Origin of the sequence: Alcaligenes faecalis (genome assembly GCF_005311025.1) — a bacterium.
In the GTDB taxonomy this organism is placed as follows: Bacteria; Pseudomonadota; Gammaproteobacteria; order Burkholderiales; family Burkholderiaceae_B; genus Alcaligenes; species Alcaligenes phenolicus.
This window is the reverse complement of record NZ_CP031747.1, coordinates 2,331,839-2,388,863: the sequence shown is the minus strand read 5'-3', so window position 1 is coordinate 2,388,863 and position 57,025 is coordinate 2,331,839. Positions and strand designations below refer to the sequence as shown.

The window sequence follows — 57,025 nt, the reverse complement described above, 5'->3', positions numbered from 1 at the left end:
CTTTGGCTACATTGTTGCCGCCGGGCCTGTCGGATTTTTCTCCACCTGGACGCTGGACCTGATCGGTTTTGTGCCCTGGAACATTTATTCCTTCACCAGCATTGTCATCATTGCCGGTCTGACCCACGTTCCACACGCCTACCTGTACATTTCCTCCGCCCTGCGCAGCATGGGTTCGGACGTGGAAGAAGCCGCCCGTAGTGCCGGTGCCAGCCCTTGGCAAGTAATGCGCTCGGTCAGCCTGCCCATGGTTCGCCCGGCCATTCTCTATGCCTGCGTACTGCTGTTTTTCCTGGGCCTGGAAGTGTTTGGTCTGGTTCTGGTGCTGGGTGATCCCGAGGGCCACCTGGTCCTGGCCACCTACTTGTACAAGCTGACCAACAAGCTGGGCATCCCGTCCTATCACCTGATGGCCGCGGTTGCCGTAATTCTGATCGCCATGACCATTCCTCTGGTGATGCTGCAACGCCGTCTGATGCGTACCGCCAACCGCTTTGTAACCGTCAAGGGCAAGGCTTCCCAAGCACGCTCGCTGCCACTGGGCCGCTGGCGCTGGGCTGCCGCCACACTGGTTGCACTGTGGCTGTTCTTTACCGTGATCGTGCCGGTTGTCGGCGTGGTGCTGCGTGCCTTTGTGTCCAACTGGGGCATTGGGGTGTCGCTGATGGACGTGCTTTCTCTGGATGCATTCAGACAAGTCTTTGGGCAAGCCAACCTGCTGCGCGCCATTCTGAACTCGATCGCGATTGGTGTGTTTGGGGGTGCCTTGGCAGTGATCTGCTACACCTTTATCGGTTTGGCCATGCACCGCAAGCCAGACGGCATCACCCGCTTCCTGGACTACAGCGTACTGGTGCCACGTGCGGTGCCCGGTCTGCTGGCCGGTCTGGCCTTCTTGTGGATGTTCCTGTTCGTGCCCATGTGGCTGGACCAGTCCCTGGAAAACGGCTGGTTGTCGGTATTGCCCATGGCGGAATGGCTGCGAGGCTCGGTCGTCGGTCCCATGCGTGCCCTGCGTAGCACCATCTTCAGTGTGTGGCTGGCCTATAGCGTGGTTTGGATGGCTTATGGCTTGCGCCTGATCTCCTCCACCCTGCTGCAAGTGGGTCCTGAGCTGGAAGAGGCGGCCCGCAGTACGGGTGCCCGCCCCGGTCAGGTCACACGACAGATCACCCTGCCTTTGGCGAAATTCGGCCTGATTGGCTCCTGGTTACTGATGTTCCTGATTTTCGAGCGGGAGTACTCCACCGGCGTGTACTTGCTGACGCCTGGTACGGAAACCATTGGCTCCATGCTGGTTTCCCTGTGGGCCACGGGTGCCATCGACATTGTGGCTGCCCTGTCTTTTATTAATATCGTTCTGGTGGTCATTGGCCTGACCATCGCATTGCGCTTCGGAGTGAAACTACGATGACCGAGCTGACTGTAGACAATATCCACCTGGCCTACGACCGCAACCCCGTTTTGAAAGGGGTCTCCATGAGCCTGAACAAAGGCGAAGTGGTTTCCCTGCTGGGTGCCTCGGGCAGCGGCAAAACCACCTTGCTGCGCGCCGTTGCCGGGCTGGAACAACCATCCCAGGGCCGCATCGCCATCAATAATGACGTGCTGTACGACTCGCAGGCCCGTATCGACCTGCCCGCCGAAGCCCGCAATCTGGGCCTGGTGTTCCAGTCCTACGCCTTGTGGCCACACATGACGGTGCAGGAGAACGTCGCTTACCCCTTGACGCTGCGCAAGACACCCAAAGCGGAAAGCCGCCAGAAAGTGGATGCCATTCTGGATCAGCTGGGCTTGAAAGGCCTGGGCGAACGCTATCCCAGCCAGCTGTCTGGCGGGCAACAACAACGTGTCGCCATTGCGCGTGCTCTGGTCTATAACCCGCCTGTGATCTTGCTGGACGAGCCGCTCTCCAACCTGGATGCCAAGCTGCGCGAAGAAGCCCGCGTCTTCCTTCGCGAGCTGATTGTGCAGATGGGTTTGTCGGCTTTGATGGTGACCCATGACCAGGCGGAAGCCATGGCAATTTCGGATCGGATCTTGCTGCTGAATGGTGGCGAAATCGAGCAGCAAGGTAGCCCGCAAGAGGTCTACAGCAATCCCAAGACACTGTACACCGCCGAGTTCATGGGCTCGAACAACCGTCTGCAAGGCAAGGTGACGGAACAACGTGACCAGCAAATTCGCCTAAGTGGGTCCGGCTGGGAATTGTGGGGCCATGCCGCCGCTCCCCTGAACGCTGGCCAGCAAGCCACCGCCGTGATTCGTGTCGAACAAGTGCAGTTGAATGCACAACCCGGCCCCGATACGCTGCAACTACAACTGTCCACCAGCATGTACCTGGGCGACAAGTGGGAGCACGTTTTCCGCATGGCCGACCCGTCTGCCGGCACCTTGCGTGCTTTCGGGCCCGAGCCCCTGCCCAGTGGTGTGCATCACCTGCAATTGCCACCCTCCAAACTGTGGATTTACCCCTCCTGATCCCCAGCCCAAACCGGGAGTTGCCCCCAGCGGCTCCCGGTTTACCCTGATTGCAAACTTTTGTAAGCACAGCTACTGTAGTCGCGTCACTACAGGCGGTATGAAAGAGACCTGTTCAGTCAGGCGCCGACGGAGCAACCACCCCGGAATCTCTCAGGCAAAAGGATCGTACCAGCCCGACACTCTGGAGAGCGGCGTTTGACGCCCACCGAAGGAGCCCAGCCAGACACACAGGTTGGATAAACTCTCAGGTCACAGGACAGATGGGGTATTGCCACTACTCGGTGGTAATTCACCTGTCAGGAGCCTGTTATGTCGCATATTGCCGTCATTGGCGCCGGTATTTCCGGAATCACCACCGCCTACGCCCTCAGCCTGAAAGGCTATCAAGTTACCGTTATCGACCGCCTGCGCTACCCCGCGATGGAAACCTCCTTCGCCAACGGCGGACAGCTGTCTGCGTGCAACGCCGAAGTCTGGAACAGCCGCAGCACCATTCTCAAGGGCTTGAAGTGGATGATGCGCAAAGACGCCCCACTGCTGTTCAACCCCAAACCAAGCTGGCATAAATACAGCTGGATGGCGCAATTTGTGGGCGCGATTTCCGGTTACGAGCGCAACACCGTGGACACCGTCAAGCTGGCCATCAGCGCCCGCGAGAATCTGTACCAGTGGGCCAAGGACGAAAACATTGATTTCGACCTGGAACAGCGCGGCATTCTGCACATCTACCACACCCCCGGCGGCTTTGAATCTGGCAAGAAAGTCAGCCAGCTGCTGCACAAAGGCGGCTTGGAACGCCGCACGGTTACCAACGAAGAAATCCACCAGATCGAACCTGCTCTGCAAGGCACCTACTACGGCGGTTTCTTTACGCCTTCGGACGCCACAGGCGATATTCATAAATACACACGCGGCTTGGCCGATGCCTGCGCCAAGCGCGGCGTGAAGTTCCTGCAAGATACGGAAGTCCTGGGTATTGATTGCGGCCCACCACACCGCATCCAGTTGCGTACCGGTGAAGGCGCTGAAGCCCACACCCATACACTGTCTGTGGATTCCTTGGTAGTTTGCGCTGGCGTGGGTAGCCGTCACTTGGCCCATATGCTGGGCGACTACATCAACATCTACCCGGTCAAAGGCTATTCGATCTCCGTGTACCTGGATACGCCGGAAGCCCAACATGCCGCCCCTTGGGTCAGTTTGCTGGACGAAGAAGCCAAGATTGTGACCAGCCGTCTGGGCAAGGACCGCCTGCGTGTGGCCGGTACGGCGGAATACAACGGCGCCAACAAGGACATTCGCGCCGACCGTATCGCCCCGCTGACCAACTGGACCCGTCGCAACTTCCACGACGCGGCTACCGACCGTGTTGTACCGTGGGCTGGCTTGCGCCCCATGATGCCGGACATGATGCCGCGCGTAAAAGCAGGCAGCCGCCCTGGCGTCTACTACAACACCGGCCACGGTCACTTGGGCTGGACGCTGTCGGCCGCCACCGCACAAATCATTACCGAAGTGATTGCCCAGAACGAGCGTCAGTCCGCACCTGCTCAATTTGCCACCAGTCCGGCAGCAACTGCTGCACCCGCCGCTGCCCATAGCGCTCGTCCAGCAGATACACAAAGCCTTGATCCTGTTCATCGCGAATCACACGACCCGCGGCCTGTGTAATCTTGCGTAGTCCCGGATACAGATAGGTATAGTCATAGGCCCGCCGCTCCCCAAAGAGCCGGGCCATGACTTGTTTGACGGACTCATTAGCCGGATTGAACTGCGGCAAACCCAAGGTGGCAATAAAAGCACCGATCAAGCGTTTACCGGGTAAATCCACCCCTTCTGAAAACGCCCCACCCAGCACCGCTAAACCCACTCCCTTCCCATCCAGCGTGAAGCGGTCCAGAAACTGCGTTCTTTGCAGATCGCTCATGCCCGGTTGCTGATGCCAAAGCGGCATATCCGGCCAGCGCTCCTGCAAGGCCTGACTGACCTGCTGCAGATAATCAAAGCTGCTCAAAAACAAGAGATAGTTGCCCGGCTGCTCCTGATACGCCTGCCCGACAATATCGCAAACGCCGCTCAGGCTCTGGGCCCGGTCGGCATAGCGCGTGGACAGACCGGCATATTGACGTACCCGCAACTGCTCAGCCCGATAAGGAGATGCCACGTTCAACTCTGCTGTGCTGGGCGGCAGACCCAAAACATCACGATAAAACTGCGAGGGGTTCATGGTGCCAGAGAACAGCACTACCCCGTGCGCGTCGCCATAGCGTTCGGCCAGAAACGGAGCAGGCACGATATTGCGCAAGTTCAGGAGCACGCCATCGCGCTGCGCCAAAATATCGAATAAGGAATGCGAGCCGAACTGTCCGGCCAGGTCCACAAAGTACAGCAGCTCGAAATAGAACTGCAGCAAGGGGCTGTCTTGCGGCATGGGATTCTCGGCCACATAAGCCCCTAAACGGGCCGCCAGATAGTCGCACTGCTCCAGCAGATCCTCCGGGATCTTTTCCAGCCCCCATTGGTCGCCGCCTTCCTCGGGTATCAAGTCCTCCATCAAGCGAGTCAAGGGGGCGAAATGACGCTTCAAGGCCGAAGGCGAGGCTTTACGCGCCATGCGCAACTGCACTTGCGAGAAAGACGCGGAATACATGGAACGGGCACGTTCAACCAGATTGTGAGCCTCGTCCACCAGAACCGCGCTGCGCCATTGCTGGGCCAGGGTCTGGCTATACAGCACCGCATGCGTGTCGAAAAAGTAGTTGTAGTCGCCCACAATAGCGTCTGCCCAACGCAGCATTTCCTGGCTCAAATAATAGGGGCAAACCTGATGCTCGCTAGCCACTTGCTGCAAGCGCTGGCTAGTCAGCATGGGTTGTTCCAGAGCTTGCTGACGAGCAGCCGGAAGGCGATCATAAAATCCTTCGGCCAGGGGACAGGATTGGCCATGACAGGCTTTATCCGGATTGGGACACTGCTTGTCGCGAGCCACCATTTCCAGCACCCGCCACGCACCCTCGCCTTCCGGGCTTAAGCGCTGCAAGGCGTCCAGCGCCATTTGCCGACCGGAGTTCTTGGCCGTCAGATAAAACAGCTTATCCAAACCCGCCTCGGGCATGGCCTTCAGGCCTGGAAATACGACGGCCAAGGTTTTGCCAATACCGGTGGGCGCTTGGGCTAAGAGGCACTGTGCGTCACGTTGGGCCCGGAACGCGGCCACGGCTAGCTGTCGCTGACCGGCACGAAATTGTTCATAGGGAAACTGCAACGCTGTACAAGCTTGATCGCGCGCCAGCCTGTGTTTTTGCTCCTGCCGCCCCCACTCTACATAAGCGCGGCATTGCTCCTCGAAAAAGGCCCACAGCGCTGCGCGCTCCAGATACTCGGAGATGCTGGTCTCTTTATGCTTGTCCACGTGGTAATACACCACGCTAACCGTCATCCCCGGCAAATCACGCTCCTGGCACAAGATGGCGGCATAGACCTTGGCTTGTGCCTGATGCAGACGTCTATGGTGCTCGGGGATAGCATCAAAGGCCCCACGATAGGTTTTCAGCTCCTCCAGGCAGTTGCTGACAGGATCAAACCCATCGGCTCGACCACGCACCAGCAGTCCTTCCATCTCGTACGACAGGGGCACTTCGGCTTCATAGTGCTCGGGGCGACGCAGCTTTAGCTGCTGGTGGCCAAGGATACCTTCCTGTGCTGTGGTCGCAGGCGTAAAGCGCAGGTCCAGATCCCCGCTACGTGCAGTAAATTCGCATAAGGCTCGTACACCTACCGTCCAGGCTTTCATGGCGATTCAGGCCGGGTCACATAGCAGACACGCGCAGGGATGGCATGTTGCTCGAAATAACTTAACCAACGCCGCTGGTTGTCTTGCAAGCGGTCTCCGGGGCCTTTTACCTCAATCAATTCATAGCTTTGCTGGGCGGGCATGAAGCGCACCAAATCCGGCAAACCGGAACGGTTGTCCCGCCAATCCTGCAAGATACGCTTGAACACCAGCTGCAAATGCTGGGCGGGGATGCAATGCAAGGCCTGTTCGATCAAGGATTCGTTCAGGGCAGGCCAGATCAGCAAGGGACACTGTATGCCGCGCTTTTGCTGCCATCGTTGCCTGATCACGGTTTTATAGTCTGCGCCATCCAGCACACTTAAAGATTGATCAAACAAGTTTTGCCTGCGCGACACAAAGTCCGGGTTACCCCAATCGGCCGGACAGGCTTGATAAGGGTGGAAAAATGCACCGGGCAAGGGAGCGAAAATGGCATCCCAGCTCAACAATCCCAATAAGGCCGGAAACAAGGCGTTTTCTACGTAAAAAACCGGAGCCAAGGGACTATCCCAATGGGCCAACACCTGGGATTCGACCCGATTGCCGTCATCAAACAAAACCAGATCACTACGCTGCGTGCGGCTTGTGGGCTTAGTGGATGGCGAGCTGGGCGGAGCTTCTACCGCCAGTTTGCGACGCAGCCGGGGCAGCATACGCAGCAGCTTCTGGGTTTCACTCTCATTTTCGGGCTGCTCCCACGCCTGACAAAACAAGGGCCAGGCCCCTTGATGCTTGTCCTGACGCTCCAACACCCGCAATTGACGGTAACGGGCGCCCGGCCAGTTGGTCTGCACATAGGCTTGCTCGGCCAACGGCCACCAATGTTGGCGCTCGGCTTGCTGGCCTAGCTGAAACAGGGTTTTCGCCTTGCGTCGTTGAAGCCAATCACTGTCGGTCTCAACAGCCTGAACAGCGGCAAAACGTTGGGCCCACAGATCTGGATCGGCCTCGTCTTGCGCATCACGCAGCTCGGACAAGGCTTCATACAGGCGCACGTCCTCATTATGTCGAAACGCCCGACTAGACTGATCCAGAATCACAGTTTCGTATCTATACAAGCCAAGATCGCTGAGCACGAACTCGGACCAGTCCTGGTAATGATTGCCAAAGAACAGCAGTTGCAAACGCTGCGCCCAATGCATGACTTGTGGTGAGAGACGAAGCGTCGGGGCTTGCAGGCCAGGATCTGTGCACCACTGCGTAAAAGGCCGGGCCTGTTCACCCTGCGTCTGGCCAATCCATTCCAGATAGTCTGACTTGCGCCCGGTGGCTGGCAGCTCACTGAACAAGCGGCGCAGCTCGGGAACGGTATGGACAGCAAACAACGTTTCCAGATCAAGCTCAGGATCGGTTTCTATCAGCTCGCAGGCCGCCAGCTCTTGCACGGCCTCTTCCAGATTTTCGATCTCGGCATAACGCAGCTTGTCGATACGGAACACCGGGCCTTTACGCATCAGCAAGCGTACCAGCAAGGCTTGCGCAGGCTGGGAAGCATGTCCAAAACGATGGCCACATTGGACGTGTTCAGGCTCCAGCAGGTCGGAACTGGCGTGCTGTACCCACTGCAAAACCTGGTGGAAATTGTGCAGATAATAAAAAGGAGGAAGCTCGGGCGGAATCATAAGCAGGCTGTGTATATATCCAGCTACTTTAGCACTCCTTCAAGCCGGGCGCGACTCCAACAAGCGCATCCAGTCCCGTAACAAGGTATTGAGGTTGTGGCGCTGCGTGGCATCCAGCCCTTCCAACAAATTTTCTTCATTGGCCAAATGATCCACCACGACCGCATCTACACAGGCCAGGCCCGCAGGGCTCAAACGCACCAGAATACGGCGGGCGTCTTCCGGGTCAGCAATGCGTTCGATCAAGCCCTGCTTTTCCAGGCCCTGCAAGCGATGCGTCATGGTGCCGGAGCTAACCATCAAGGTGGAAAACAAGGCGGTAGGCGCCAAGGTATACGGCGGGCCGGAGCGGCGCAGACTGGCCAGCACATCAAATTCGCCCAGCTGCAGGCCGTGACGCCTGAAGTTCTCGCTCATTTGTTTTTGGACCAGTTGAAAGCAGCGTGTCATGCGGCCCAGCAAGGCCATGGCGTCCAGGTTCTGCAAGTCTGGCCGCTGCTCGCGCCATTGATTGATGATCAGGTCTACCGCGTCGTGTTCTTCGCTCATGATTTCTCGATTTCGATATTTATCTTGATATTAAGATAAATCATCCCTACACTGGCATTTATCTCGATATCAAGATACTTTCATCATGAACCGACTTTCTCTTTGGCTGGTGACGGCCTTGACCGCACTAGGTCCCGCCATCTGGGGTTCCACTTACATTGTGACCACAGAAATTCTGCCCCCCGACCGCCCTTTTATCGCGGCCTTTTTGCGCTGCTTTCCCGCTGGCGTGATGCTGCTCTTGTGGAGCCGACGCATGCCCGCCCCAGGCGACTGGGGCAAGACCCTGATTCTGGCAGCCTTGAACATCGGGGCATTTCAAGCCTTGCTATTCGTTGCGGCCTACCGCCTGCCGGGTGGATTGGCTGCCGTTGTGGGTGCGGCTCAACCCTTGGTGGTGATTGGCCTGGCCTGGGCTTTGGAAGGCAAACGTCCGGTGACCATGGCACTGGTCGCCTGCGTGATCGGTATTATCGGCATGGGTATTTTGCTGCTATCGCCAGAGAGCCAATGGGATACCTGGGGCATGGTCGCGGCCATTGTCGGGGCCCTATGCATGGCCTTGGGCACGTACCTGTCGCATCGCTGGCGCAGTGGCATGCCCATTCTGGCCTTCACGGCCTGGCAGTTGATGCTGGGTGGACTGATGCTGGCCCCTCTGGCCTTGTGGCTGGACCCACCGCTGGACAGTTCCTTGAGCGGCGTGCAAATCGGTGGCTATCTCTACCTGTGTCTGGTCGGTGCACTCCTGGCCTATACCCTGTGGTTCCGAGGGATAGCCGTTTTACCCTCTGTGGCCGTGTCTTCGCTGGGTCTGCTTAGCCCTTTGACCGCTGTAATTCTGGGGTGGCTGATTTTGGGTCAGGCCATGACAGGCTCCAGCCTGCTGGGCATTATTCTGGTGATGGGCAGTGTGCTGGCGGTGCAGTGGATCAGCAATCGTCCCGCCAAATAAGCATCTCGCGCCCATAAAAATAGCGCCCCTATTAACTATCTGGATGGGCGCGTAAGAGAGTTCACTATCTTGCCACTCCGCTAGAAGCAGCAAGATAGTGACTAATAGCGTTCTTGCAGAACTTGAGCTAAATCGGTTGCAAAGCGTTGAGCGTCTTTGGCATTCAGATTCGCAAAACTGACACGCAAGCCTTGAGCGGGGTTGCTCACCCCAAAGACTTGGCCGGATCGAACCAGCCAGCCACGTGCGGCTAAGCCTGCCAGTACCGGCTCGGCTTCCCGATCCAGCGGAATCCACAGATTGAAGCCTTCCTCGCTATCCCAAAAAGGAATGCCCTGCTTTTTCAGGGCTTGCATCAGATCGATGCGAGCCTGTACGTAAGCGGCTTGTGCAACACGAGTCTGCGCCTTGATGTCGGCATCGGTCAGCCCATGAACCACCATTTGCTGCAACAGATGGCTGACCCACTGAGCCCCCGAAGCCAGACGTTGCGACAAGCGCTCGCTGGTTTGCAGGTCTGACGCGACCAGAGCCACGCGCAAATCCGGGCCCAGGCCTTTGGACACCGAACGGATCAAGGCCCAGCGCAAATGATCGGCAGGAATCACATTTCGATAAGGGCTGCTGGCCAGCATCCAGAAGTGGTCGTCAATCATCAGCAACAATTCGGGATACTGCTTCAGAATTTGCTCAATCTGCTTGGCACGGGCACGGCTTAAGGAACATCCCGTAGGGTTGTGCGCACGCGGGGTCAGAATCAAGGCGCGCAGACCATCTTCCAAAGCCGCCTCCAGCGAGGCCGGCACAATCCCTTCACTATCAACAGCAATACCCACTGGCTTGTAGCCCAGCGTATGCACGGAGTTGATGCTGTTCAGGTAGCCGGGATCTTCAATCCCGACCTTATCGCCCGCCAGCAAAAAGGCTTGCAGCAAGCGCTCGATCGCGTCGACTGCGCCGTAACTGACGTGGTAATCGGTATCGGGGGGGGTGTCTTTATGGAACACCTGCTGACATACGGCGCGCAATTCGGGCACCAACGGGTCGGCGCCGTACAAAGCCTGGGTTTGACCACGCACCCCAGCTATCAATTGGGTAGGTGCAGGCAAATAGCCTGGCGCCGGATTGCCACTGGCCAGATCCTGCAAAGCCGAGCTGGCCCCATGCCCTTCCCGCGCCAGCTCCCGGATCGCCTCACGAATCCGTGTACCGCGACGGCCTTGTGCATCGGCCACCCCGGCCGAGACCAGGCGCTTGTATGCCAGGGCAACCGTATTGCGGTTCAAGCCCAGTGTTTGAGCCAGTTCGCGTACCGGCGGCAAAATCTGGCCCGGAGCGATTCGCCCCAGTGCCACTTGCTGTCGGATATCATCGAAAAGTTCCTTCGCATTGCTTCCCTGGATATTCATTTTGACCTATGACATAATAGTTTATGCGCGACCCGCAGGGTCGAGTTTATCTTTTTTTTCTTCCTTACTGGTGCGCCATGTCCGAATCCGCCCCTGATCTACTTCACACCGAGCATTATCCCACCTCCACCAGTGTAGAGGCATTTCGGGAACGCATTGCCCTGGTACAACAAAGAATTGATGCCGCCTGCGTGCGCTACGGGCGTGCCGCTGGCGATGTACGTTTGCTCACCGTCAGCAAAACCTTCGGAATTGACCGCATCCGCCTGGCTTACCAGGCCGGTTGTCGCCTGCTGGGCGAGAACAAGGTGCAAGAGGCCGAAGGCAAGTACGAAGCCCTGCGCGAAGAACTACCGGATTTGGAATGGGCTGTTATTGGACACCTGCAAAGCAATAAAGCCAAGTCCGTTGCACGCTTTGCTTCTGAATTTCATGCACTGGACAAGCTCAAGACCGCAGAAGCCCTGGACCGCCGCTTGCAAATTGAAGGCCGCAGTCTGGACGTTTTCGTGCAGGTAAACACCTCCAACGAGGACAGCAAGTTCGGTTTACCCCCGGAAGAAGTCCATGCTTTTGTGCGCGAATTACCACAGTTTTCTGCTTTGAAAGTCAAAGGCCTGATGACCTTGGCCTTGATGGACGCTGACCCGGAACGGGTACGGCCTTGTTTTGCCCTGCTGCGCAATTTGCGCGATCAATTGCGCAATGACATTGCCCACGCGGAAAACATCCGTGAGCTGTCCATGGGTATGTCGGGTGACTATGAAGTCGCTATTTCCGAAGGCTCCACGATTGTGCGCGTTGGACAAGCCATTTTTGGTGCTCGCGCCACGCCCAATAACTTTTACTGGCCCGTCTCCGATACGGCAACAACATCATGAATCCACTACGCCTGATCATCCGCCAAAACGGTAAAGAAATCGGACACTTTGAGTCCAGCCCCTGCTGCCCGCCCGAGCAGTTGATTACCGTGGCTCGCCACCTGATGACGCTACCTGACAGCGAGCTGGAACTGCAACAAGCCAAAGGCGAACACCGCATCCTGGATAGCGGACCGCATGGCTTGCGCGTGCTCAGCGCACAGGTTCTGTACGAGACCGTTGATTTGCAAGCCTGGTTACAGCAAGGCAGCAAAGTTACTGCCTGAATCTGATCGGTACCCGGCCACAAGCCTACTACCCTGATTCGGCAAAGCGGCGTACCCAAGACGCCGCAACCATAAAAAAACATACCCGGCGAACAGCCGGGTATGTTTTTTGTGTTTCAGACAACAGGAGTGAACGGAGACTTAGCGGTTCACCTGTTTGGCTGGCAAGGCGAATGCCAACAAGCAGCTCACCATCAAGCTACCGGCAAACAGCCACAAAGCGGCGCTGCCCGAGCCTGTCAGGTCGGTCACCCAACCAATCAGGGAGTTGCTGACCAGACCGGCGATATTAGCCAAGGAACATGCCAGAGCAAAACCGGTCGCTGCGGCAGTGCCTTTCAGGAACGTCGCTGGCAAGCTGAAGAACACAGGCACAGCACCCATAATCACAGCCGAAGCCACGGTAAAGGCCAGAACGGTCAACCAGGCATGATGAGCCACAAAGGTACTGGCAACCAGCGCAACCGCACCGATAGTCAGCGGCACGATCAAGTGCCAACGGCGTTCACGGCAACGGTCCGAGCTCGCACCAATCATCAGCATGCCCACCACACCGGCCAGCGATGGAATCGCCGTCATCAAGCCAATCTGGAAAGGATCCTGCACACCTGCCGCACGGATAAAGGACGGCATCCAGAAGCTGATGGAGTAGGTACCCAATAGAATGGAGAAGTCGATCCCGCCCAGCATCCACACTTTCAGGTTGAAGAAACCATCTTTAAAGCTGTGCTTGACGCCCTTGCCTTCGGCATCGTCGGCAGCCAGGTCAGCAGCCAGACGAGATTTTTCATCATTACTCAGCCATTTCGCAGACTGATAGTTGTTTGGCAAGGCCCAGAAAGTCAGGAAACCGAGCAGCACGCTAGGAATCGCCTCCAAAAGGAACAGCCACTGCCAACCACGCCAACCGTTCATGTGATCAAAGTGACCAATAATCCAGCCGGACAAAGGACCACCAATCACGCTGGACAAAGGCAGGCCAATCATGAACAAGGCAATGATCTTGCCGCGTCGGTAAGTAGGAAACCAAAGGGTCAGGTAATACAACACACCTGGCAGGAAACCGGCTTCTGCCGCACCCAGCACAAAACGCAGAATGTAGAACTGCGTCGGCGAGGTGACAAACATGGTCAGGCCAGAGAGCAGACCCCAGGTGATCATGATGCGGGCAATCCACAGCTTGGCACCCACACGTTCCAGAATCAGGTTGCTAGGTACCTCAAACAGGATGTAGCCCAGAAAGAACAGGCCAGCACCCAGACCGTAGGCCGTTTCACTCCACTGCAAATGATCGAGCATCTGCAGCTTGGCAAAACCCACGTTGATGCGGTCCAGATAAGCAGCCAAATAACAAAAGCACAGAAAGGGGATCAGACGCCAGACGATCTTCTTATAGAGATCTCCGTTTCCGTCCCGACCTGCAGGCACAGCCGTGGGACTTTGGATGGATGAATGCACCTTGTATATCTCCAGATAATTATTGGTATGCCTGGTGAACCAGAAAACTGTCTAAGAACAGCGCCTGACAGAACACAGCAGGGCCCTGAACGCGTCCGCATTCCCCCCATTGGGCTGCAGACCGTTTACAGATGAAGAATGATGTATCAACGGTGACTCCCTGCTGGACATGCCTGCTCTATCTATAGAGACAGGTCAGACACAGCGGGACCCGATCAGATTGATGCGCTGAGCCCGGATCGCTCCCGGACTCAGCACCGTGCACTGCTTAGCTGGACTTCAGGTCCTGACCGTACAGGTCGTAGCCGTAAACCCAGGCCGGATCTTCTTGCGTGCGCAAGAAGGTATTGGCGTTGGAGACAGACTGAACTCGAGTCGCACGCTCTTTGCGGTTGAGCTCGTACAGATCGAAAGCCGTACGGAAATCCGACAAGCCGGTCTCTTGCAAGCAGCGCGTCAACATGGCGGCATCTTCAATCGCCATGCAAGCACCTTGAGCCATGTGAGGCTTCATGGGGTGACATGCATCGCCCAACATGACCAAACGACCACGGCTCCACAAAGGCAACGGATTACGGTTACGCAATGGCCACTTGGTAATGCTTTCAGTCGATTTGATCAGATTCTGAACCGTGGAATGATAGCCTTCAAATGCGGCCAGCATCTCTTCTTGCGAGCTGTCTACGTAAGCACCCTGAAAATCCCAGGCAGGATGTGGCACGCCAGTCACAAAATAGTATTCATCACGTTTGCCAGTGGTGTAGTACACCATCATGTGACGGTCGTCTGTCCACCATTTCACACAGTCCTCGAACTCGTCGGCAAAGCGGGCCAGGTTTTCGCCACGGATCAGGGCACGGTGTGCCACCCAGCCGCTGTAAATCGGGTCTTCTACACCCAGCAGGGTTTCACGGATCTTGGAGTGGATGCCATCGGCACCAATCACAATGTCAGCCGTTACGCTGGTGCCATCGGCAAATTCCAGCAAAACGTCGTCACCACGGTCCACCAGATTTTGCAAACGCTTGCCAAAGTGCACGGTGCCCGGCTTGATGCTGTCAATTTGCAAAGCGTGCATATCGCCACGGTGCACGGTGATGTACGACGCACCGTATTCTTTCTTGGCAAATTCACCCAAAGGGATACGGGACAGGTAGTCACCCGTTTCGCCATCACGGCTGAACCAGAAATCCGGGTGCGAACCCATATCGTCCAGCGCTTTTTCCAGACCCATGCGGCGGAAGATCTTCATCACGTTGGGGCCCACGTGGATACCGGCACCCAAACGCGAGAATTCTGGCGCCTGCTCAAATACTTCTACCTCAAAGCCAGCTTGCTGCAACAGAGTCGCCGCAGCGGCTCCGCCAAGACCGGCCCCTACAATCGCAATCTTGACTGTTTTTTCCATCGTTAGCTCCAAATCACGGCACTCATCAAAAGTGCTCACCACATGTTTTTTAGTAGTGTACACACTAAGTTTAAGCATGAAAACAGGTGATTGAGCTAGGGTTTATACCTATCCAAAGGGGATTTAAACAGCCTATAAAGAAGCTTTAAACAAGCTATTAAAACAACAATATCAACAAGTTAATTAAAAAATCAAAAACAAAAACGAGCCTTGAATATCCGTACTTCAAATTTATTTAATCTTCCGATTTAACAGTGTGTAGACTCATTTATTGCGGTGCACACCCTGAAATAACAGATACTTTAAACGCGAAATAACTGATCTGGATCAGACGTGAACCGGTCCTCGGGAAGGTATACTTGCTCAGTTGTTCTTTAACTGGCCTGCCCATTCCACAACAAGACAGAAAGACTATGCAGCCTACCTCCCCCGTTTCTGAGCCTCAAACCTTGTCCTACGATGTCACCGAACAAATCGGCCACCTGCTGCGCAAGGCGGGCCAGCGGCATACGGCCATCTTTCAGCATTACGTGGGCGACAGCCAACTAACTGCGATTCAGTTCGTGACGCTCTGCGCTCTGCGCGACCATGGACCCAGCTCGCAAACCGAGCTGGTCGAAGCGACCGCGGTCGACCAGGCCACCATACGGGGCATTATTCAGCGCCTGAAATCACGCAACCTGATTGAACTGGCACCGGACAAGGACGACAGACGCAAGGTCATTGTGGAGCTGACCCAGGAAGGACTGGACCTGCTTGATCGTGTCATCCCTCGTGCCCATACCATCAGCGAACTGACCATGGGCAATCTGAACCCCGCAGAACGCGTGGCCATCGTCTATCTTCTGCGTAAAATGATAGACAGCACCCTGGATATGAGCGACAAAGAATAAGGCTGAACATCACTTGAAGAGACTATGTTTTATTCGGCCTTTAAGATATATTTAAAATACATCTTATAACTGATCTGCCATGACTCCTTTGACTGCCTCCCCCGCCTCTACCCGCCCAGAATGGCGCGCATTCCTGGAACTGGGATTTCGTCCCCTCTATCTTTTAGCCACGCTTTGGGGCGCTGCCAGCATTGCGCTCTGGCTCTATACGCCCGGATGGCTGGCCAATGCGGCCATCCCTTCCCTGTACTGGCACGCCCATGAAATGCTCTGGGCCTTTATCGGCACCATTGCCGTGGGATTTTTGCTGACTGCCAGCGCCACCTGGACGGGGCAACCCACCTTGCGTGGCCCCTCTTTAGGGGCCTTGTGTCTGATCTGGATTCTGGCGCGCTTCAGCCTGCTACTTCCCAATGGCATGATGGCGGCATTGCTGCTCGATGCCCTCTTCTTTGCCATTGCCGCAGCTGAACTGGGGCGCGTCATCCTGATCGCCCGCAACAAGCGCAATTACGGTATTCCGCTAGCCATGCTGGCTTTGGGTCTTAGCCATGCGCTGTTCATGTACAGCCTGATGCAAGGGCAAGACCCCATGCCCTACTTCTACAGCGGCTTCTGGACCATGGGCTTGATCACCTTGCTGATTGCCCGTCGCATCATCCCCTTCTTTGCCATGCGCGCCTTGCCGGGCCTGAGCCTGCCTGCTCAAACTCGTAGCGGCCATTGGCAAATGGGCTTGAGTGCCATCGCCATTGCCTTGTCGCTGAGCCCCTGGCGTTTGCCCTTAGCCCTGGTTCTGGCTGCTTTGGGCTTGATCGCCTGCTTCCAGTGGGTACGCTGGAAACCCTGGGCCAGCCGCAATACGCCACTGCTGTGGATTCTGTACCTGGGCTATGCCGGTCTGGCACTGGGTCTATTAAGTGCTGCGGCATATGAAGCAGGCTGGATTCTGCGCGCAGCCTGGCCGGTACATATTGTGGGTCTGGCAGGTTTCAGCGTGATGATTATTGGCATGCTGACCCGTACTGCCCTGGGTCATTTAGGCCGCCCCTTGCGTGCCACACCCAAAGTGGTGCTGGGTTACGGTTTCCTGATTGCCGCCTGCGTCTTGCGCTTGCTGGCCCTGATCCCAAGCAGTTGGAGCCTGCCCTTGCTGCATGCGGCTGGCCTATGCTGGATTCTGGCCATGCTCAATTACCTGCATCAGTTTGCCCCCATGTTGATTCGCCCCAGATTGAACTGATCGCAGCGTCGGCACCACACTTTAAAAAGCAAAGTCCCTGGCACCGTTTATCTTTATTTTCTGCCTGACCGTGCCTGCTTATACTAAGCAGGCACGTTGTTTGCACCCTCTGCAAGCAACGCGGGACGGATCGTTCTGATCCTTGTTCATTCCGCGCTCTCATCCTCATGTATCTCGCCTTTTCGGCTGGTCCTTCCCTGAAACACAGGCTGCTTGGCGGACTGTGTGCTTTGCTCTTGTCGTTTTCTGCCCAGGCCGCCGACGCTTGTCACGGCAGCCGGGATCTGGTCGTCGTGGGCCATATGGATGACGATCTGCTGTTCATGAACCCGGACCTGTCCAGCAATATCCAGGCAGGTGGCTGCATGCAGGTTCTGTATCTGACCGCCAGTGAACGCAAAGGCGGGCTGGAATATATGTATAGCCGCGAGCAAGGTGTGCGCGCCGCCTATGCCTATATGGCCGGGCTGGTCAATGAATGGCAGCAAACCCGCTTGATGGTCGGCAGTGCCTCGATCGCGCAATTTACCTTGCGAGCCAGGCCGGGCATTCAGCTTAGTCATTTGCGTCTGCAAGACCCTTGGCTGGGCCCCGGCTGGGGAAGCCTGACTCCCTTGAGCCGTGCAGAATCCGTACCCGGCCAAACCGTACAAACACTGGATAGTCCTCAACAAACATTGAACCGCGAGCAACTGGTTCAAACGCTGGCGGCCTTGATACGACTGTATCGGCCTACCAGCGTTCGCTATCTGGATGACACCAATCCCGTGCCTTACACCCAGCTGTGCTGGCGTTGTAGCGGACACGGGCACCCGGACCATATCGCCAGCGCCCGACTGGTTCGGGAAGCCATGCTGGCCGCCCCCGGCAATTACGCGCAAATTGGCTATGTGGACTACCCGATTCAAGAACAGGCCCGCAATCTGACCTTGAATGAAATTCACAGCAAAACCGAGATTTTCCGGCGCTACGCCTGGCATGATCAACACGCCTGCAAAGGCCCCGCTGTGTGCCAGGAACCCGCTGGTCCTGCCGCCGCCTGGGTACAACGTAGTTACTACACCAGCCGTGCCGACTATCCGGCCAGCCTGTTAAGTGACAAGGAAGGCAGGCTCAGCTTTTTCGTCTCGGGCGAGCAAAACGACGCCATCAATCAATGGGATGTGCAAGAGCAGCGCTGGACCACTTTGGGTGGGCGCACGGCGGATGCCTTGAACGCCTTCCAGTATGCAGACGGCAGCCCCGGCCTGTTTGCACGCGATGCAAGCGGGCAAGTCTGGTTCAGCCGTGCCCCCGATGAGGACGACTGGCTCGCCTGGCAAAAAATACCCGGCCCACGCGTACTGCACACACCGATGGTCAGCCGCCGTGACAGCCAGGCTTTGGCCATGGGCACCGATGGCCGCTTTTACTGGAGCGCCGCCCGCCAGCCTGATTACGGCTGGAGTGCCTGGAAAGCCCTCCCTGCACTGGATCAGGCCGCCTACCCCGCCACTCTAAGCCTGGATAAACAGGGACGCACCCATGTCTTTGCCAGCAATCTGCAAGGCCAGCTTTTCCAGACCTCTCAGCAAAATGATTCGAAATGGCAGGCCTGGCAAGCGGTTCCGGTCCCTCCCATCAGCGGCGGACTGGCTTCTATCCTGAATGCGCGAGGTCAGATTGAGCTGTATATGCGCGATCGCCAAAGCCAGCACTTGCAGCGCCTGAGCCAAGACAGCCAGCAACGCTGGTCTCATCCGCAAGATCTGGGTTTGAACTACGTAGGCACGCCCGCTCTTAGCCTGGGCGAAAAAGAACAGGTTGTTGTGGCGATTCAAAAGAGTCCGGGTGGTGCCATTGTGCTGCTTGATCAAGGGCAGGAACAGGAAGTGGACAAGCAATCCGCGTCCCAGCCCGTTCTGTACAAACAAAACGGCACCCTTTACCTGGCCAGTCGTCCGATTGGTCCCGAGCAGCGCTATCGATTATTGGAACGCCGTCACGGCAAATGGGTGCAAGTAGCATTGACCCAGGCTCCACCACCAGGAGGTGGACAATCCTTTAGCGAGGCCCCTGCCTTCATCAGCCAAGACTATGTGCAGCCTTGAGGAGCGAAGCATCCGCTTAAAACGTAACAAAGTACGCAGGCATGCGCCGGGCTTTCAAGACAAAGCCGGGCCAGGAAACGAATCCAGTTATTGATCCAAGCCCCAACCATAAACCCGGAATCCAGGGCCATATCGTAGTATCTTGTTGCAACAGTGTGCGCTGGCTCTCTCAGCTCCAGTACAATCGCCCGCTAACGGCCGCCGGCTTATCGGTGCCTTACTCTTTTAGCTACTCTTCAGAGATCATGAAGCCAACTACCTTATTTGCAGCCCTGTTGGGCGTCGTCATCGGCGCCGGTGGCGCGATTTATTACGCCAAAAACGTACCCGTACCGGCCAGCGGCCCGGTCAGCAGCGCCCCCAGCAGCATAGGTGCTGCTCAAACCCTGGTATTGGGCCAATCCGTCTCCGGCGAATTGACCAGCAAGAGCTTCTTGAACCTGAGCGATGGCGTACGCAGCAGCCTGTTTGATGTGAAGGCTGAAGCCGGCCAGATCATCAAGATCAGCGTAAGTGGCCCCCTGCGCCCGCAAATCAGCGTGCTGCGCAACGGCGAACTGGTCACTCGTACTCAGCGCTGCGAAGACTGCCCCGATAGCGAAACCAAAGGCCAGGCCACCACACTGGGCTTCAAGGCGGATTTCAACGACACCTACCAAGTGGTTGTCAGCGGCTTCAACACCAGTTCCTACGGTCCGTTCCAGGTCGTCGTCGATACCCTGAAAGCCTACACCGGCGAGCCTTTGACTCAAGACCAGACCATTCATGACTGGGCACTGGGCGGCCAGAAGCGTTACCGCTTGAATATCGACAAGGACGGCTTGTACAGCCTGGCCATGAAGGCCGAGCAAAACAGCATGGACGCCTATCTGAAGCTGATGGATCGTCGCGGCATGGAATTGGCCTCGGACGATGACAGCGGTGGCGGCACCGATGCACGTCTGCAGGTTTATCTGAAAGCCGGCGAATACATCGTGCAGGCCAGCTCGGCCATGGGCGCACAAAACTTCCAGGGCGGCTTCTCGCTGGAGATCAAGCCCGAAGAAATGACCGGCGAGATCGAGCTGAAAAACGGCGACAGTCTGACTCTGGACGGCAATGGCAAAACCGGCCTGTTCACGGGTGAAACCCAAACCTACAGCTTCACCTTGTCCGAACCCAAACTGGTCACCGTGCAAATGGACGCCCAAGGCTTCCAGGCCACGATGGAAGTAGACTCCACCAGTGCCAACCAATACGGTGATGAAGCCGGCCAACAACGCGTCCGCGGCGTACTGGCTGCAGGCGAACACCAGGTGAAGATTTCTGGCTCCAACCAGGCTGGTCTGTTTGCCCTGTCCGCCTCGGCTGATGAAGTCCCTGCCAATGCCGGCGGCGGAACCATTCGTGTGGGTGAGCCTCGCCAAGCTCTGATGCTGCAAGGCATCACCAGCGACAGCTACCAGTTGACCGTACGTCAACCTGGCAGCTACGTCATTGACATGACCTCGCCTATCTTCGATACCTACCTGGTGCTGCGTAAAGACGGTCAAACCGTTGCTGAAGACGATGATAGCGGCGGCGACATGAACGCACGTCTGGAAGTCCAGCTGGAAGCGGGCGAATACGAAGTCAAAGCCATGTCCTTGGGTAGTTACGACCAGGATATGGAATATGAGCTGTCGGTAAAACGTCGTTAAGACGGTTCAGACAAGCGGAAATCAAGGCTGAAAGCTCCCGGGCTTTCAGCCTTTTTTCTTGCCTGGCGGCCATCCTGGCCTTGATCTGAGGCAAGAGTCTTCACGCTACAGGGTATACACCTAAGCACGCTCACCCTGCCCGCAAAGCCGCACTGATATTGGCTTTAAGAAGTGCTCCCCCTCCTTTTTTGCCTGACGTTTGATCTGCTTACGATTTGCTTTTGGGATTACCTTGATAATATAAATGCAAATCATTATCATTAATTTCATTATTGATGCGCTACCTTTTATCAGGAGCAATGCATGCAGACACTCGCCCAACAGTCCCAACACGCTCTTACCCAACGCGACGAACTGGCCTCCTGGCGCAATTTGATCACACAGGGCAACCAGGCCTTTCAATCCCACAATTACACCGATGCCATCACGCACTATCAGCAAGCTCGTGCGTATGTGAAACCGCTGCTGTTTGGCTCTTGCGAAGGGGCCGACGCCACCATTGCCGCCTGGGTCATTGCCCATTTGAATCTGGCCGATGCCTGCGAGCAACTGGGTCAAAGTGACGAACAGGGTCTGCACCTGTGCACAGCTCATGAAACCTTGTGCTGCGCCGCTGCCAATACCCGTCTGGCGGATGACTGGCGCATGGCTGCCTGGCAACACAGCCGCCGCACTTATGCCGAACTGGCCCGCTATGCGCGACGCTACCCCCATCATGTCCCTACCTGCTCTGCCCTGTTCTTAGGGGCGGTCAGCCCGCAGGAACGCTCTTTTTCTCATTAGTTTCATTCTGTCCCCCAGGCGCCACCGGCCTGGGGTTTATCGAGGAGTGCGTCTTGTCTTACACCTTACCTGCCCTGCCTTATGCCTACCATGCTCTGGAGCCGCATATCGACACCCAGACCATGGAGATTCACTACAGCAAACATCATCAGACCTATATCAATAATCTGAATGCGGCACTGGAAGCGGCCAACTTGCCCTACCCGCCTATTGATGAGCTGGTAGCCGGGCTGGACACCTTGCCTGAATCCCTGCGCAATGTCGTGCGCAACAATGGTGGCGGTCATGCCAACCACAGCTTGTTTTGGACCGTCATGACGCCCGATGCCGATAGCACCCTTCCCAACGATCTGGCTTATGCCATAGACCGGGATCTGGGCGGTTTCGAGACATTCAAGGATGCCTTTACCAAAGCGGCGATCTCACGTTTTGGTAGTGGCTGGGCTTGGCTCAGTGTCACCCCGGAAAAGAAGCTGGTGGTAGAGAGCACCGGCAATCAGGACAGCCCGCTGATGCACGGCAACACGCCCATACTGGGCCTGGATGTGTGGGAACACGCCTACTACCTGAAGTATCAGAATCGTCGGCCTGAATACATTGCGGCCTTTTTCAATGTGATTAATTGGCCCGAAGTGCTAAGACGATACCTGGAAGCCGTTAAATAAAGCGGTTTTACGCCCCGTCAAACCCTGTCGCCTTACTCGGAGACAGGTAGCAACAAGCACTTTAGCTTGTCGCCTTTCCAAGCAACCCTCCACTTTCGGAGGGTTTTGGCTTTAGGGGCACATCCCTACACAGTCCAGCATCCACGCCTGGGTTTGGCCCAATTGCGCAGTGCATCACCAAACGCTATGTTGATTGTTAGCGCCCTTACCACACACATCCCCAGGCCCCCACATGTTGAGTCTCTGCGATCGTATTCAATCCCTACGTTCCCTGTTTCACTTCGATGCGGTGCAGCTTCTGGGCTGTGCACCACAAAGCCGTACGCATCTGGAATTGCATTGTGAAGGCTATAACCTGAACTGTGCCTCTGCCTTGGGGACAGGCTTTCCGCAAATCTATCCACCCGGATTTACGGCGCAAGCCTCTCCCCACGATTTGCTACCCCCCTCCATTTCCGAGTGCTCGGACACCATGGATCCTCCTTTTCGCAGCACTGCTATCTATACCGATGCTCTGCTGCGTGGTGGATTTCAGGATGGCATGACGGTAGAACTGCAGCGAGGGGATTCCTATCTGGGGATGATTCACTTTTCTTCCCAACAGGCCGGCAGCTTCAATCGCCACGTCCGCACGCTGGCGCTGGGCGCAAAAATCCTGCTGGAAGAGGCCATGCAAAACATGGTCGCGCAAAACGGCATCGTCTTGCATTTGGTGCCACAGGCAGGCAGCCTGATCATGCGTGAAGACATGCTCTCCAATGCCTCCCAATTCAGCCCCGCACTGGCTAAAGCCTTGTCCTTCATGGGCCAGGAGACCTCAACCTTGCAAGCGTTCTGGTTGGAAGGCAAACGAAGCTATCGACTGCAAGCACAGCGTTTTCCCAAGGGGGATGTTCTGGTTCGACTGGTCCCCGCTCCCTTGCCCGCCGCGCTCAGTGCCAAGGAAATGCAAGTACTGGGCTGGCTGGTAACGGGCTATACCGACCGGGAAATTGCGGCCAGTCTGTTTTTAAGCGAACGCACTGTGCATTCGCATGTCACGTCCTTGCTGCGCAAGCTGGGCATTACCAGACGCACAGAAGCCGCTGTTAAAGCGGCTCTGAATCACTGGTATGTGCCGGATGCGCATGGTGCTATCCTGGCTGCCGTGCCCGCACTCTGCCATTAAACGACAAGGTCCGGGGTAGCATTCAAACCATGAACATCACAGCGTATTAGCGTAGACCGCTCAACAAGCCTGCGGCTTCGTCCACGCAAGCACGTTCCGCATCCAGTAGCGTATCGCCGCCCATCCCGCCCAGAAAGTCCGCGTAAGGATCAGCCAGCGTACGTACACCGGTCAGCTCCTCGATGACAGCCTGACCGCAGAATGGCAAGTAATGCGGGCTGTACCCCCCTTCCTGCACAAAAGCGATACGACCTTCACACACTTCCTCGGCGCAGTCGATAATTTGACGTGCCATCTGACGGAAACCGGAAGCCGTCACCATCATGCGTGCCAGCGGGTCCATCATGCTGGCATCAAAACCCGAGCCCACGATAATCAGCTGCGGTTTATAGGCGCGCAGCGCAGGCAGTACCACTTTTTCCATGGCATAGAGGTAGGCGGCATTCCCACCGCCAGGAGGCAATGGGATATTCAGGTTGTAGCCCAAGCCTTCGCCCTCGCCGCGCTCAGTCGTAAAACCGCTATTGGCCGGGAAGCATAGATGCTGGTGAAGGGAAATGGTCAGAACCGAAGGGTCATTCCACCAGATATCCTGCGTACCATTACCGTGATGCACGTCCCAATCCAGAATCGCGACACGATCCAGGCCCAGCTCCTCACGGGCATAAGCCGCGGCCACCGAGGTGTTATTAAAAATGCAAAAACCCATCGCACCAGCACGGGGTGCGTGGTGGCCGGGTGGGTTTACCAGTGCGTAGCCATTACTGACTTCACGACTGACCACTTTCTTGACCATCTCAATGGCGCCACCGGCAGAAAGCATGGCAATTTCAAGGCCGCCATTACCCATGGTGGTGATGCCGTCGCCGGTGTCGCCGCCGGTTGGCAAGGCACTGACACGCTTCATGTTTTCCAGATGCTCTGCCGTATGCACACGCAAAATATCCTTGTCGCGTGCAGGTTTGGCCTGGATGCTGGTCAGATGATCAATTTGCCCGGAGGCGCATACCAGCTCGTGAAAGCGGCGCTTCGTATCGGGATGGGCCAAGTGGTGGCTGATCGGTTGTAAACGGGCCCCCAGATTGGCCGAGGCAAGACTGCCCGTCCCCGTATCTACCCAGCCGTAAAGAGTGTTCCAAATATATCCTGTTGCCATGTCGTCTCCTTTCTTTTGGTTTGTTTGGCAGAACCATAGTAGGGATCTGAACGGCGGAAAGAATCCGTAGGATTGCCGAATTTATGGGCTGACGGCCCCCCCCAAGGTCTAAACCAGCTCGGCAATATTGATTATTTCTGCTCCGCAAGCCTCAACCAACTCGGCATCGTAGCTGGCGAACAGCACAACACGGTCTTGCGACCAGATCTGGAACTGCTCCGCCAAAGCGGCACGAGCCTGCGTATCCAGGCCATTGCTGGGGCCATCGGCAATGATCACTGCCGGGTCACCCAAGGCCGCCGCCGTCAGAAATACCTTGCGGCGCGTGCCTGTCGACATCTGCTCAAAGCGCTTGTCCAAGTGTGGCTCCAGCCCTAATCGGCAGGCCAGATCCAGCGCATTGTCATCCACATGGGTGTTCTTTTCTGCGGCGATTTGCGCCAGCAGTTCACGGCCCGTCTGGGACGGAAACAGCATGCAGTTGTCGGGTACATAAGCCATACGAGCGCGGGCTTGTCGGGGTGTTTTCATTAGCGACTGCCCATCTATCCACACTTCCCCCGTGTCCGGCTCGAGCAAGCCTGCAATGATGTTCAGCAAGGTAGATTTGCCGGTACTGTCTTCTTCACAGAGCGCCACGCAGCCAGGCTGAAATGTATGAGTCAGCCCCTTGAAAACGGGGTAGTCGCCATAGTTTTTACTGAGATTGTCTATGCGTAGCATGCTGGAAATCACTGCCAAAGAAGCGCCTGGGCAGACAAAAGATGCTCTGACGAGGCGGGATAAAAAACAAGTACGGGACTGCCCCGAACAGGGGCCTTAGTATAGGTCTTTATGGGCTGATGTTTGGACTGCTTGCTGTGCTGTGGCCATGCAGGGTTCAGCAGCTATGGAGCAAAAACCTTGTCGGGCACAGCCTTGCCAGGCATTCATGCGCGGGTCTACAGCCAAAACCAAAAAAATAGCCTGAAACAAGACAAGCTTGTTCAGGCTATTTCTCCGCGTGGACTTGCTTATCCCAAGGCCGTATCCAGCAACATCATCAAGACAAAACCGATCATCAAACCGCCGGTTGCAAAGGTTTCATGTCCTTGCCGGTGCGATTCGGGAATGATCTCGTGGCTGATCACAAACAGCATGGCACCCGCTGCAAAGCCCAGACCAAAAGGCAGAAGCACCAGCGAGCTGCTGACGGCCACCGCACCCAGCACGGCCCCAACCGGCTCAACCAGACCACTGGCCATACCCAAAACTACCGAGAAGGTACGGCTATAACCAGCAGCCAACAAGGCCAGTGCCACCACCAAACCTTCAGGCACGTCCTGAATGGCAATACCCGTAGCCAACGCATTGGCACGCACCCCTTCATTGCCCACATAGCCCACGCCAATGGCCAGACCTTCCGGGAAGTTGTGCAGCGTAATGGCGATCACAAACAGCCAGGTACGGCGCAGCTTGGTGGACGTCGTACTGCCAGGACCTTCACGCCCTTTGATGAAGTGTTCGTGCGGCAGGATGCGATCAAGCAGCATCAAGGCTGCAGCACCCAACAAGATGGACAGGCCCACGGCGGAGCCCGCGCCCCAGGCACCACCGCCAAACACTTGCTGGTTCTGTGCCGCTTCCAGGCCCGGCAGAACCAGCGAGAAAGCACAAGCGGCCAGCATCACCCCCGCCCCAAAGCCATACAGCGTATCTTGCGTACGCTGCGACATGGTTTGAGAAAACATGACGGGCACGGTGCCCAGTGCTGTGGCCAGTGCCGCGATGGAGCCGCCCACCAGGGCCTGCAAGACCACCGGGTGATCTTGTGCGTACAGCCAGAACTGATGACAGAGCGCCCAGACGCCCCCCATGGAGATGATGAGTCCAACCCACAGGCGCAGGTGTTGGCGCCAGTTAGGCGAGCTTCCCTTATTGGGTGAAAAGTAGTGGCTTGTTTTCGGTTTCATAGCCGTGCGCCCCCAGAAAATTACGCAATCCAGGTTTGCCTGATACAGACGCAAAGAGCCGTAAAACGGCTCTTGCAAAGGCATGGATGCTGTACAAACCATCATAGCGACTTCATCTTCGATTTAAAACATAAATATCGAAATGCTAACAATTCTCATTAGCATTTCAACAAATAAGCCACAATCCATGAAATCAGCTTGGGGTTTGACAGCCATCCAGCCTGTTATCTGCGCTTTGCATGGCGATGCAAAACCGAATGAATACTAGCTCAGGCAGTATGCAATTGATGCTTGATTGCCTCCAAAGCCTGGGCCTGTTCAGCCACAGCATTTTCCAATTGAATCAGCTCTTGCTGGAGCTGTTCCAGACTTTGCTCAGCCTGCTCCACGACCTGTTCCGCCAGCTCCTGGGCACTATTCATCACCCCATCACTCAAGCTCATGTACAGACGGTTGTAGTCGATCAACGGCGCTTGCCCTTCCCCCTGCTCCTGGAACACTTCATAGCCAATATGCGCAGGCAGATTCAGTGTCGGCACGTCTGGCTGCATCAACTGGAAATTCGCCAGGATAGTCTGGCTTAACTCCGCAAACGCCTCGCTCAAGTTCTGGCCAAGTTCGGTACGCACAGCGGCAACATCTTGCTGGGCGGCATGTTTTTCCAGTACTTCGGGCAATTGGGGCACCACTCGCCGCCAGGTGCCTTCTGTCAGAGCTTGCACGGCTCCTTGCAGTACCAGCGTTTGCTCTTCAATACGCTGACGCAATTGGGTAGCGGCCTGCTCCAGCGTTTGCGTCAAGGGACTCAGAATCACTTCTTCTATATGGTGCAATTGCAGCTCGGCAGGTTTACGCTGCTTGTATGCCAAGGCAGGCTTCAGCAGGTTCTGCACTGCCAGATACAAGCGCTCGAAGCCCGCCTGCTCCAAGCCCTGCTCTTCATCCTGCTGACTGCGCGCCATATGCACAGACAGGGACAAGGCCGGTTTGAGCAAGTCACTGCCCAAGCCCCAATGGTTCAGGGCCTGCGCTGCCCGCGTCATCACGTCCTCTTCCTGCAACTGGCGGTTATCGGCCGTCTTGTTGCAAAGCACTTTGACAATCTCGTCGTCGATCTCATCTTCCTCGATGCGATCGCTGCGGGTAATCACCGGCAGCAAGGGCTTGTTGCGGCGCAATTCCACCAGCAAATCGCCCAACTCCTGTACTTGCCCCGGTGCGCTGGAACTGCTCAACCACAAGAGCGCATCCGTGCTTTCCAGAAACTGCTGTGTCAAAGCAGCGTTATGCGCATTGGCCGAGTGCAAGCCGGGGGTATCCAGCAACACCAGCTTCTCGCCCAGACACACCCCTTGCAAGGCAACCGTGGTTTCTGTTGCCCCTTCCTGGAAACCTTCAGGCATGGGCTGCATCTGCCCATCGGCCAGACGGAAGAAATCCACGCTATGACCCTGACGACGAAAGCGGTCCGCCAGGAAATTACACAAGGAGCTTTTACCGGCATTAAAGGAGCCAAACACCAGCAACATAATGCGATCGCGGAAACGATCCGCCAACTCCTGCGCGGGTGCCAATGCAGACCAGGAAGCCGCCCAGGCCTCTTTTTGTTCTTGCAACTGCTGATTCAGTTGTCGAGCACTGTGCGCCAATGTCCCCTGCTCGGCCAAAGCCGTGCAGGACAAGGCTTGCGCCACGGTCGTCTGGCCCAAATCCGCCAGCCACTGCTCCATCTTGGCAATAGCGGGCTGCATATCCTGACTGGCAGGATTGAGCTGCGCAACCGCCTTGATAAACGTGCTTTCCACCGACATTACGCATGCTCCAATGTGGACAGACCTTCCAAAGCCTGACGCGTTTGCTCAAGCTGATTTTCAGTCGCCTCGATCTGCTTCTCCAAAGCAACACGGCCATCCGAGACTTCAAAATAATGGGTGAAATCCTGAACCAGCTTGTCGCGACCCGCCTGCTCGCAGAAAATACGACGCAGATCATCTCGGTACTTCACCGACACACCCATCACCGCAATCATGACGGTATCCATGCTGCGCACCGAGGTACGTTGGGCCGCTGGCAAGCCTACGGCACCGTATTCCACCAGATGCCCATTGATCGCAATACACGCACGCGAATAGGCAATCTGCAAACGGGCACGCTCTTGCTTGCCTGCCGTCATCTTGAAACCAAACTCGAAGGTATCCGGCACCAGGGAATGATCCACGCCGGGGGCATTGACCACCGGCTCCAGATCCTTCTCGATGCCTTCCAGAATCTTGCGCAGACCGTCCACAAAATCAATGTGCTGCTGCTTTTGCGTCTGCTGCAGGCTATGCAGACTTTGCTCTTGCGTTTGCTGCAAGGCGTTCAGTTCTTGCGTCAGTTCGGTCAGCAAGGCTTCACGCTCGAACTCGCGGGCTTGCGGCACACGTTTCAAGGCCGCTTCCAAAGAAGCCTGCAAAGCGGGAATTCCGCTTTTCTCCAGCATGCGCTGCTTGCCACCATCACGGCCCTGGCGATAGCGGGTGCTGGACACGGGGTGCAGTGTCACGCCGGCACACTGTTGCGCAATCGCGCCCAGGACTTTCTCTTGCTGCTCGTCATCGGCCAACTGGTCAATCTGACTGATGACCATCAGGTTCTGACGCTGGGAGCGTTGATGGTCTGCGGCCAGCTCTTGCAGCAAATTGCTTTCCAGCGCGTCCAGCTCGCCCTCTTTGGCCGCGTGGACGAACAGACGAATATCCGCCTGCAAACCCATGGCTTCACGTGCCAGAGCATCGTCCTGCAAGGCCACGTCTGCGTACAGACCGGGCGCATCCAGCCAGCGCACCCCTTCATGCACATGCTCGGCCAATGCGACAGTTTCACGGCGATCAGCCACATTGAAAACATCACTGCCCATCAACTCATTGAGCAGACGACTTTTGCCGTGATTGTATTTACCGACTACGGTCACCGTTGGCGGCACGTTCAATTGCAAGAGAACGCGCAAACGATCCAGATCCCAGCGGCGCTGTGGCAACACGGCCAACACAGGCTCCAATACTTGATCAAGGGATAGTGCCAACTGATTCATAGTCTCTTCCTTTTGTTTCACTTATGTTTGGACCCAAGCAGGCGATAAGCCACCAAGCCAAACACCACGCCCCAAAATGCAGCGCCCAGTCCAAACAAGCTCATACCTGATGCGGTGGTTAAAAATGTGATGACAGACGGCTCGATATAGCCGCTTTCACTGACCATCACCCGCACATTGGCCACAATGGCCCCTATCAACGCCAGACCCGCCAAGGCTGCAATCAAGGAGGCGGGCAAAGCTGTAAACAAATACACAATCGAGCCGGCAAAGGTGCCGCCCAAGAGATAAAACACGCCATTGGCAATACCAGCCACATAGCGCTTGTCGGGATCAGGATGGGCATCCTTGCCCGTACACAAAGCGGCGGTAATGGACGACAGCACAATGGTGATGCCCCCAAAACAGGCCACCAACATCGAGGCCAAACCGGTGCCAGCCAACACGGGGCGGGATGGCGTGGGGTAACCCGCCAACTGCAAGACCGCCATGCCGGGCAGATACTGCCCCGTCAAACTGACCAGCACCAAGGGCAAGGTCAGGCTCAACAAGGTCGCGATATTGAATTCGGGGCTGACCCACACCGGACTGGCCAGCTCCAGCTGGAACGCTTCCATATGCACTTGCCCGCTGACCATGGCCATCACAAATCCGGACAAAGCCACCAACACAATCGCATAACGCGGCAAAAAACGCTTGCCCAGCAAGTACACCGCCAACATCACCAATACGATGGCGGGCATGTCGCTGCTGGACTTGAACGCCGCCATACCGAACTGGAGCAAAATACCGGCCATCATGCCCGCAGCAATACCCTTGGGGATGAAGGAAAGAATCTTTTCAAAACCGCCTGTCAGACCAATGACGACGATAATCAAGGCAGCGCTAAGATACGCCCCCACCACTTCAGGCATGGTGATGCCTGGAAACAGAGTCAGCAGCAAAGCCGTTCCCGGTGCGGACCAGGCTGTAATAATGGGCAGCTTCAAATACGCGCTCAGGAGCAAACCGCTCAAACCAGCGCCTATGGAAATCGCCCAAATCCAGGAGATCAACTCCGCGTCAGCAATTCGGCCCACTTGTGCGGCCTGAATAAAGATCAGCAAAGGACCGGCATAGGCGATCAATACCGACAAAAATCCGGCCACCCAGACCGACGCCGATCCACTTTTCAATCCCATCGTTTTGTCTCCCCAGTCTTTTTTTTTGAATTCTCAACTTTACTCGGTGCTCAGGCTGCGCTGGGATCGCAGCCTGAGTTTTTTACTGCTGCGTAACTTAAATAGCCGACGGGTGCGTCGCCAAGGGAGTCACGGAAATCTGCATGTAAGGGAACAAGGGCAAGGCGCTGAGCAGATTGTGCAGCTCTTCATTGCTCTCGACATCGAATACGCTGTAGTTGGCGTACTGACCCACCACGCGCCAGATATGCGGCCACTTGCCCGAGCGTTGCAGATCCTGCGAGTAGGCTTTTTCTTCAGCCTTGATACGGGCAGCCTCTTCGGCTGGCAGGGAGTCAGGGATATCAACAATCATGTGAACCAGATAAAGCATGGTGTTCCTTTCTAAAAACAAGCGCTCGGGCACTCAGGCCTGGGCTAAAAAATTCAATACGGCGCGCTCGAAGGCTTCGGGCGCTTCCAGATTGGACAGATGCGAGGCCGGTACGACCGCCACTTTGGAGCCAGGAATATTGGCTTGCATAGCCTGGGCATCGGCCACCGTGGTGACCGGGTCCCATTGGCCAGCGACCAGCAGGGTCGGTGCCGAAATACGGCTGATCTGATCACGCAGATCCGACTCGGCCAAGGCATCGCAGCAGGCGGCGTAACCCAGCGGGTCCAGCTTGGCCAGACTATCCTGCATCGCTTTTACCAGCTCCGGCGATTGCTGGATAAAGGCTTCACCAAACCAGCGCGAAGGCGCCGAATCCGCCAAAGTACGCATCTGAGCGGCGCCGCCTTGACGCAAGGCTTCGGCGCGTTCCTGCCAGGCTTGAGCGGTACCAATCTTGGCAGCGCTATTACACACGATCAGCGCATTCAAACGCTCCGGGGCATTCACCCCCAACCACAAGCCGGTATGACCGCCCATGGACAGACCACAAAACGCAGCCCGCTCAATATCCAGCGCATCCAGAATCGCCAGCACATCACGCCCCAAGTCCTTGAAGCGGTATGGGCCAGGCGTGACCGGACTGCCGCCATGACCACGGGTGTCATAACGGATCAGACGATAGGACTGGGCGAAACCTGCCACCTGCGGGTCCCACATCTCTTGCGTGGTGCCCAGGGAGTTGCTCAGAATCAGGGCCGGGGCCAGCGGATCACCTTCCACGCTGACGCGGAACATGCCCCGCTCGGTATTCAAGGCGCTGGGGCTGACCGTCATTGGCCCTCTCCCTGCTTTGCCGCGGCAATGGGCAAACCAATCATTTCCTCCAGCGCTTCATGCGTCAAACCAGGCACCAGATCAATCAGCTGCAAACCTTCTGGCGTGCAAGCCAGGGTGGCCAAATCGGTATATACGCGCTTCACGCAAGCCAGGCCGGTCAAGGGGTAGCTGCATTGTTCAACCAGCTTGCTGACGCCTTGCTTGGTCAGCACATCCATCATGACCCAGGTTTGCTTGGCACCAATGGCCAGATCCATGGCACCGCCTACGGCGGGAATCGCGCCGGGCTCACCCGTGCTCCAGTTGGCCAGATCGCCGGTTGCCGACACTTGGAAAGCGCCCAGCACACAAATATCCAGATGGCCGCCACGCATCATGCCAAAGCTGTCGGCATGATGGAAAAACGCGCCACCGGGCAGCAGCGTCACCGCTTGCTTGCCCGCATTGATCAAATCGTAATCTTCCTGCCCGGCGGCCGGTGCCGGGCCCATGCCCAGGATACCGTTCTCGCTATGCAGTACCACTTCCACACCAGCGGGCAAATGGTTGGCCACCAGGGTTGGCATGCCAATACCCAGATTCACATAGGCGCCGTCATGGATGTCCTGGGCGACGCGCTGCGCCAATTCGTCTTTACTGCGGCGCTGATAATTGAGCATCATGCTGTCCCCCTTCATGCTCTGTCCGTTCATGCCTTGAACCCACCTGCTTCTGTGCGACTGCGTGGCACCACCACGACGCGACGCACATGAATGCCGGGCGTCACAATGGTTTCGGGGTCCAGTTGACCCAGTTCCGCCAGTTCAAACACACTGGCAATGGTGGTACGAGCTGCGGTCGCCATGACCGGACCAAAGTTGCGCGCCGCCATGCGGTAGGTCAAATTCCCCCAACGGTCCCCCCGCTCGGCCTTGATCAGGGCGACATCTCCATGAATGGGCTCTTCATAGACATGCCAGCGACCATTGATCAAACGTGTTTCCTTGCCCTTGGCCAGTTCTGTGCCATAGCCTGTCGGGCAGAAAAAGCCACCGATACCCGCACCGGCGGCGCGCAATCGTTCGGCCAGATTGCCTTGAGGCACCAACTCCAGCTCGATCTTGCCGCTGCGATACAAGTCATCAAATACCCAGGAATCAGCCTGACGGGGGAAGCTGCAAATAATTTTGCGAACCCGGCCTGTTTTAAGCAAAGCCGCCAGCCCCACATCGCCATTACCCGCATTGTTGTTGACGATAGTCAGGTCGCGAGCACCTTGCTCGATCAGACCGTCGATCAACTCTGTGGGTATGCCAGCCGTTCCAAAACCACCGACCAGAATCGTGGCGCCGTCCTGCACATCATGCAAAGCCTGTGCAACACTGCTTACCTGTTTATCGATCACTCCGTTCTCCGTATAAAGCACTGACGCTACGGATGGGCTCAGCCCTTACGTCAGGCACAGCAAAAACAAGTCAGCCCAGGGCCTGGTTTGACTTGGCAAACACAGGCCCTGGACTGAAGCAAGACTTAGGCAGCCAGACGTGGACGATTCACGATCTGGTTGTCCTTGCCATCGACCAAGGGGGTCAAGGAAATATCAAACACGATCTCTGCAAAAGGACCATCCAGGTTTTCGGCAGCGATGCGGGCAGGATCCGTGTGCTCGGTCAGCGGTGGCACCAGACCATCGCGAGTAGCGTAGGCGAAGTCGTCGTACACCAGCGGATCGCCGTCGATATTGATCTGCGTGGTCAGCTTGCGGTGGCCAGGAGCCGTCACAAAGAAGTGAATGTGCGCAGGACGGTTACCGTGGCGGCCCAGCTCGTTCAGCAGGCCTTGGGTAGGACCATCCGGAGGACAGCCGTAGCCCTTGGGCACAATGCTCTGGAACTTGTAGCGACCGTTTTCATCGGTAATGATGGTGCGGCGCATATTGAAGGGCTGTTGCTCGCCGGTGGGGTCAAAGTGCGAGTAAAAGCCTTTGGTATTGGCATGCCAGACTTCAACCTGAGCACCCGCAATAGGCTTGCCGTCCGCACCAGCCACGACGCCGTGCATGATCAGGGTTTCGCCAGCGGTATCGGAACCGTCATCCAGGCGAACAAAACCTTGCGCCACAGGAGCGCCCGACACGTACAAAGGACCTTCAATGGTGCGTGGCGTACCGTTGTCCAGACCCAGTTCCTTGTCCATGGCGTCCATGCGCATGTCCAGGAAACGGTCAAAGCCCAGACCGGGAGAAAGCAAACCGGCTTCGCTGGCCGTACCCAGACGGTTCAGGTAAGCCACGGCTGCCCAGTACTCGTCGTTGGTGATTTCCAGATCTTCAATGGTCTTGAACAGATCGCTGATGATGCGGTACATGATCTGCTTGACGCGTGGATTGCCACCGGGCTGATCCAGGCCAGAGGCCAAACGCAGGAAGTCTTGTACATCGGGGGTGTCAAAAATTTTAACGCTCATTCTGTGTCTCCTAATATCCTGAAAAAAGTGTTCCAAGCAAAGCCGCTACGACTGGCTTCTTATTGCGCCTAGGCAGCCGAGCCAACACTGACTTGTGTCCTGTCGCGGCGGAAATACTGGACACGATCCTCGTCCAGTACGATACCCAAACCCGGCCCTTGAGGTATCTGTAATTCAAAATTGCTGTAATTCAGTGGCTCTGCCAGGATTTCCTCGGTCAAGAGCAAGGGCCCGAACAGTTCCGTGCCCCACTGCAATTGGTTCACTGTGGCAAACACATGGGCTGCGGCAATCGTGCCGATCGCGCCTTCCAGCATGGTGCCACCATACAACTCAATACCGGCGGCTTCGGCAATCGCTGCTACTTGCAAACCTGCACGCAAACCACCGGACTGTTCAATCTTGATCGCGAACACGTCGGCGGCGCCATCACGGGCCAGCGCAAACGCAGAGGCCGGGCCGGTCAGGGATTCATCGGCCATCAAGGCAATCGGGAAACGACCTTTCAGATCGGCCAGAGCATCAGCACGACGCACTGGCTGCTCCACCAGCGAGCACCCGGCATCGACAAGGCCAGCCATACCATACTGAGCCTGCAAGGGGCTCCAGGCCATGTTCACATCTACGCGAACATCGGCGCGATCACCCATCGCTTTCTTGATAGCCGCTACATGCGCCACATCGTCCTTTACCGGGCGGCGACCAATCTTGAGTTTGAAAATACGGTGACGAGCCTGCGCCAGCATGCGCTCGGCTTCATCAATATCCTTGGCGGTGTCACCCGAGGCCAGTGTCCAGGCAACAGGCAGGCTGTCGCGCATGCGGCCACCCAGCAGGTGCGAAACCGGCAGACCGGTGCGCTTGCCCAGGGCATCAAACAGCGCGGTTTCTACCGCACTCTTGGCAAAACGGTTATCCTGAATCGCCGTGTTCAAGCGAGCCATCAAAGCCGGCACGGCGCTGGCATTGGCGCCCAGCAGCAAGGGAGTGAAGTAGGTGTCGATGGCCAGCTTCATACCTTCGGGCGACTCGGCACCGTAGGCCAGACCACCAATGGTCGTGCCCTCGCCTACACCCACCGTACCGTCCGAACAGTACAAGCGCACCAGCATCAAAGTCTGGCCTTGCATGGTCGTCATCGCCAATTGATGAGGACGGATCGTAGGCAGATCCAGCAGCAAAGTCTCCACCCTTTCGATCAGGGCTGGAGCTGCTAATAGTTGAGAAGATCGCGTGTGTTCCATGCCTTGATTGAACACGAAGCAGGCCCGTTATTTCCAAGACTAAATAGGTCTAGTTCTATACCTTTAGAGTATAGTTTCTGATATAAATATTAAAAATCAAGAAACTAAACACCATCAATTCAGCCTAGGTATGGTTTTCCCTTATGGATCTACGTCAGCTCAAATATTTTGTGGCCGTTGCCGAAACCCGCAACTTCACTCGGGCTTCGGAGCGCCTGCACATGGCCCAGCCCCCGCTTAGCCGACAGATCCAATTGCTGGAAGAGGAGCTGGGCGTCACACTGTTGCTGCGCAATAACCGCCCCTTGCGGCTGACCGAAGCCGGACGGGTATTTTATGAGCAGGCCTTGCAGATCTTGAGCCGGGTCGATCAACTGGTGCATACGACACGGCAAATCGGACTGCACCAACGACAAACTCTGTCGATAGGCTTTGTGGCTTCTACCCTGTACGGCGGCCTGCCCGCTTTGATGCGCAAGCTGCGCCATCAATATCCGGAAGTGGATATGCAAACGGTGGAGCTCACCTCCATGCAGCAGCTGGAAGCCTTGAAGTCAGGACGGATTGATGTGGGGTTCGGACGGATACGACTGAATGATGCGTCGGTGCAAAGAACGGTGTTGCGGGAAGAACAACTGGCCCTGGCCATTCCCCCCAGCTCGGATCTGGCCAATTCAGACAAGCCATTGAGCCTGAAAAAAGTGCAAGGCCAAAAGCTGATTGTGTATCCCAAAGAACCCAGACCCAGCTTCGCAGACCACGTTCTGCACCTGCTGCACGATCACAGCGTGCGCCCGGCCGAAGTTTATGAGGCCGGGGAAATTCAAGCGGCCTTGGGATTGGTGGCTGCCGATTCTGGCTTGTGCTTGATCCCAACCTCGGCTCGTCTGCGCAACGATCTGCACTACCGCTTGATCGAAGAACCGCAGGCGACTTCACCGATTATCTTGACGCACAGGATGAACGATCAGGCTTGGTATATCGAGGCGATCAAGGGGTTGGTCGCTGAAATGTAAGGTCTGACTGTCGTCACTAACAACCCCCTTCCCCTTTGGGCCCGGATTGACTCACTTCTGAAGCCACTCTAATATCATTAACACGTTAACTAAAATTAGAGACAAGCATGCAACAGGTGACGATTCAGCAGGCTGGAAAAGACCCGATCAGCGCGACCTTATGGCCAGCTCCTGATGCCAAAGCGTCCATCATCATTCACCCCGCCACCGGCGTCCCACAGGATTTCTATCGTCCTTTTGCAGAACATCTGAACAGCCTGGGATTCATTGTTCTGAGCTACGACTACCGGGGTATAGGCCGATCTCGTCAGAAGGATATACGCCAATGCGATGTTTCCATGTCCGAGTGGATGCTGGAGGATGCGGTTTACGTCACAGACTGGGTCGCCCATCGTTTTAACGGCTTGCCCATGTTGGCTGTTGGTCATAGCGTTGGCGGCCATGCGATTGCTATCTCCCCCGCGACTCGCTCCGTGAAAGCTGCCGTGATGATTGCGTCACATGCGGGGGTTACCGCTTTAATTGAAAAGCCCATGGAGCGCTTTCGGGTGGGGCTGATCATGCGGGTACTTACTCCCGTACTGTGCGGCCTTTACGGCTATATGCCGACCCGGCGTTTGGGCTTTGGCGAGGACCTTCCACGTGGCGTCATGCAGCAATGGAGCCGCTGGACGCAAAAGCCCCATTATTTTTATGACGATCCACAGCTGGATGCCAAACAACGCGCTAGCCAGGTCGATATTCCCTTGCTGGTTCTGGGTTTTGATGATGACCCCTGGGCCAATCCGCGAGCTATTTCCAGGCTGTTGGAACCACTAGGCAAGGCCCGTATAGAAAGGCATCAACTGGAGCACAAGCAGCTGGGTTTGGCGCATATTGGTCACATGGGCTTCTTTCGTAAACGCAACGCCGAGGCACTTTGGCCTATAGTGGTCGACTGGCTGATCGCACAAAGCGAATCCGGCCCCGCATCGAATTCCTGACGTCTAACCGATATCTATTCAGCCATCGCCACAATGAGCCAGAAATCACAGCCACGTTTTGTCTTTTTGTTGAACCATGCCCACAAGGCTTTGCAGCGCTGGATTCAGAAGCAGCCCTCGGCATGGACAGATATCAGCGCGGCCCAAGTTGGCATGCTGTTCTTGATTCGCTCTCAAGGCTCGGTCACGGTGGGAGAAGCAGCCAGCGCCTTGCAAGTGGCTCCGGCTGCAATTACAGGATTGTCCAAGCGCATGCAGGCAGCAGGCCTGATTCAACGCCTGACGGACGATGTGGATACACGCAAGATTTGCCTGACGCTGACTCCCGCCGGAGAAGAAGCCAGCATCAAGGCCAAATCAACCTTGCAGGACTTGAATCAGCAACTATCCGACGGCTTTACGGAGGATGAACTGAAGGTGGTGGCACGCTGGTTAAGCCAGGTGGTGAATCTAGACCTGCCCACAGACAAGAATGTTGATCAAAAAGACGAACTGCCTGCTTGATCGCATTTACTTGAATGTAAAGAGTGTCCGTTTTTCGTAAGCCAGGGACGTGAATGTGGTTTTATCCGCTCGCTATGTGAAGCAGTCTTCAAGCAGAGTCGCCCCCTGACTCAGAGCCACTTAGCCGTCAAAAGTGGCCCGCGCTGTTGTGTTACACACAGAAGCTAGCGCGGCCCACCGCAGCTTGATGGCTGCTTAAGCCTCGACCTCCTCAAAACGTGCCGCCGCATTCATCACCGCCATCACACTGGCCGTAATGATATTCGCGTGCTTGCCCACACCAAATTTCGAACCAGGCACACCGGGCATGACCGCTTCCACAATCGCCATCGCGCAAGCGTCCGCTCCTGAACCCAGGCTGCGCTCCTCGTAACTATCGATACGCAAAGGCAGGTTCAAGGCCGCCACTGTCGCCGCAATCGGGCCATTGCCCGTTCCGGTATAGATTTCAGTCTCGCCATTGGCATTGACGCATTGCAGCTCTATGCCCTGCTGCCCTTGTGCCTCATCGAACAGGCGATGTGCTCGGTAGCTGTTGTTCCCCTGGCGCTGATTGGCTTGCAGATAGGTGGTCTCAAACAGTTCCCAAATCTGCTGGCTGTTCAGCTCCGTTTCGCTGGAATCGGCAATCTGCTGAACAATGGCACTGAACTCCACCTGCATGCGGCGCGGCATCACAATGCCGTAGTCGCGTTGCAGCAGAAAAGCGATGCCTCCTTTGCCGGACTGGCTGTTGACACGCACGATACTGTCGTAGGTGCGGCCCAAATCCTTGGGGTCGACTGGCAGATAAGGTACACGCCAGGGGGCATCTTCTTTCTGCACCGCAAAGCCCTTGGCAATCGCGTCCTGATGGGAACCGGAAAAGGCGGTAAAGACCAGATCGCCCACATACGGGTGACGTGGGTGAATGGGCAAGGACGTGGCCTCTTCCGCGATACGCGCTACTGCCGAGATGTCAGAGAAATCCAGATTCGGAGAGATACCCTGGGTATACAGATTCAGGGCCAAGGTCACCACATCCAGATTGCCACTGCGCTCGCCATTGCCAAACAGACACCCCTCGACACGCTGTGCGCCGGCCAGCATGGCTTGTTCAGCGCAAGCAACGCCCGTTCCGCGATCATTATGCGGGTGTACCGACAGAACGATATGTTCGCGCCTATTCAAATGGCGATCCATCCATTCAATCTGATCAGCAAAGACGTTCGCTGTCGTCACTTCCACCGTGGTGGGCAAATTGATAATCATGGGCCGCGCTGGACCCGCGTCCCAGGCATCAATAGCCGCATTGCAGACAGCCAGCGACACCTCCAGCTCTGCCATGCAGAACGTTTCAGGTGAGTATTGCAGCACCCACTCCGTTTCCGGGTGCTTGGCCGTCAGGCGCTTGAACACCTCCACATGGTGACGCACCATCTCGATGATTTGCGGCACCTCCATCTTGAAGACGATTTCCCGGAAAGCAGGAGCAATCGCATTGTAGAAATGCACAATCACACGACGCGCACCCGCCACGCTGCGTACCGTGGTTTCGATCAAATCCTCACGCAGTTGGGTGATGACCATAGGCGTGACGTCGTTCGGGATCATGCCCTCGTCAATCAGTTGCCGGACGATATCAAAATCGGTTTGCGAGGCAGACGGAAAACCCACCTCGATTTCCTTGAAGCCAATACGGACTAGCTCCTGAAACAGACGCAATTTACGGTCGCGATTCATGGGTTCAAACAGGGCCTGGTTGCCGTCGCGCAAATCGGTAGACAGCCACACGGGCGCTTGGCTCAGGGTGCGCTGCGGCCACTGGCGATCGGGCAAATTGACGACAGGAAAGGGACGGTATTTGTGGGAAGGATCAGTCAGCATGGGAACCTCGAATATAGGGAATGACATGCCTGGCTTCCCTACTCCAAGGAGCTGGCTACAGTCGGGGTCTGGGGAAACCAGGATAGGACCATTCGCACACACAGGCGTACGGACCCCGACCGGATGTCAGGGCTAGTAGGCCTAGCGATAGCAAGTGCAAATGAGTCACGACAGGTTCAATCCCAAAGTGCTTGATGAAGACGATAAAAGCACTTTAGACTGCAAGACACTTGGCCTTCTATCAAAAAATAGTCATTTGTTTTATTTTTTTGGACATTTCTGAATATGGGCTACGCATCCCCTGAACGCGGTGGGCGAGCACTGGACTTGTCTCACTCCGATACCTCGCCCTTGCTGGTCAGCGGGGTAATCGAGCATTACCCTGCCGGCCATGAAGTGCCCCGCCATCGCCACCACCGGGGGCATCTTTTGTATGCCACGGAAGGGGTGCTGCTGGTACAGGCCGACACCGGCCAGTGGCTGGTGCCCCCGACCACCGCCGTCTGGTTGCGACCCGGCGTGCCGCATCAGCTCAATGCCACCACCGCCGTGAATGTGCATGGTTTATTTATTGATGAAATTCTGGCCGCACAATTACCGGACCACGATTGCGTGATCCATGTCACACCACTGGTGCGTGAATTGATTGCAGCACTGGTGCGGGTGATTCCGCAAGAGAACCCACCGTTACGAGACGCCTTACTGGGACAGCTATTGATAGAAGAGTTGCGCGTGCTGCATCCCCTGCCTTTTCATTTGCCCTGGCCGCAAGAGGAATTGATGCGACGGATTTGCGAAGACCTGGTGCGCTCGCCAGCCCAGCAAAAAACGATGGATGAGGTGGCGCAGCAATACGCCTTGACGCCGAAAACCTTGCATCGGCGCTTTCTGAAAAGCACGGGGATGAATCTGGGGAAATGGCGGCAACAGATGCGCTTGATGGCCTCGATCCAGTTTCTGCTGCAAGGCAGGTCCATCACGCAGGCGGCGCTGGAAAGTGGCTATGAAAGTTTGAGCGCTTATTCAGTAGCCTTTAAAAAGACCTTTGCTTATCCGCCTTCGGAGTTTTTGGCGACTTTGAGCCAGTACCCTGATAGGGAGCATGATGCGGGCATGGTCTGAAGCCAATCTCGACGACAAGGATGTCTGGCAGATTGGAGTAACTACTTAGTCTGCCAGCCTGCTTTCTGGCTGATTCCATGCGCTATACGGATATTCATGCGGCCATCTCAGGCCTGTCTACAAGACCCATCGCCCTCTTGAGTCCCTCACAACACCAGCTATTCAGCAGCAACAAAAGTACGACGCGAGCAGGCCAGGACCGCGATCGCAGCCCAGCGTCATCAACTCTTGCAGACTTCCTGCCGCAGTTGCTCTGCCGAGAGCTTGATCATCTTGCCGTTCTCTACCAAGACCACCGAGGTATTGGTTTGCATGGCCACAAAACGTGCCGACTGCGCTGCACGCTCCAAGGCGGCCAACGAAGCCCGCAAGTCCGGGTTTTTTGCTTTGGAAATATCTTCTTTATTCATCTTTCTCTCCCCACTCCAACAGGACTGGCACACTGCCTGCGTTATCGTACAAAACCCAATCATCCACGGTATCCCGATAATGATGCAGGAAGTTCTTCATGCCAGCCGCAAAGCGGCGACGAATGACGGGCTCAGGGATGTTATGGCCACCCTGACGTACCCGTTCTGCCACTCGCGCGATCGCCATATCCGCATCGGGCAGACTTAAAAAATACAAGCTGACGCGATAGCCCTGCGCCTGCCATTTTTCAATATGGCGCACATAGCCTTGGCCAGACAAGGTCGTTTCCAGCGCGAAGCTCTCGCCCAGGCGAACCGCTTCTTTCAATTCATCCAGCATCAAACGACCCGCTTTGATGGCCGCGCTTTCTGGCGCAAAAGGCGACAAACCTGCAGCAATCAGATCTGCATTGATAAAGCGCAGCACCTCCGCCTCGGCCGGGAGGAAAGAGCGCGCAAACGTCGTCTTGCCTGCCCCGTTCGGGCCAGCAATGATCAGAATCTTTTTGCTCTTGCCCGTGTCAGCGTTGTTGCCAGACATAAATACACCTAAACAATGTCCACATTGAACAGATTTGTATCATACATTGGCGAAAAGGCCAGCCAAACGCCTTGCTTTGGCCGCCACGCATCCGTTGGCCAAGGCGAGTTTTCAGGCGATAAAAAGGCTCCTTGAGCACAAGGAACCTTTTCAAGGAGCAGGCGGGAATGCCCCGCTACTAGGCCATAGCGAGTGATCTATTGACGCTTTTTCAGCGGGCAGGTGCTCAGGCCCAGCATGGGGTACAGCGGGCAAAAACCGACCAGCCCCGTGATCAGAGGAATCAGGCCCAGCCACCCCCACCAGCCGATGACGTTCGTGACTGCCAGCGCAATCAGCACCACACCCACAACGATACGAGCAATACGATCCAAACCACCTACATTGCTTTTCATGGCGAATCCTTTTAACAAAGAAGCAAGGGGAAAACGGGTCGGGCGATGGCCTGCAGGCGATGCGCCCCGCCCCTGATGCCATCAGGCTCAGGGACAGAAAATATCTTTCAAGGTGCCAATCAAGGTGGCGACATTCGGGTCCTCAATGCGGTAATACAGGGTTTGCGCCTCGCGCCGGTAGCTGACCAAACCTTCCTGGCGCATGCGCGCCAAATGCTGCGACAGGGCCGAGGGGCTTAACGCCACCATCTCGTTCAGTGCTCCCACACTCATCTCGCCTTGCTGAATCAAGAGACACAGAATCACCAAGCGTTTGGGATTGCCCACCGCCTGCAACAAAGCGGCCGCTTGATCAGCGCTCTCTTGCAACAGCTCGATGTCGGATTTGCTTTGGATCATGGTTTATCCAGCTTTTCTTGCGCATTAATTTAGATAAATCTTAATTTAGCATATACTGAATTAATGCAGTCAACAATTTCAGTATTCCTTTGCTTTTGTTAATACGACAGGAGTCATGCATGAGTGAAACTAGCTACAAGCAACTGACCCAAGGCATTTCCAGCAATCTGGCGCAGCTACGTCAGACCCAAGCCGACGTGATGAAAGGGTTTGGAGATCTGGGCAAGGCCGCCATGACAGGCGGCGCCCTCGATGCCAAAACCAAAGAATTGATAGCCTTGGCAATTGGCGTAGCCACCCATTGCGAGGGCTGCATAGGCTTTCATAGCAAGGCCTTGGCGCAGATGGGAGCCAATCTGGAAGAAGTACATGAAGCCTTGGGGGTTGCGATCTATATGGGCGGTGGTCCATCCGTGATGTACGCGGCCAATGCCGTTGCCGCATTCAATGAATTCAAGTCTTGAACCGAAACAATGAATTCAAGTCTTGAACCGAAACAAGGAGAATTGTGATGCCTAAACCCGCTGCTTTTGTATCGACGCTGTTCCATGCCCAGGGCAATCCCGACAAAGTAACCGTGGCCCTGACCATGGCTGTCAATGCGGTTCAGAAGGGACATAGCGCCTGCCTGATTCTGATGGCTGAAGGAGTCGCGCTGGGTGTACCCGGTGCCGCCGACCCCATCAGTATTGGCGCCCCCTTTGAACCGGCAGCAGAGCTGTTGAAGAAGTACCTGGAGCAAGGTGGACGCGTGGCCGTGTGCAAGTCCTGCATGCTGCATAACGGCCTGAGCGCCGAGCAGATGGACCCACGCTTTGAAATCATTACCGCGCCGGATGTGATCGACCTGCTGATGGGCGCAACAGGCTCTTTGCAGATCTCCTGATAAGCTGCATCGTCAAATGCAAAGCAGGCCACAACCATTTCTGTGTTTTGGCCTGCTTTTTGCAATACAAAATACTGGCATTCAATTCAGCAAGTCTGCCTTGGCCCCTATGCTTCTGGCTCTGAATTAGCCAGAGAAACGTACACAATCTCCGGGTCGCCTTCATCCAGATTTTCAATCACGCCGCTACGTCGAAAGCCCAATTTCTGAAACATGCCATGCATGGCCTGATTGGATTGGTTGGTAGAAGAAAACAGCTTTTCTGTCTGACTAATCTGCCGGAAATATCGCAGCAAAGCCGAGCCAATGCCCTGCCCCCGACCAGACTCCCCCACCATCAGCATCTCGACAAAGCCGTGGCCAAAGAAGTGGTAATTCAAGACGCCATAGCCCAGCAAGACGCCTTTCCGTTCAGCCACATAGCACTGCGATTGCCCAATCCAGTCCTGAATCTGCAAGGCGCGATCGGGCTCCTGCGACGCTACCGTGTCAAGGGCCAGCAAGCCTTCATAATCTGCCTGAATGGCGGATCGGATCTGTATAGAAGTTTGTTCTTTTACGGCTGCCATAGGATGAAAACCCGCTCCTTGTGTTTGATGCTTTCCTGCATTGAAAGGCCATCAAGAACACTCAAGCGCACATCATACCGATAGAGCCGCCCCCTTGAGCATTCAAGGGGAGCAAGCAAGCTGTCTATGGCCTATCTTCAAGCCGAATGCGCCAACAAAGCCTCCAGCAAAAAGAAGCTGGCGCAGGCCGATTCCACCAGTTCAGACTGCCCCGGCGCAACTTTGTAAAGATGTCCCACAAAACGCCCTGTTTCACTTAACTCAGGGGTCAGCAAGGCATCCAGATACAAGCGCGATTGCTCGTGCAGCCATTGTTGTTCCGGCAGAATCTGCGACAGCTCATACATAGCCAAAGAAGCAATCGCCCAGGCTGAACGGTCTACCGGACTTAGTGGGGACTCCTGTGTCAAAAAGCCATGCGCAAATCTCCCCCAACGCTCGTGCCAATATCGGCAGGCATTCAGGGCTGCTTGAGCATAGGACTTTCTGTCATACAAGCGCGTTGCGGTTGCCATGCCCAACATGGCCCAAGCCTGCCCTCGTTGCCAGGTTTCAGCGCCCAGCTCGGCCAACACATCATTCCCGCGCAACAAGACCGTATCGCGCCAGGCTCCGCTGCGTTTTTGCAGATAACGCAGGCAGGCATCCACATGCCATTGCCCAAACTGACGCGCCACCGGCCCACCCTGCGCATCCAGCACTAAAAGCGTGGAGCCAGAGACCACATTCACCATGTGATTGCCCGCCTCGCCCCATCCTGGAACCCAAGGCCAGAAATACTGGAGGCATCAGCAGCCTGATCGACATGGGCTTCGGCCTCTCTATCCCCATGCCAGATGCTGCCCAGGCCGGAGCCATACCAGAACACAAAGCTTCGATTGATGCTGGGCTCTTCCAGCCAGACTTGCAGCTTCTGACTCCAGTTCAGCGCCTGCTCCCTATCCTGCTCCTGACCGCTGATCAGGGCGCGTCGCCACCACAAGCCCGCCCAGAAGCCCCCTAACCAGGAGCCACGTCGCGACAAGGTCCATTGCTCGGACGAGGACTGTCTGAACAAGGGAAACTGCTCTCCACATTGTTCTGCAACCTGGTCCATATTCGCAAAAATGGACTCGATGCTGGCTGATCCCAATACCTCTACAGACATTCCATCATTCCCCTTTCGCCATGCGACGAACCTGGTACAAAATCAGGCACAACAAGCTGGCGCATACCAGAATACCCATCAGGAAAGGCCAGGCAGCGGCAAAGCCTTCGGGCGAGCGCAGCAGCACACCAAACAGTGGCGGACCAAAGGCAAAGCCGCCAAAGAACCCGACGGACAACAGCCCTGCGGTACGAGCCGGCGCCCCAAAACGGGCATCCCGCAGCAACATGCTCATGGCAATGGCATTGGTGGCAACCAGGGTCAGGCCAATGGCCAACACCCCGGCTCCCAGGGGCCAGAGCCTGTCCGGCGCGGCCATCATCATCAGCAACAAGGCCACAATCGGGATGACAAACAGGATGCCCAGCAACAAGGTTTCATCCCCAAAGCGGGCAGCGATAGGCGTCAAGAGCACTCGAGACACAATCCCCATCACCCCAAAGCCACTGACCAGCATCCCTATCCAGTACGGCGACACGCCCAGTTGCTGCGCAAATACGCCCAGAAAAGTGATGAAGGACGACAGCACCAGACCCGCGCACAGCTGAATGGCCATTAACAGCCAAAGTTGTTGGCTGGGCCATGGCAAGCGCCAGGACATGCTGCCGGCTGCGGTGCTGGCTCTGGCTGGCAAAAGCTGCAGGGCAAAGTAGGACAGGCACAGCATGGCCGGTACCCACACCACAAACGCCCCCCGCCACCCCAATTTGTAGGCCAGGGTGGGTAGGACCAGACCGGCCAGCAAGGCCGAAGCCTGCACGCCGGACTGCTTGATACCAACCAGCCCCGCCTTGCGCTCTGCCGGTACCAACTGGGCAATGACCTGATTGGTCACCGGGTTGGCCAAGGACTGCGCCAGGCCGCACAAGAGCAAGGCCGTCAGCACACCCCAGAAACCCGGCAACACCGCAATCAGGCTAAAGGACATGGCCACCAGCAGGAACAGCAAAAACAAACCGTGCCGATTGCCCATGCGCTGCACCAAGGCCCCCGCCCACGGCGAAAGCAAGGCAGCCAGCCCAAAGGTGCTGGTGGTTAACCACCCCAGTTGCTCGCGCGAGATGCCCAGATCCTGAATGATTTGCGGACCCAGCACGCCGATGGCGTAAAACACCATCATGGGCATGCCCATCGCCAGAGTCATCAAACTGGCCAGCACCCAGGGTGAACGACTTGCCCGTGTCGATAGCATCATGCGACTGCCTTGTTCATATCTGCCATCTCTTGTGTGGCGTAGTGGGCTTGCAGCAAGTGCTTGCCAACGGTACTGATCAAGGCGTCGTCCGCCCCATCCAGAATATGCGTGGTACGTGCTGCCCGGTAGATGCCAGACAAGGGACTCCAATCCGCCAGCCCTTCGGCCCCCATGATCTGGATAGCGGAATCTGCCGCCTCGCTGACCGCATCCGACGCCGCCAGCTTGGCCACATTCACCTCCACCGCATTGGGCAAACCCGCGTCGAACTTGACAGCCGCTTCACGCAGCAAGCAACGGGCCGAGGTAATGGCCCGGTACACCTGATAGACCCGCGCCCGAACCAGTTGCTTGTCCGCCAGACGGGCCAGTTCTCCGCGCTCCGAGTGAATGCGCTCGCACATGATTTCAAAGCTGCGTTGCGCCAAGCCCAGCCATTGCACGGATCGCAAGATACGCCCCAAGGCCAGGCGCTTTTGCATCAGGGCAATGCCCTGCCCGGCGCTACCCAGAACATAGTCCTCCGGCACGGTCACATTGTTGAACAGCAGCTCGTTCTGCCCCTGATAACGCCCCAGCAAGGGCAAGGGGCGCACAACTTTAAAGCCCGCCGCATCCGTGGGCACGATCACCATGGACAAGGACTCATTCACGGGGCCGTCCGCGCTGCGCGCCACCACGGTCGCGAAGCTGGCCTGTTGCGCCCGACAAATAAACCACTTGCGGCCATTCACATGCCATTGCCCGTCTTTCAGGCGAGCCTGACATTGCATGGTGGCCGGAATCGAACCAATGCTGTCCGGCTCGGACATGGCATAGCTGGACACTGCATCCCCCTTGAGCAAGGGCGTCAGAAAGCGCTGTTTGACGCTGGCCGAGCCATGATGGCTCAACATATACGCATCCAGCGTGGCATCTGCCCCGAAAATGCCGGGACCATATTCGGAGCGCCCTTCCTGTTCAGCCACAGGCAAGTATTCGACCAAACTGGCGATCCGACCACCACGATGCATGGGGTAGAAACTGCCGAACAAACCCGCCTGTTGAGCACGACGTGTCAGGTCCAGAGTCAGCTCGCGGGCCAGATTATCCCCCTGGGCCAGAATGCCCTCGTTGGGGATGATCTCGGTATCCACAAACTGCCGCAGCTTGCGGCTCAAGGCCGCGCTGGAAATGGCAAGGTGATTCATGCTGCTATCCCCGCTGCAGTCTTGGCCCCAGAGCCCAATGCAGCAGCATCAGCAGCCAAGGCGCGCTTGTCGATCTTGCCTGCAGGCGTCAGCGGCAGGCTGCGGTAAAAGCGCAGATACTCCGGCAGCTTGTTCACTTCGAGACCCTGCTCACGCAAGAAGTCGGTAATCTCTTTCAGGGAGAAACGTGGCACGCCTTCACGCACCGTCACGCACAAGCAAATACGCTGGCCCAGATCCGCGTCGGGAACCGGCACGCAAGCCACAGTGACTACATCCGGGTGAGCCATGACCAGGCCTTCAATTTGCACCGGGCTGATGTTCGCGCCACCACGAATGATGATGTCTTTCTTGCGACCCGCCAGTACCAACTGCCCTTGGGCATTGATGTAACCCAGATCGCCCGTTTTCACCCAACCCTGTTCGTCCCGATACTGGGCATCCAATTCCGGGGCGTTCACATATTGCATGGGGCTCAAGGGACCACGAGCGGTAATTTCGCCTACCTCGCCTTGCGGCACTTCGGCACCCTCGTCATCAATCAGGCGGATCTCGCACACTTGCGGATTAGGGGTCCCCACACTGCTCAAGACCACGTCGATGGGATCGTCCAGCGTGTTGTGGCAGTTCACCCCATCGGCCGAACCGTACAGACTGATAAAGCCGCAATCAAACGCTTCCACGCAACGACGCACCGTGGCTTCATCAATCACTGAACCACCCACAATCAAGCCGCGCAAGCTGGCTTTATCGGCCTTCTCCAGCTCAGGCGCTGCCGCAATACGCTGGAACATGGTGGGCACGCCCAAAATAAAGCTGGGTTTGAAGGCATTGATGGCGGCAATCGCGCTAGGCACATCAAACTTGGGCAAGACCACCAAAGAACCCCCCAACCAGCACAGCACACCGAAGGTGGCCGTAGAGCCAAATGAAGAACCCAGCGGCACCAGATACATGCCCCGGAACTCCACATCATTAGGGGAAATGCGTTGCAGGAATCGGCCCCGCCCACCCACCAGCGCATTATGCGAATAGGCCACCAGCTTGGGCTCGGACTCGGTGCCCGAAGACACCAGCAAACGCACTGGCGAATTGGGAGACACCACCGGCAATTCGGACAAGGCCAGGGGTTCGCCCTCGAACAGGGAATCCAAAGTCATCCAGCCCGGACGCGATGGGCCTTGCACAATCAGGACACGTAAGGACAACAGCGTAGGTCGCAAGGACTCGATCACTTCGCACAAATCAATGCCTGCATATTCATGCGGCACAATCACCGCCCGTGCATCGCAACGACGCACCAGCGACTGAATATCCAGCTTGCCCCGTCCGGGTGGGAAAGGCGCAACAATCGCCCCCAAAGCCGCGGCGGCCAGGTCAATGGCGCAGCACACCCAATGGTTGCTGAGCTGATACGCCACCACGTCTCCCGCCATAATCCCTGCCCGACGCAAGCTGCCTGCCAGACGCAGAGCCGCGTCCATCAAGGCGCTATAGCTGATATTGCCTTGCGGCGAGAGCACCGCCAGTTTGTCCGGATGAGCCTGGGCTTTTTCCGCGAACAGCGTAAAGACCGGCTTGTTCGGGTAGGTACCGTCCTCTATCCAGCGTTGGCGCAATGACGCAGGGACCAGATCGATGATGCCAGCGTGATTCATAAAAACCTCCAGGGAGAATTAACAGACGAATAGCCCTTGTCATGGAAATGGGACGCCAGGCATGGATCAGCACGCAGTTGCGCCAGATTGCTATGGACGCGGCGGGCCGGTATGCCCAGCACATCCAGTTGCGTTTCCAGGCTACGGGCAGACTGGGACAGAAGACGATCCGGCAAGACCGTCCAGACAGCATCGGGCGACACATTCAGCCACCCGGCCAGGGCATGCAGATGCGTTTGATCCTGGCAGTCGATGACGATGAAGCCCTCGCCCGTCTGGAACACCGCCGACACGCCAGTTTTACTGATGGGAGAAACGGCCTGGGCCAGATGATCGGCCGTGGCCAACAAGGAGCTGTCTACCCGCAAGCCCGACCCGCTCAGGCCCCGGCGCAGCAAGGCGGCACTGATACCCAGCGCGGCCATCACCCCGCCCAGCACATCCAGCACCGTAAACAACGACCCGCCCCGTGCATCCGAGGTTTGAGAAATGGTGTGAGCAATACCCGACCAGGCTTGCACCGTGAAGTCCGTCCCCGGCGCGTCCACTTGCTCCTGACCCCAACCGCCCGCATAGGCGTAGACCAGATCCGGGCGCACCGCGTGCAAGTCCTGGGCATCCAGTTGCAGCTCGGCCGCCTTGCCCGGCGCCCAGTTATGCAGAAACACATCGGACTCGCTCACCAGCTCGTAAATGGCCTGGCGGCCTTGAGCCGATTTGATGTCCACTTCCTGCACCGTCTTGAATTGATTAAGCGCATCAAAGCGCACCGAGCAGCCATCCACGCACGGCGGCATGGCGCGCAAGGGATCGCCACCGGGCGGTTCCAGACGAATCACCTCCGCCCCCAGCAGCGCCAGCAAGTGACCGGCAATAGGCCCTTGAATCCGACGGCAGGACTCCACCACCCGCAAACCACGCAGGGGCAAATCGGCCTTGGACGGCAAGGTGCTCAATGAGCCGGGCGCGGCATGAATCTGATGCTGCCACAGACCGGCCAAGGCCGCGTAATCACTATCGCTCTGGCGTTGAGCCGGTGTACGTACCGGCAAGATGGCCATGCCGGTCTGCAAGGCCAGTTCCTGTAAACGGGCAAAGTTCAGGGCTTGCAGACTACTTAAACACGCCGCGGGCATGGGGCACACCGCTTTGGCATAGCGCAGCAGAAATGCTTTCCAGGCCTGACCGGCCAGATCGGCCGGTACGCCCACTGCTTCCCAAAAGGCGCGCCAGGGTCGCGGGTCCAAGGTTTCCAGTTCAAAGACCACGCCGTCTTGCGAAACAAAGGGGGGCCGCAAGCCGGGATCGTAACTACCCGCCAATAACTGTTCGGGATCTTGAGCCGCCGTTGCCCCGGCCAGATACTGCCCGATACTGAGCAGGCCGCAGCCCAAGGGCGAAACCGACACCGTAGAGAAACGCCCGCCGCGCAATTGGCCCAAGGCCGCCGCCAAGGTCGCTTGCAGGGTCATGGCTGAACTGAGCACGGCCAGATAATCCAGGCCCAGCGTGCCCGAAAGCCCACTGGAGCGTCCATGCACGGACAAGATACCGCTGGCAGCCTGCATGCTCAGCTCGCTGATCGCGGCTTGCGTCATGCCGCCCGCCTCGGTTTCCAGATGCGTGCTAATCGTTCCAAAATCAGGCGAATACAGGCTGAATGCTGCTTCGTCTTGATGGCCTGCGGATTGTCCTTGTTCAGATAAACCCAGCAATCGAGCCTGACGGCTCAAGGCAGCAGGCAAGCCCGGCCAATACGGGGGCTGTGAGCCCATCTGCCAACGTAATCCGCAGCCATGTAGTAATTCAGACATAGTTCCAAACCAGAGTGATGCGCACGCCAAGTGCTGATTGCAGAAACCAGCACTTGCACCATGAAAATCCAGACCAGATGGTCTTAGCCCCCTGCTACGGCAGGCAGTACGGTCAGGCTGTCGCCAGCGCGGGTGGCGGTTTTCAGACCATCGCTGAAACGGATGTCCTCTTCGTTCACGTAAATGTTCACGAAACGGTGCAGGTCTTCGCCGCTCATCAGGCGCACCTTGATGCCGGGAAACTGGCCTTCAAGATGCTCGATCACTTCGCCTACCGAAGCGCCCTGGGCCTGGACTTTCTTCTCGCCGTTCGTCAGTGGACGCAGCAAGGTCGGGATAGAGACTGAAATGGACATGTTTAAAACTCCTTTGAAATAGTGGTTTCCAACAGCCGGGACGCACGCCCCCTTGGGGGAGCGACGCTGCTCCCTAGACAATCACGATGGTTTCTTCGGTCACACCGCCGTCGATAATCCGGAAGGATCGAACCGGCACGGTGGCCTGATCCCAGGTGGACACGATCAAGTAATGCAGTTCGGGATGGCCCGCAAAATCAATGTCATCCTTGCTCGGGAAAGCCTGGCTGGCGGTATGAGAGTGATAGATCACGCAGCACTCCTGATCGTCCTCATCCAGACGGCGGTAGACCTGAAATTGCTCGCGCGAATCGAACTGATAAAACACCTCCGAGGCCGCCCGGTTTTGCATGGGCAGCACGCGTTCGGCCACCAGCGAGCCCTCCTGGGCGGCAATCAGTCCGCATGCCTCAATGGGGTGATCCTGCTTGGCATGATTCAGAACTTGCTCCAGAGCAGAACGACGAATCTGCAAGGCCATGATGTGCTTCCTCCCGAACTTAGTAAGACGCCAATTCGGGAGCGACCTGCTCCACCCAAGCCAGCACGCCGCCTTCCAGATTGCGCACCTTGGGGGCCTTCAACTTGATCAGCTCTTCGCACACGGTCCTGGAACGCGCACCGGAGCGGCACGAAATCACCAGATCCGCATTCGGACCAAAGGCAGCCAGAATCTCGGCGGCGACGGTGGGCGATTTGGGCATCAGAATCGCGCCAGGAATATTCACGATTTCCCATTCATTGGGATCGCGCACGTCCACCAGGACAGGGGCCTGCTCTTGGTCCAGCCGTTCTTTCAGCTCCAGCACAGTCATGACAGGCACGGGGATGGCCATGGCATCAGCCGGTGGATTCAGGCCGCAGAAGGTTTGGTAATCGCCCAGCTCGGTCACGGGCTTGCGATTGGGCAGGCGGCGGATGGGCAGTTCGCGGTAGCACATATCCAGTGCGTCATAAGCGATCAGGCGGCCGATCAAAGGATCGCCAATGCCGGTAATCAGCTTGATGGCTTCGGTGGACATGATGGAGGCAATCGAGGCGCACAAGACACCAAACACACCGCCCTGCGCGCAAGACGGAGCCAGCTCGGGCGGTGGGGGCTCGGGGTACAGGTCGCGGTAGTTCAAACCTATGCCACCGGGCGCGTTTTCCCAGAACACCGCGACCTGGCCTTCAAAGCGGAAGATCGAACCCCAGACATAGGGTTTATCGGCCAGCATGCACGCATCATTGACCAGATAGCGGGTCGCAAAGTTGTCGGTGCCATCCAGAATCAGGTCGTAGCGCGAGAACAGCTCGACCGCCATGTCAGGTTCCAACCTGTCGGTATACGTTTCTACCTTGATATGGGGGTTGAGCTTGTGAATCGCACGCTTGGCGCTTTCCACTTTCAGCTCGTCAATGCTGTCTACGGTGTGAATGATCTGGCGCTGCAGATTGGATTCATCCACCCGGTCAAAGTCGATGATGCCCAGTGTGCCCACCCCGGCTGCGGCCAAGTACAGCAAGGTGGGCGAACCCAGCCCCCCTGCCCCGATAACCAGCACTTTGGCATTTTTGATGCGGCGCTGGCCTTCCATGCCCACATTGGGAATCAAGAGGTGACGGCTATAACGGTTAACCTCTTCGCGGCTTAAAGGCTCACCGGGCTCAACTAATGGGGGCAAGGTCATAATGACTCCTGGTTAAATACATATGAATAAGAACAAGACTTATTCTCAAATATGACTGAAAATGACACAATAGCCTTTGGGTTCTAATTTCTATGCGAAACGGAGCAAAAACGATGAACGCCAGCGCAACCTGCACACGCTGGCGTTTTCAGACCCTGACTTACTGGCTACGCAGCAAAACTTCGGTGCTGGCACCGACGCTGTGGCGAACGCGCCAAGCCAGTACAAAGGCGAACAGAACACCCAAGGTGAGCACGCCCAGCATGACAACCTGACCGAAACGGTCCAGCACGATGCCGGCGACAATGGGAACGGCCATACGGGCCAAGGTGAAGATGGTCGACTGCAAACCGTAGTCCGATGCATTGCGCTGTCTACGGGTAAAGAACATGGTCAGCCCAAAAAGCAATGCGGACACAGCCCCCATGCTGGCCGCAATCAACAGGGCGCTGCTGATCAGCCACACCGGCCCCAGCTTGGCCCAGACGGAAACCATCAACAGAATCAGAGACAGCAAGGCCGCCAGCAGATAAATCGGAATGGCACGCGCGGCACCCAGAAATGACGCCAAACGTCCGCCAATCAGGCTGAACACGGCACCGGTAATGCCACCGGCAATCCCGACCGTCCAGGCCACCTCTTCCAAAGGCATGCCCTGGTCCAGCATCAAGGGTTTCAAGTAGAACCAGACAGCGCCAATAAAGGGGAAGCTGGTCAGTAGCAGGCTGGTCCACTGCTTGGCCCCTTCCTGCCCGAAGAAGCTGACCCAATCGGCAACAAAACCGGGCGTTGCCTGCTCAGTCTCAGCCGCTTGCAAACCGGCTTTGGAACGCAAAAAGACAAAGGGCAAACAACCAATCACCAGCCCCAGGCCCATCAAGACAAACGGTGCCTGCCAACCCCAACGGGCCTGCACCAGCACCATCACCCCCGCCCCGACGATCGCGCCCAGAAACAAGGCGGCAGAACGAATACTGCCTGCACGCAACTGCTCGTCACGCGGCAGGTATTGCACCGCCAAGGCATTCAAGGGGATGTCCATCCAGGTCGCCACAATGCTGATGGCAAAGGTCAGGGCAAACAGCAGGGTCCGCTGATCAATCAGATTCTCGCGGCCTATGCCTACATACAAAGCCAACAACAAGACCGCCATCAACCACAGCCAATGCACAAAATGTCCGCCACCCAGGCGGACACGCTGCACCGGCATGGCCAGCACCAGCTTGAAAATGGCGGGCAAGGCCGCCAGCTGGAACAAACCTATCTCGGTGCCGGACCAGCCATGCTGTCGCATCACCAGGGGCATACCCAGCATCAGGTAAATACTGGGGACAGCCAGCACCAGATTCATCCAGCCAAACAGCAGTTGCGCCCCCCATGCTTTCCACGTCTTCATTCTCATCACCCTTTGCACGCCTTGCGCGCAATCAATGCAGTGACGGGCGCAACCGGAAAGCGCACCTCATCAAACTGCTGAACATCATCAAATCCGGCTTGTTCCAGCAACTGGGCCAACTGCCCTTCCGGCAGCACATGGCGGCCTTGCATGCGCATATGCAGGTAGTAATGCAAAATCCGTTTGGCCTTGCTGACCTCGGTATGCACTTCGGCGTGACAGCACACCAGCACCCCACCGGGGCGCAGCGCGCGATACAGACGGGCCAGCAAAGCAGGAATATCCGGTACAAAATGCAGCACGGAAGAGCACCAGATCAGGTCATAATCCGCCCCGAAATCGTCCACCAGCAGATCACCGGCCAAGGTGCTGACACGGGCCTCCAGACCCGCATCAAGAATTTTTTGCTGAGCGACAGCAGCCGCCGCTTTGTACTCGAACACCACGGCATTCAAGTCCTGCTGCTGTTGCGCCAAGGCGATGGCTACCAGTCCTGGCCCACCACCCAAATCCAGCAGACGTTGCGCCTGCCAGAACTCCGGCACGGCTCCAAAAATCTCACAGGCCACCTCGGCCGTCACCGCCGTTTGTTCCTGGGCAATTTGTGAACGTGCCGCCGCTGCCCAGCCTTGCTGAATCAATGCCGGATCCGCTGGAGGCGATTTGCCATTACGCAGCAGCTCATCGAGCTGATTGCCCACCTGACGCAAGACACCATGCCGAAACAGCAAGGCATCGCCACAGTATTGCGCCGAACCCGGATTCAGATAACGCGCCGTTTGCGGCAGGCTGCGATAGCGTCGCGGACAGGTCCACTGACACTCCAGCAGCTCCAGACTCCACAGCAACTCCAGCAGGTAGGCGGTGTTGTCGGCGTCCCACTTGAGCACAAGCGCAAGTTCCTCCGCAGCGATAAACTGATCCAGATGCGCAAACACGCCATACCCCAAAGCCAGGTTCAAGGCATCTGCACTTAAACCCGCCAATTGCGCGTCCCAACAGGCTTGCAGAGCATGCGACTCCAGCAATTGCTCCGACAAAACGACTTCTCCTAGCGATCGATCCAGCACTGTTTTTTACCTCCGTGAATTCCACAATGGCCCTTCCCTCTGCCATCACAGCTAGAAATGATATATATTTAATGAGAATTATTTGCATTAAGATCTATGCTGAACGGAGCAATTCATATGCGAGGCGCTTTTAGCAGGAGAAATGATGAACACGCGCAAATTTGGCTATCGCTTAACCACGGATGAACCCAGGTCATGCCGCGCTCTGAGCGATGGCCGAGTCCGGCTGCAACTACCCGAAGAACTGGGCCACTGCTATTCCGAATGCGTGGAACTGGAACAAGGGTTCTTGTTGGGCCGCTTGCACTATCACCCCAGCCGATCGCTGGTTGAAGAGAGCAACGGCCCGCACGCGGGCCGTGTCATTGTGGTGACGGTGGGTCTGCAAGGACAGTCGGCCTATCAGGGTCGGGAGAGCTCAGATCTGCTGTTCAAGGCAGGCCATACCACGGTGACGGCTTTTCGATCCCTGCGGGGGGAACGCCACTATCAAGAGGACCAATCCGTATCGCAATTACGGCTGGTCATCAGCGAGGCGGCCTTGAACAAATACGTGGGCCCGGAACGCGCCACCCAGTTGATGGATTGCGTGGGACTGCACCGTCTGTCCTTTCATGCCAGCAGCCAGGCCACCATGGCCCATGCGGCGGCACTGGCACGCTATATGCAGCCGTGCACCCCGGAGCAGCCCATTCATCACCACAGGCTGAACCTGCAAATCCATGCACTCAGCTTGCTGGCCGAGCAGTTCAACCGCCTGGCCCCACCCGACGCCCCCAACAGCGCCCCGCTGTCGGTGGATGATATTCAACGGGTCGAGCGAGCACGCGATTTGCTCAGCTCGCAACTGGACCAGCAAATCACGGTGGAGTATCTGGCCACGACGGTAGGCATTAACGAGCACAAACTTAAAGAAGGTTTTCGCTATCTGTACGACAACACGCCTATCGGCCTGCTGCTTGAACTGCGTATGCGCAAAGCCTATACCTTGCTGGAGTCCGGCCAACAAGTGGCCCAGACCGCTTGGCAAGTCGGCTACAAATACCCCAATAATTTTTCCGTCGCCTTTACGCGCTACTTTGGCCGCTCGCCCAAATCCATTTTTGGCAACAAGCGCGCCTAAACCTTTGTATTTCCGCTGTTTTCGGCCTCTGCATTCATAGAGGCCCACCCTTCTTTCGGG

The 57,025-nt window shown here is 56.7% G+C and carries 54 protein-coding genes, 1 pseudogene and 2 riboswitches (1 of these 57 only partly in view); of the genes and pseudogenes, 20 read left to right on the top strand and 35 right to left on the bottom strand.

Annotated elements, in window-relative coordinates; genetic code table 11:
• The 3 genes from D0C27_RS10920 to D0C27_RS19535 all read left to right on the top strand — a co-directional run.
• Positions 1-1,414 carry the 3' portion of an ABC transporter permease gene (locus D0C27_RS10920; protein ID WP_035267900.1) on the top strand. It extends 353 nt beyond the left edge of the window, so 1,414 of the gene's 1,767 nt are visible here — the last part of the coding sequence; the start codon falls outside the window, past its left edge; it ends in the stop codon at positions 1,412-1,414.
• Positions 1,411-2,481: an ABC transporter ATP-binding protein gene (locus D0C27_RS10915; RefSeq protein ID WP_137430966.1), complete on the top strand. Its 1,071-nt coding sequence runs from the start codon at positions 1,411-1,413 to the stop codon at positions 2,479-2,481. Before D0C27_RS10920 ends, D0C27_RS10915 begins: the two co-directional genes overlap by 4 nt.
• A 91-nt stretch (positions 2,482-2,572) precedes the next feature.
• Positions 2,573-2,660: riboswitch (glycine riboswitch) on the top strand.
• A gap of 4 nt (positions 2,661-2,664) precedes the next feature.
• Positions 2,665-2,745: riboswitch (glycine riboswitch) on the top strand.
• 48 nt (positions 2,746-2,793) lie between these two features.
• A complete protein-coding gene (locus D0C27_RS19535) occupies positions 2,794-4,155 on the top strand; it encodes a D-amino acid dehydrogenase (protein WP_031232121.1) in 1,362 nt (453 codons plus the stop codon).
• Here the strand turns inward: D0C27_RS19535 and D0C27_RS19530 are convergent.
• The 3 genes and pseudogenes from D0C27_RS19530 to D0C27_RS10895 form a co-directional block, all read right to left on the bottom strand.
• Positions 4,100-5,476 (bottom strand): annotated as a pseudogene (locus D0C27_RS19530) (ATP-dependent DNA helicase); the annotation flags it as partial. The gene D0C27_RS19535 and the pseudogene D0C27_RS19530 sit on opposite strands and share 56 nt — an antisense overlap.
• 797 nt (positions 5,477-6,273) lie before the next feature.
• The gene (locus D0C27_RS10900) at positions 6,274-7,941 is read right to left on the bottom strand and encodes a VRR-NUC domain-containing protein (RefSeq protein WP_137430965.1); all 1,668 of its coding nucleotides are present in this window, start codon (positions 7,939-7,941) and stop codon (positions 6,274-6,276) included.
• A gap of 39 nt (positions 7,942-7,980) precedes the next feature.
• Positions 7,981-8,490, bottom strand: a complete 510-nt coding sequence (locus D0C27_RS10895) for a MarR family winged helix-turn-helix transcriptional regulator (RefSeq protein WP_009454519.1) — start codon at positions 8,488-8,490, stop codon at positions 7,981-7,983.
• An 85-nt stretch (positions 8,491-8,575) separates the two neighbouring features.
• Between D0C27_RS10895 and D0C27_RS10890 the strand changes: the two genes are divergently transcribed.
• Positions 8,576-9,445: a DMT family transporter gene (locus D0C27_RS10890; protein ID WP_083053673.1), complete on the top strand. Its 870-nt coding sequence runs from the start codon at positions 8,576-8,578 to the stop codon at positions 9,443-9,445.
• Between the two features lie 101 nt (positions 9,446-9,546).
• Here the strand turns inward: D0C27_RS10890 and D0C27_RS10885 are convergent, their stop codons facing one another.
• A complete protein-coding gene (locus D0C27_RS10885; RefSeq protein ID WP_035267913.1) occupies positions 9,547-10,854 on the bottom strand; it encodes an aminotransferase class I/II-fold pyridoxal phosphate-dependent enzyme in 1,308 nt (435 codons plus the stop codon).
• A gap of 77 nt (positions 10,855-10,931) precedes the next feature.
• On the opposite strand from D0C27_RS10885, the gene D0C27_RS10880 reads away from it, so the two are divergent.
• Together D0C27_RS10880 and D0C27_RS10875 are read left to right on the top strand one after the other, a co-directional pair.
• Complete coding sequence (locus tag D0C27_RS10880) at positions 10,932-11,735, top strand: YggS family pyridoxal phosphate-dependent enzyme (protein WP_009454526.1); 804 nt, start codon at positions 10,932-10,934, stop codon at positions 11,733-11,735.
• A complete protein-coding gene (locus D0C27_RS10875; protein WP_035267915.1) occupies positions 11,732-12,001 on the top strand; it encodes a hypothetical protein in 270 nt (89 codons plus the stop codon). Before D0C27_RS10880 ends, D0C27_RS10875 begins: the two co-directional genes overlap by 4 nt.
• Positions 12,002-12,142: 141 nt before the next feature.
• On the opposite strand, the gene D0C27_RS10870 is transcribed toward D0C27_RS10875, so the two are convergent.
• Positions 12,143-13,459 (bottom strand): MFS transporter, encoded by a 1,317-nt coding sequence (locus D0C27_RS10870; protein WP_060185882.1) that lies wholly within the window; start codon positions 13,457-13,459, stop codon positions 12,143-12,145.
• 268 nt (positions 13,460-13,727) lie between these two features.
• Entirely contained in the window at positions 13,728-14,867 is a 1,140-nt protein-coding gene (locus D0C27_RS10865) for an FAD-dependent monooxygenase (RefSeq protein WP_009454531.1), read from the bottom strand.
• Between the two features lie 413 nt (positions 14,868-15,280).
• On the opposite strand from D0C27_RS10865, the gene D0C27_RS10860 reads away from it, so the two are divergent.
• The 7 genes from D0C27_RS10860 to D0C27_RS10830 all read left to right on the top strand — a co-directional run bounded on the left by D0C27_RS10860 (position 15,281) and on the right by D0C27_RS10830 (position 23,388).
• The gene (locus tag D0C27_RS10860) at positions 15,281-15,760 is read left to right on the top strand and encodes a MarR family winged helix-turn-helix transcriptional regulator (RefSeq protein ID WP_009454533.1); all 480 of its coding nucleotides are present in this window, start codon (positions 15,281-15,283) and stop codon (positions 15,758-15,760) included.
• A gap of 79 nt (positions 15,761-15,839) precedes the next feature.
• The gene (locus tag D0C27_RS10855) at positions 15,840-17,003 is read left to right on the top strand and encodes an NnrS family protein (protein ID WP_137430964.1); all 1,164 of its coding nucleotides are present in this window, start codon (positions 15,840-15,842) and stop codon (positions 17,001-17,003) included.
• 167 nt (positions 17,004-17,170) lie between these two features.
• The gene (locus D0C27_RS10850; RefSeq protein ID WP_137430963.1) at positions 17,171-19,093 is read left to right on the top strand and encodes a PIG-L family deacetylase; all 1,923 of its coding nucleotides are present in this window, start codon (positions 17,171-17,173) and stop codon (positions 19,091-19,093) included.
• Positions 19,094-19,338: 245 nt separating this feature from the next.
• Positions 19,339-20,772 carry a hypothetical protein gene (locus tag D0C27_RS10845; protein ID WP_137430962.1) on the top strand — a complete coding sequence of 478 codons (1,434 nt, stop codon included), beginning with the start codon at positions 19,339-19,341 and terminating at the stop codon, positions 20,770-20,772.
• Positions 20,773-21,075: 303 nt separating this feature from the next.
• Complete coding sequence (locus D0C27_RS10840) at positions 21,076-21,555, top strand: hypothetical protein (protein WP_021446677.1); 480 nt, start codon at positions 21,076-21,078, stop codon at positions 21,553-21,555.
• Between the two features lie 53 nt (positions 21,556-21,608).
• The gene (locus tag D0C27_RS10835) at positions 21,609-22,220 is read left to right on the top strand and encodes a superoxide dismutase (protein ID WP_009454542.1); all 612 of its coding nucleotides are present in this window, start codon (positions 21,609-21,611) and stop codon (positions 22,218-22,220) included.
• Positions 22,221-22,452: 232 nt separating this feature from the next.
• The gene (locus D0C27_RS10830; protein ID WP_060185887.1) at positions 22,453-23,388 is read left to right on the top strand and encodes a helix-turn-helix domain-containing protein; all 936 of its coding nucleotides are present in this window, start codon (positions 22,453-22,455) and stop codon (positions 23,386-23,388) included.
• Between the two features lie 46 nt (positions 23,389-23,434).
• Here the strand turns inward: D0C27_RS10830 and D0C27_RS10825 are convergent, their stop codons facing one another.
• From D0C27_RS10825 to D0C27_RS10770, 12 genes are all read right to left on the bottom strand, one after another.
• Positions 23,435-24,544, bottom strand: a complete 1,110-nt coding sequence (locus D0C27_RS10825; protein WP_009454546.1) for a class II histone deacetylase — start codon at positions 24,542-24,544, stop codon at positions 23,435-23,437.
• A gap of 108 nt (positions 24,545-24,652) precedes the next feature.
• Positions 24,653-25,267 carry an ABC transporter ATP-binding protein gene (locus D0C27_RS10820; protein WP_137430961.1) on the bottom strand — a complete coding sequence of 205 codons (615 nt, stop codon included), beginning with the start codon at positions 25,265-25,267 and terminating at the stop codon, positions 24,653-24,655.
• A gap of 290 nt (positions 25,268-25,557) precedes the next feature.
• Entirely contained in the window at positions 25,558-26,400 is an 843-nt protein-coding gene (locus D0C27_RS10815) for a ZIP family metal transporter (RefSeq protein ID WP_371477530.1), read from the bottom strand.
• 365 nt (positions 26,401-26,765) lie between these two features.
• The gene (locus tag D0C27_RS10810) at positions 26,766-28,307 is read right to left on the bottom strand and encodes a GTPase (protein ID WP_137430960.1); all 1,542 of its coding nucleotides are present in this window, start codon (positions 28,305-28,307) and stop codon (positions 26,766-26,768) included.
• Positions 28,307-29,569: a GTPase gene (locus tag D0C27_RS10805; protein WP_137430959.1), complete on the bottom strand. Its 1,263-nt coding sequence runs from the start codon at positions 29,567-29,569 to the stop codon at positions 28,307-28,309. Before D0C27_RS10805 ends, D0C27_RS10810 begins: the two co-directional genes overlap by 1 nt.
• 17 nt (positions 29,570-29,586) lie before the next feature.
• The gene (locus D0C27_RS10800) at positions 29,587-30,750 is read right to left on the bottom strand and encodes a benzoate/H(+) symporter BenE family transporter (protein ID WP_137430958.1); all 1,164 of its coding nucleotides are present in this window, start codon (positions 30,748-30,750) and stop codon (positions 29,587-29,589) included.
• Between the two features lie 97 nt (positions 30,751-30,847).
• The gene (catC, locus tag D0C27_RS10795) at positions 30,848-31,123 is read right to left on the bottom strand and encodes a muconolactone Delta-isomerase (RefSeq protein ID WP_009454559.1); all 276 of its coding nucleotides are present in this window, start codon (positions 31,121-31,123) and stop codon (positions 30,848-30,850) included.
• 33 nt (positions 31,124-31,156) lie between these two features.
• Positions 31,157-31,960, bottom strand: a complete 804-nt coding sequence (gene pcaD / locus D0C27_RS10790; protein ID WP_009454561.1) for a 3-oxoadipate enol-lactonase — start codon at positions 31,958-31,960, stop codon at positions 31,157-31,159.
• A complete protein-coding gene (locus tag D0C27_RS10785) occupies positions 31,957-32,622 on the bottom strand; it encodes a 3-oxoacid CoA-transferase subunit B (RefSeq protein WP_137431608.1) in 666 nt (221 codons plus the stop codon). The genes pcaD and D0C27_RS10785 overlap by 4 nt, the downstream gene beginning before the upstream one ends.
• Before the next feature lie 29 nt (positions 32,623-32,651).
• Positions 32,652-33,347, bottom strand: a complete 696-nt coding sequence (locus D0C27_RS10780) for a 3-oxoacid CoA-transferase subunit A (protein ID WP_009454565.1) — start codon at positions 33,345-33,347, stop codon at positions 32,652-32,654.
• Between the two features lie 125 nt (positions 33,348-33,472).
• Entirely contained in the window at positions 33,473-34,408 is a 936-nt protein-coding gene (gene catA, locus D0C27_RS10775; RefSeq protein WP_009454566.1) for a catechol 1,2-dioxygenase, read from the bottom strand.
• Positions 34,409-34,476: 68 nt separating this feature from the next.
• Positions 34,477-35,652 (bottom strand): muconate/chloromuconate family cycloisomerase, encoded by a 1,176-nt coding sequence (locus D0C27_RS10770; protein ID WP_026482747.1) that lies wholly within the window; start codon positions 35,650-35,652, stop codon positions 34,477-34,479.
• A gap of 143 nt (positions 35,653-35,795) precedes the next feature.
• Here D0C27_RS10770 and D0C27_RS10765 point away from each other — a divergent pair, with 143 nt between their 5' ends.
• The 3 genes from D0C27_RS10765 (at position 35,796) to D0C27_RS10755 (ending at position 38,155) form a co-directional block, all read left to right on the top strand.
• Positions 35,796-36,668, top strand: a complete 873-nt coding sequence (locus tag D0C27_RS10765) for a LysR family transcriptional regulator (protein ID WP_060185892.1) — start codon at positions 35,796-35,798, stop codon at positions 36,666-36,668.
• Positions 36,669-36,775: 107 nt separating this feature from the next.
• A complete protein-coding gene (locus D0C27_RS10760) occupies positions 36,776-37,651 on the top strand; it encodes an alpha/beta hydrolase family protein (protein ID WP_137430957.1) in 876 nt (291 codons plus the stop codon).
• Between the two features lie 33 nt (positions 37,652-37,684).
• Positions 37,685-38,155 carry a MarR family winged helix-turn-helix transcriptional regulator gene (locus tag D0C27_RS10755; RefSeq protein ID WP_009454574.1) on the top strand — a complete coding sequence of 157 codons (471 nt, stop codon included), beginning with the start codon at positions 37,685-37,687 and terminating at the stop codon, positions 38,153-38,155.
• Between the two features lie 195 nt (positions 38,156-38,350).
• On the opposite strand, the gene leuA is transcribed toward D0C27_RS10755, so the two are convergent.
• Positions 38,351-40,021: a 2-isopropylmalate synthase gene (gene leuA, locus D0C27_RS10750; RefSeq protein WP_137431606.1), complete on the bottom strand. Its 1,671-nt coding sequence runs from the start codon at positions 40,019-40,021 to the stop codon at positions 38,351-38,353.
• A gap of 285 nt (positions 40,022-40,306) precedes the next feature.
• Between leuA and D0C27_RS10745 the strand changes: the two genes are divergently transcribed.
• A complete protein-coding gene (locus tag D0C27_RS10745) occupies positions 40,307-41,143 on the top strand; it encodes an AraC family transcriptional regulator (RefSeq protein WP_060185896.1) in 837 nt (278 codons plus the stop codon).
• 221 nt (positions 41,144-41,364) lie between these two features.
• On the opposite strand, the gene D0C27_RS10740 is transcribed toward D0C27_RS10745, so the two are convergent.
• From D0C27_RS10740 to D0C27_RS10725, 4 genes are all read right to left on the bottom strand, one after another.
• The gene (locus D0C27_RS10740) at positions 41,365-41,553 is read right to left on the bottom strand and encodes a hypothetical protein (RefSeq protein WP_009454580.1); all 189 of its coding nucleotides are present in this window, start codon (positions 41,551-41,553) and stop codon (positions 41,365-41,367) included.
• Positions 41,546-42,094, bottom strand: coding sequence for a zeta toxin family protein (locus D0C27_RS10735; RefSeq protein WP_009454582.1), 549 nt, complete (start codon positions 42,092-42,094; stop codon positions 41,546-41,548). Before D0C27_RS10735 ends, D0C27_RS10740 begins: the two co-directional genes overlap by 8 nt.
• Positions 42,095-42,291: 197 nt before the next feature.
• A complete protein-coding gene (locus tag D0C27_RS10730; protein WP_009454584.1) occupies positions 42,292-42,489 on the bottom strand; it encodes a YgaP family membrane protein in 198 nt (65 codons plus the stop codon).
• Between the two features lie 87 nt (positions 42,490-42,576).
• Complete coding sequence (locus D0C27_RS10725; RefSeq protein ID WP_009454586.1) at positions 42,577-42,888, bottom strand: ArsR/SmtB family transcription factor; 312 nt, start codon at positions 42,886-42,888, stop codon at positions 42,577-42,579.
• 119 nt (positions 42,889-43,007) lie between these two features.
• On the opposite strand from D0C27_RS10725, the gene D0C27_RS10720 reads away from it, so the two are divergent.
• Together D0C27_RS10720 and D0C27_RS10715 are read left to right on the top strand one after the other, a co-directional pair.
• Complete coding sequence (locus D0C27_RS10720) at positions 43,008-43,352, top strand: carboxymuconolactone decarboxylase family protein (RefSeq protein WP_137430956.1); 345 nt, start codon at positions 43,008-43,010, stop codon at positions 43,350-43,352.
• Positions 43,353-43,399: 47 nt separating this feature from the next.
• A complete protein-coding gene (locus D0C27_RS10715) occupies positions 43,400-43,774 on the top strand; it encodes a DsrE family protein (protein ID WP_026482754.1) in 375 nt (124 codons plus the stop codon).
• Between the two features lie 107 nt (positions 43,775-43,881).
• On the opposite strand, the gene D0C27_RS10710 is transcribed toward D0C27_RS10715, so the two are convergent.
• From D0C27_RS10710 to D0C27_RS10655, 12 genes are all read right to left on the bottom strand, one after another.
• Positions 43,882-44,343 carry a GNAT family N-acetyltransferase gene (locus tag D0C27_RS10710; protein WP_170978567.1) on the bottom strand — a complete coding sequence of 154 codons (462 nt, stop codon included), beginning with the start codon at positions 44,341-44,343 and terminating at the stop codon, positions 43,882-43,884.
• Positions 44,344-44,480: 137 nt separating this feature from the next.
• Positions 44,481-45,077, bottom strand: a complete 597-nt coding sequence (locus D0C27_RS10705; protein ID WP_137430955.1) for a hypothetical protein — start codon at positions 45,075-45,077, stop codon at positions 44,481-44,483.
• Complete coding sequence (locus D0C27_RS10700) at positions 45,071-45,490, bottom strand: hypothetical protein (protein WP_137430954.1); 420 nt, start codon at positions 45,488-45,490, stop codon at positions 45,071-45,073. Before D0C27_RS10700 ends, D0C27_RS10705 begins: the two co-directional genes overlap by 7 nt.
• A gap of 4 nt (positions 45,491-45,494) precedes the next feature.
• A complete protein-coding gene (locus D0C27_RS10695; protein WP_240688246.1) occupies positions 45,495-46,685 on the bottom strand; it encodes a CynX/NimT family MFS transporter in 1,191 nt (396 codons plus the stop codon).
• On the bottom strand, positions 46,682-47,875 hold the full coding sequence (locus D0C27_RS10690; protein ID WP_137430953.1) for an acyl-CoA dehydrogenase family protein: 1,194 nt from the start codon (positions 47,873-47,875) through the stop codon (positions 46,682-46,684). The genes D0C27_RS10695 and D0C27_RS10690 overlap by 4 nt, the downstream gene beginning before the upstream one ends.
• Positions 47,872-49,533 carry an AMP-binding protein gene (locus D0C27_RS10685; protein WP_137430952.1) on the bottom strand — a complete coding sequence of 554 codons (1,662 nt, stop codon included), beginning with the start codon at positions 49,531-49,533 and terminating at the stop codon, positions 47,872-47,874. Before D0C27_RS10685 ends, D0C27_RS10690 begins: the two co-directional genes overlap by 4 nt.
• Positions 49,530-51,347, bottom strand: a complete 1,818-nt coding sequence (locus D0C27_RS10680; RefSeq protein WP_240688245.1) for a CoA transferase — start codon at positions 51,345-51,347, stop codon at positions 49,530-49,532. Before D0C27_RS10680 ends, D0C27_RS10685 begins: the two co-directional genes overlap by 4 nt.
• An 83-nt stretch (positions 51,348-51,430) precedes the next feature.
• On the bottom strand, positions 51,431-51,703 hold the full coding sequence (locus D0C27_RS10675; protein ID WP_137430951.1) for a MoaD/ThiS family protein: 273 nt from the start codon (positions 51,701-51,703) through the stop codon (positions 51,431-51,433).
• A gap of 73 nt (positions 51,704-51,776) precedes the next feature.
• Positions 51,777-52,184, bottom strand: coding sequence for a Mov34/MPN/PAD-1 family protein (locus tag D0C27_RS10670; RefSeq protein ID WP_003801262.1), 408 nt, complete (start codon positions 52,182-52,184; stop codon positions 51,777-51,779).
• A 19-nt stretch (positions 52,185-52,203) separates the two neighbouring features.
• The gene (gene moeB / locus D0C27_RS10665) at positions 52,204-53,376 is read right to left on the bottom strand and encodes a molybdopterin-synthase adenylyltransferase MoeB (RefSeq protein ID WP_060185900.1); all 1,173 of its coding nucleotides are present in this window, start codon (positions 53,374-53,376) and stop codon (positions 52,204-52,206) included.
• 160 nt (positions 53,377-53,536) lie between these two features.
• Positions 53,537-54,772 carry an MFS transporter gene (locus D0C27_RS10660; RefSeq protein ID WP_240688244.1) on the bottom strand — a complete coding sequence of 412 codons (1,236 nt, stop codon included), beginning with the start codon at positions 54,770-54,772 and terminating at the stop codon, positions 53,537-53,539.
• Between the two features lie 5 nt (positions 54,773-54,777).
• On the bottom strand, positions 54,778-55,812 hold the full coding sequence (locus tag D0C27_RS10655; protein WP_035267972.1) for a class I SAM-dependent methyltransferase: 1,035 nt from the start codon (positions 55,810-55,812) through the stop codon (positions 54,778-54,780).
• Positions 55,813-55,987: 175 nt separating this feature from the next.
• On the opposite strand from D0C27_RS10655, the gene D0C27_RS10650 reads away from it, so the two are divergent.
• Positions 55,988-56,965 (top strand): helix-turn-helix domain-containing protein, encoded by a 978-nt coding sequence (locus tag D0C27_RS10650; protein WP_060185903.1) that lies wholly within the window; start codon positions 55,988-55,990, stop codon positions 56,963-56,965.
• The last annotated feature ends 60 nt before the right edge of the window (positions 56,966-57,025 follow it).

Bases quoted from the DNA above. Each gene is read 5' to 3' on its own strand.
- D0C27_RS10915 (WP_137430966.1), top strand. From the start codon at position 1,411: ATGACCGAGCTGACTGTAGACAATATCCACCTGGCCTACGACCGCAAC.
- D0C27_RS19535 (WP_031232121.1), top strand. From the start codon at position 2,794: ATGTCGCATATTGCCGTCATTGGCGCCGGTATTTCCGGAATCACCACC.
- D0C27_RS10900 (WP_137430965.1), bottom strand. From the start codon at position 7,941: ATGATTCCGCCCGAGCTTCCTCCTTTTTATTATCTGCACAATTTCCAC.
- D0C27_RS10895 (WP_009454519.1), bottom strand. From the start codon at position 8,490: ATGAGCGAAGAACACGACGCGGTAGACCTGATCATCAATCAATGGCGC.
- D0C27_RS10890 (WP_083053673.1), top strand. From the start codon at position 8,576: ATGAACCGACTTTCTCTTTGGCTGGTGACGGCCTTGACCGCACTAGGT.
- D0C27_RS10885 (WP_035267913.1), bottom strand. From the start codon at position 10,854: ATGAATATCCAGGGAAGCAATGCGAAGGAACTTTTCGATGATATCCGA.
- D0C27_RS10880 (WP_009454526.1), top strand. From the start codon at position 10,932: ATGTCCGAATCCGCCCCTGATCTACTTCACACCGAGCATTATCCCACC.
- D0C27_RS10875 (WP_035267915.1), top strand. From the start codon at position 11,732: ATGAATCCACTACGCCTGATCATCCGCCAAAACGGTAAAGAAATCGGA.
- D0C27_RS10865 (WP_009454531.1), bottom strand. From the start codon at position 14,867: ATGGAAAAAACAGTCAAGATTGCGATTGTAGGGGCCGGTCTTGGCGGA.
- D0C27_RS10860 (WP_009454533.1), top strand. From the start codon at position 15,281: ATGCAGCCTACCTCCCCCGTTTCTGAGCCTCAAACCTTGTCCTACGAT.
- D0C27_RS10855 (WP_137430964.1), top strand. From the start codon at position 15,840: ATGACTCCTTTGACTGCCTCCCCCGCCTCTACCCGCCCAGAATGGCGC.
- D0C27_RS10850 (WP_137430963.1), top strand. From the start codon at position 17,171: ATGTATCTCGCCTTTTCGGCTGGTCCTTCCCTGAAACACAGGCTGCTT.
- D0C27_RS10845 (WP_137430962.1), top strand. From the start codon at position 19,339: ATGAAGCCAACTACCTTATTTGCAGCCCTGTTGGGCGTCGTCATCGGC.
- D0C27_RS10840 (WP_021446677.1), top strand. From the start codon at position 21,076: ATGCAGACACTCGCCCAACAGTCCCAACACGCTCTTACCCAACGCGAC.
- D0C27_RS10830 (WP_060185887.1), top strand. From the start codon at position 22,453: ATGTTGAGTCTCTGCGATCGTATTCAATCCCTACGTTCCCTGTTTCAC.
- D0C27_RS10825 (WP_009454546.1), bottom strand. From the start codon at position 24,544: ATGGCAACAGGATATATTTGGAACACTCTTTACGGCTGGGTAGATACG.
- D0C27_RS10820 (WP_137430961.1), bottom strand. From the start codon at position 25,267: ATGCTACGCATAGACAATCTCAGTAAAAACTATGGCGACTACCCCGTT.
- D0C27_RS10815 (WP_371477530.1), bottom strand. From the start codon at position 26,400: ATGGGGGGCGTCTGGGCGCTCTGTCATCAGTTCTGGCTGTACGCACAA.
- D0C27_RS10810 (WP_137430960.1), bottom strand. From the start codon at position 28,307: ATGTCGGTGGAAAGCACGTTTATCAAGGCGGTTGCGCAGCTCAATCCT.
- D0C27_RS10805 (WP_137430959.1), bottom strand. From the start codon at position 29,569: ATGAATCAGTTGGCACTATCCCTTGATCAAGTATTGGAGCCTGTGTTG.
- D0C27_RS10800 (WP_137430958.1), bottom strand. From the start codon at position 30,750: ATGGGATTGAAAAGTGGATCGGCGTCGGTCTGGGTGGCCGGATTTTTG.
- catC (WP_009454559.1), bottom strand. From the start codon at position 31,123: ATGCTTTATCTGGTTCACATGATTGTTGATATCCCTGACTCCCTGCCA.
- pcaD (WP_009454561.1), bottom strand. From the start codon at position 31,960: ATGACGGTCAGCCCCAGCGCCTTGAATACCGAGCGGGGCATGTTCCGC.
- D0C27_RS10785 (WP_137431608.1), bottom strand. From the start codon at position 32,622: ATGCTCAATTATCAGCGCCGCAGTAAAGACGAATTGGCGCAGCGCGTC.
- catA (WP_009454566.1), bottom strand. From the start codon at position 34,408: ATGAGCGTTAAAATTTTTGACACCCCCGATGTACAAGACTTCCTGCGT.
- D0C27_RS10770 (WP_026482747.1), bottom strand. From the start codon at position 35,652: ATGGAACACACGCGATCTTCTCAACTATTAGCAGCTCCAGCCCTGATC.
- D0C27_RS10765 (WP_060185892.1), top strand. From the start codon at position 35,796: ATGGATCTACGTCAGCTCAAATATTTTGTGGCCGTTGCCGAAACCCGC.
- D0C27_RS10760 (WP_137430957.1), top strand. From the start codon at position 36,776: ATGCAACAGGTGACGATTCAGCAGGCTGGAAAAGACCCGATCAGCGCG.
- D0C27_RS10755 (WP_009454574.1), top strand. From the start codon at position 37,685: ATGAGCCAGAAATCACAGCCACGTTTTGTCTTTTTGTTGAACCATGCC.
- leuA (WP_137431606.1), bottom strand. From the start codon at position 40,021: ATGCTGACTGATCCTTCCCACAAATACCGTCCCTTTCCTGTCGTCAAT.
- D0C27_RS10745 (WP_060185896.1), top strand. From the start codon at position 40,307: ATGGGCTACGCATCCCCTGAACGCGGTGGGCGAGCACTGGACTTGTCT.
- D0C27_RS10740 (WP_009454580.1), bottom strand. From the start codon at position 41,553: ATGAATAAAGAAGATATTTCCAAAGCAAAAAACCCGGACTTGCGGGCT.
- D0C27_RS10735 (WP_009454582.1), bottom strand. From the start codon at position 42,094: ATGTCTGGCAACAACGCTGACACGGGCAAGAGCAAAAAGATTCTGATC.
- D0C27_RS10730 (WP_009454584.1), bottom strand. From the start codon at position 42,489: ATGAAAAGCAATGTAGGTGGTTTGGATCGTATTGCTCGTATCGTTGTG.
- D0C27_RS10725 (WP_009454586.1), bottom strand. From the start codon at position 42,888: ATGATCCAAAGCAAATCCGACATCGAGCTGTTGCAAGAGAGCGCTGAT.
- D0C27_RS10720 (WP_137430956.1), top strand. From the start codon at position 43,008: ATGAGTGAAACTAGCTACAAGCAACTGACCCAAGGCATTTCCAGCAAT.
- D0C27_RS10715 (WP_026482754.1), top strand. From the start codon at position 43,400: ATGCCTAAACCCGCTGCTTTTGTATCGACGCTGTTCCATGCCCAGGGC.
- D0C27_RS10710 (WP_170978567.1), bottom strand. From the start codon at position 44,343: ATGGCAGCCGTAAAAGAACAAACTTCTATACAGATCCGATCCGCCATT.
- D0C27_RS10705 (WP_137430955.1), bottom strand. From the start codon at position 45,077: ATGGTGAATGTGGTCTCTGGCTCCACGCTTTTAGTGCTGGATGCGCAG.
- D0C27_RS10700 (WP_137430954.1), bottom strand. From the start codon at position 45,490: ATGTCTGTAGAGGTATTGGGATCAGCCAGCATCGAGTCCATTTTTGCG.
- D0C27_RS10695 (WP_240688246.1), bottom strand. From the start codon at position 46,685: ATGATGCTATCGACACGGGCAAGTCGTTCACCCTGGGTGCTGGCCAGT.
- D0C27_RS10690 (WP_137430953.1), bottom strand. From the start codon at position 47,875: ATGAATCACCTTGCCATTTCCAGCGCGGCCTTGAGCCGCAAGCTGCGG.
- D0C27_RS10685 (WP_137430952.1), bottom strand. From the start codon at position 49,533: ATGAATCACGCTGGCATCATCGATCTGGTCCCTGCGTCATTGCGCCAA.
- D0C27_RS10680 (WP_240688245.1), bottom strand. From the start codon at position 51,347: ATGTCTGAATTACTACATGGCTGCGGATTACGTTGGCAGATGGGCTCA.
- D0C27_RS10675 (WP_137430951.1), bottom strand. From the start codon at position 51,703: ATGTCCATTTCAGTCTCTATCCCGACCTTGCTGCGTCCACTGACGAAC.
- D0C27_RS10670 (WP_003801262.1), bottom strand. From the start codon at position 52,184: ATGGCCTTGCAGATTCGTCGTTCTGCTCTGGAGCAAGTTCTGAATCAT.
- moeB (WP_060185900.1), bottom strand. From the start codon at position 53,376: ATGACCTTGCCCCCATTAGTTGAGCCCGGTGAGCCTTTAAGCCGCGAA.
- D0C27_RS10660 (WP_240688244.1), bottom strand. From the start codon at position 54,772: ATGAAGACGTGGAAAGCATGGGGGGCGCAACTGCTGTTTGGCTGGATG.
- D0C27_RS10650 (WP_060185903.1), top strand. From the start codon at position 55,988: ATGAACACGCGCAAATTTGGCTATCGCTTAACCACGGATGAACCCAGG.